Annotated in this window: 49 protein-coding genes and 2 pseudogenes; 20 read left to right on the top strand and 31 right to left on the bottom strand. The window is 69.8% G+C overall.

Annotated features, from left to right (window positions below; genetic code table 11):
• The 5 genes from VI078_07560 to VI078_07540 all read left to right on the top strand — a co-directional run.
• Positions 1 to 2,630, top strand: a 2,630-nt coding sequence (locus VI078_07560; protein ID HEY5999146.1) for an FAD-dependent oxidoreductase, incomplete at its 5' end; no start/stop codon positions are given.
• Positions 2,631 to 2,686: 56 nt separating this feature from the next.
• The gene (locus VI078_07555) at positions 2,687 to 3,154 is read left to right on the top strand and encodes a hydrogenase iron-sulfur subunit (GenBank protein ID HEY5999145.1); all 468 of its coding nucleotides are present in this window, start codon (positions 2,687 to 2,689) and stop codon (positions 3,152 to 3,154) included.
• Positions 3,151 to 3,843, top strand: a complete 693-nt coding sequence (locus tag VI078_07550) for a methylenetetrahydrofolate reductase C-terminal domain-containing protein (GenBank protein ID HEY5999144.1) — start codon at positions 3,151 to 3,153, stop codon at positions 3,841 to 3,843. Before VI078_07555 ends, VI078_07550 begins: the two co-directional genes overlap by 4 nt.
• The gene (locus VI078_07545) at positions 3,840 to 4,826 is read left to right on the top strand and encodes a methylenetetrahydrofolate reductase (GenBank protein HEY5999143.1); all 987 of its coding nucleotides are present in this window, start codon (positions 3,840 to 3,842) and stop codon (positions 4,824 to 4,826) included. Before VI078_07550 ends, VI078_07545 begins: the two co-directional genes overlap by 4 nt.
• 6 nt (positions 4,827 to 4,832) lie before the next feature.
• Positions 4,833 to 6,689 carry a S8 family serine peptidase gene (locus tag VI078_07540; GenBank protein HEY5999142.1) on the top strand — a complete coding sequence of 619 codons (1,857 nt, stop codon included), beginning with the start codon at positions 4,833 to 4,835 and terminating at the stop codon, positions 6,687 to 6,689.
• Positions 6,690 to 6,823: 134 nt separating this feature from the next.
• Here VI078_07540 and VI078_07535 read toward each other — a convergent pair whose 3' ends face one another.
• From VI078_07535 to VI078_07510, 6 genes are all read right to left on the bottom strand, one after another.
• Complete coding sequence (locus VI078_07535) at positions 6,824 to 9,520, bottom strand: hypothetical protein (protein ID HEY5999141.1); 2,697 nt, start codon at positions 9,518 to 9,520, stop codon at positions 6,824 to 6,826.
• Positions 9,521 to 9,560: 40 nt separating this feature from the next.
• Complete coding sequence (locus VI078_07530) at positions 9,561 to 10,799, bottom strand: hypothetical protein (GenBank protein HEY5999140.1); 1,239 nt, start codon at positions 10,797 to 10,799, stop codon at positions 9,561 to 9,563.
• Positions 10,787 to 11,230: a cytochrome C gene (locus VI078_07525; GenBank protein HEY5999139.1), complete on the bottom strand. Its 444-nt coding sequence runs from the start codon at positions 11,228 to 11,230 to the stop codon at positions 10,787 to 10,789. Before VI078_07525 ends, VI078_07530 begins: the two co-directional genes overlap by 13 nt.
• Positions 11,231 to 11,241: 11 nt before the next feature.
• A complete protein-coding gene (locus tag VI078_07520; GenBank protein ID HEY5999138.1) occupies positions 11,242 to 12,483 on the bottom strand; it encodes a hypothetical protein in 1,242 nt (413 codons plus the stop codon).
• Positions 12,484 to 12,752: 269 nt separating this feature from the next.
• A complete protein-coding gene (locus tag VI078_07515) occupies positions 12,753 to 13,280 on the bottom strand; it encodes a shikimate kinase (protein HEY5999137.1) in 528 nt (175 codons plus the stop codon).
• The gene (locus VI078_07510) at positions 13,280 to 14,410 is read right to left on the bottom strand and encodes a tetratricopeptide repeat protein (GenBank protein ID HEY5999136.1); all 1,131 of its coding nucleotides are present in this window, start codon (positions 14,408 to 14,410) and stop codon (positions 13,280 to 13,282) included. Before VI078_07510 ends, VI078_07515 begins: the two co-directional genes overlap by 1 nt.
• 46 nt (positions 14,411 to 14,456) lie before the next feature.
• Between VI078_07510 and VI078_07505 the strand changes: the two genes are divergently transcribed.
• The 8 genes from VI078_07505 to VI078_07470 all read left to right on the top strand — a co-directional run bounded on the left by VI078_07505 (position 14,457) and on the right by VI078_07470 (position 23,237).
• Positions 14,457 to 15,803: a hypothetical protein gene (locus VI078_07505; GenBank protein ID HEY5999135.1), complete on the top strand. Its 1,347-nt coding sequence runs from the start codon at positions 14,457 to 14,459 to the stop codon at positions 15,801 to 15,803.
• A 70-nt stretch (positions 15,804 to 15,873) separates the two neighbouring features.
• On the top strand, positions 15,874 to 16,335 hold the full coding sequence (locus VI078_07500) for a hypothetical protein (GenBank protein HEY5999134.1): 462 nt from the start codon (positions 15,874 to 15,876) through the stop codon (positions 16,333 to 16,335).
• A gap of 153 nt (positions 16,336 to 16,488) precedes the next feature.
• Positions 16,489 to 18,069 (top strand): phosphoglycerate dehydrogenase, encoded by a 1,581-nt coding sequence (gene serA / locus VI078_07495; protein HEY5999133.1) that lies wholly within the window; start codon positions 16,489 to 16,491, stop codon positions 18,067 to 18,069.
• Positions 18,070 to 18,142: 73 nt separating this feature from the next.
• Positions 18,143 to 18,496: a histidine triad nucleotide-binding protein gene (locus VI078_07490; GenBank protein HEY5999132.1), complete on the top strand. Its 354-nt coding sequence runs from the start codon at positions 18,143 to 18,145 to the stop codon at positions 18,494 to 18,496.
• 67 nt (positions 18,497 to 18,563) lie between these two features.
• Complete coding sequence (locus tag VI078_07485) at positions 18,564 to 19,205, top strand: PHP domain-containing protein (GenBank protein HEY5999131.1); 642 nt, start codon at positions 18,564 to 18,566, stop codon at positions 19,203 to 19,205.
• A 127-nt stretch (positions 19,206 to 19,332) separates the two neighbouring features.
• Positions 19,333 to 20,337, top strand: coding sequence for an SPFH domain-containing protein (locus VI078_07480; protein HEY5999130.1), 1,005 nt, complete (start codon positions 19,333 to 19,335; stop codon positions 20,335 to 20,337).
• Between the two features lie 42 nt (positions 20,338 to 20,379).
• Entirely contained in the window at positions 20,380 to 21,072 is a 693-nt protein-coding gene (locus VI078_07475; protein ID HEY5999129.1) for a zf-TFIIB domain-containing protein, read from the top strand.
• A 68-nt stretch (positions 21,073 to 21,140) separates the two neighbouring features.
• Positions 21,141 to 23,237, top strand: a complete 2,097-nt coding sequence (locus tag VI078_07470) for a GAF domain-containing protein (GenBank protein HEY5999128.1) — start codon at positions 21,141 to 21,143, stop codon at positions 23,235 to 23,237.
• 34 nt (positions 23,238 to 23,271) lie between these two features.
• Here the strand turns inward: VI078_07470 and VI078_07465 are convergent, their stop codons facing one another.
• A complete protein-coding gene (locus VI078_07465) occupies positions 23,272 to 24,609 on the bottom strand; it encodes an ammonium transporter (protein HEY5999127.1) in 1,338 nt (445 codons plus the stop codon).
• Between the two features lie 343 nt (positions 24,610 to 24,952).
• Between VI078_07465 and VI078_07460 the strand changes: the two genes are divergently transcribed.
• Positions 24,953 to 25,186 (top strand): AbrB/MazE/SpoVT family DNA-binding domain-containing protein, encoded by a 234-nt coding sequence (locus VI078_07460; GenBank protein ID HEY5999126.1) that lies wholly within the window; start codon positions 24,953 to 24,955, stop codon positions 25,184 to 25,186.
• Positions 25,183 to 25,596 carry a type II toxin-antitoxin system VapC family toxin gene (locus VI078_07455; GenBank protein HEY5999125.1) on the top strand — a complete coding sequence of 138 codons (414 nt, stop codon included), beginning with the start codon at positions 25,183 to 25,185 and terminating at the stop codon, positions 25,594 to 25,596. The genes VI078_07460 and VI078_07455 overlap by 4 nt, the downstream gene beginning before the upstream one ends.
• A 9-nt stretch (positions 25,597 to 25,605) precedes the next feature.
• Here the strand turns inward: VI078_07455 and VI078_07450 are convergent.
• The 22 genes and pseudogenes from VI078_07450 to VI078_07345 form a co-directional block, all read right to left on the bottom strand.
• A pseudogene (locus tag VI078_07450) lies at positions 25,606 to 25,746 on the bottom strand (hypothetical protein).
• A gap of 66 nt (positions 25,747 to 25,812) precedes the next feature.
• Positions 25,813 to 25,949 (bottom strand): annotated as a pseudogene (locus VI078_07445) (ammonia channel protein).
• A gap of 101 nt (positions 25,950 to 26,050) precedes the next feature.
• Complete coding sequence (locus VI078_07440) at positions 26,051 to 26,722, bottom strand: ATP-binding cassette domain-containing protein (protein ID HEY5999124.1); 672 nt, start codon at positions 26,720 to 26,722, stop codon at positions 26,051 to 26,053.
• Positions 26,719 to 27,387: a molybdate ABC transporter permease subunit gene (gene modB, locus VI078_07435; GenBank protein HEY5999123.1), complete on the bottom strand. Its 669-nt coding sequence runs from the start codon at positions 27,385 to 27,387 to the stop codon at positions 26,719 to 26,721. The genes VI078_07440 and modB overlap by 4 nt, the downstream gene beginning before the upstream one ends.
• 30 nt (positions 27,388 to 27,417) lie before the next feature.
• Complete coding sequence (modA, locus tag VI078_07430) at positions 27,418 to 28,188, bottom strand: molybdate ABC transporter substrate-binding protein (GenBank protein ID HEY5999122.1); 771 nt, start codon at positions 28,186 to 28,188, stop codon at positions 27,418 to 27,420.
• Between the two features lie 22 nt (positions 28,189 to 28,210).
• Positions 28,211 to 29,128 carry a radical SAM protein gene (locus VI078_07425; protein HEY5999121.1) on the bottom strand — a complete coding sequence of 306 codons (918 nt, stop codon included), beginning with the start codon at positions 29,126 to 29,128 and terminating at the stop codon, positions 28,211 to 28,213.
• A gap of 9 nt (positions 29,129 to 29,137) precedes the next feature.
• The gene (locus VI078_07420; protein HEY5999120.1) at positions 29,138 to 29,317 is read right to left on the bottom strand and encodes a hypothetical protein; all 180 of its coding nucleotides are present in this window, start codon (positions 29,315 to 29,317) and stop codon (positions 29,138 to 29,140) included.
• A gap of 159 nt (positions 29,318 to 29,476) precedes the next feature.
• Positions 29,477 to 29,899, bottom strand: a complete 423-nt coding sequence (locus VI078_07415; protein ID HEY5999119.1) for a P-II family nitrogen regulator — start codon at positions 29,897 to 29,899, stop codon at positions 29,477 to 29,479.
• Complete coding sequence (locus VI078_07410; GenBank protein ID HEY5999118.1) at positions 29,896 to 30,210, bottom strand: P-II family nitrogen regulator; 315 nt, start codon at positions 30,208 to 30,210, stop codon at positions 29,896 to 29,898. The genes VI078_07415 and VI078_07410 overlap by 4 nt, the downstream gene beginning before the upstream one ends.
• The gene (locus tag VI078_07405; protein HEY5999117.1) at positions 30,207 to 30,644 is read right to left on the bottom strand and encodes a NifB/NifX family molybdenum-iron cluster-binding protein; all 438 of its coding nucleotides are present in this window, start codon (positions 30,642 to 30,644) and stop codon (positions 30,207 to 30,209) included. Before VI078_07405 ends, VI078_07410 begins: the two co-directional genes overlap by 4 nt.
• Positions 30,641 to 33,337: a nitrogenase iron-molybdenum cofactor biosynthesis protein NifN gene (gene nifN / locus VI078_07400; protein HEY5999116.1), complete on the bottom strand. Its 2,697-nt coding sequence runs from the start codon at positions 33,335 to 33,337 to the stop codon at positions 30,641 to 30,643. Before nifN ends, VI078_07405 begins: the two co-directional genes overlap by 4 nt.
• A gap of 67 nt (positions 33,338 to 33,404) precedes the next feature.
• Entirely contained in the window at positions 33,405 to 34,835 is a 1,431-nt protein-coding gene (gene nifK, locus VI078_07395; GenBank protein HEY5999115.1) for a nitrogenase molybdenum-iron protein subunit beta, read from the bottom strand.
• A gap of 331 nt (positions 34,836 to 35,166) precedes the next feature.
• Positions 35,167 to 36,612, bottom strand: coding sequence for a nitrogenase molybdenum-iron protein alpha chain (gene nifD, locus VI078_07390; GenBank protein HEY5999114.1), 1,446 nt, complete (start codon positions 36,610 to 36,612; stop codon positions 35,167 to 35,169).
• A 184-nt stretch (positions 36,613 to 36,796) separates the two neighbouring features.
• On the bottom strand, positions 36,797 to 37,642 hold the full coding sequence (gene nifH, locus VI078_07385) for a nitrogenase iron protein (protein ID HEY5999113.1): 846 nt from the start codon (positions 37,640 to 37,642) through the stop codon (positions 36,797 to 36,799).
• A gap of 184 nt (positions 37,643 to 37,826) precedes the next feature.
• Entirely contained in the window at positions 37,827 to 39,356 is a 1,530-nt protein-coding gene (gene nifA / locus VI078_07380; GenBank protein ID HEY5999112.1) for a nif-specific transcriptional activator NifA, read from the bottom strand.
• Between the two features lie 89 nt (positions 39,357 to 39,445).
• Entirely contained in the window at positions 39,446 to 39,787 is a 342-nt protein-coding gene (locus tag VI078_07375) for a P-II family nitrogen regulator (protein HEY5999111.1), read from the bottom strand.
• A gap of 27 nt (positions 39,788 to 39,814) precedes the next feature.
• A complete protein-coding gene (locus VI078_07370) occupies positions 39,815 to 41,161 on the bottom strand; it encodes an ammonium transporter (GenBank protein HEY5999110.1) in 1,347 nt (448 codons plus the stop codon).
• Positions 41,162 to 41,447: 286 nt separating this feature from the next.
• A complete protein-coding gene (locus VI078_07365; GenBank protein HEY5999109.1) occupies positions 41,448 to 41,792 on the bottom strand; it encodes a P-II family nitrogen regulator in 345 nt (114 codons plus the stop codon).
• Positions 41,793 to 41,816: 24 nt separating this feature from the next.
• The gene (locus tag VI078_07360; protein ID HEY5999108.1) at positions 41,817 to 43,385 is read right to left on the bottom strand and encodes an ammonium transporter; all 1,569 of its coding nucleotides are present in this window, start codon (positions 43,383 to 43,385) and stop codon (positions 41,817 to 41,819) included.
• A 362-nt stretch (positions 43,386 to 43,747) separates the two neighbouring features.
• Positions 43,748 to 45,088, bottom strand: a complete 1,341-nt coding sequence (locus VI078_07355) for a sodium:proton antiporter (GenBank protein ID HEY5999107.1) — start codon at positions 45,086 to 45,088, stop codon at positions 43,748 to 43,750.
• A gap of 112 nt (positions 45,089 to 45,200) precedes the next feature.
• The gene (gene nifA / locus VI078_07350) at positions 45,201 to 46,766 is read right to left on the bottom strand and encodes a nif-specific transcriptional activator NifA (protein ID HEY5999106.1); all 1,566 of its coding nucleotides are present in this window, start codon (positions 46,764 to 46,766) and stop codon (positions 45,201 to 45,203) included.
• A gap of 141 nt (positions 46,767 to 46,907) precedes the next feature.
• Positions 46,908 to 47,882 carry a PIG-L family deacetylase gene (locus VI078_07345; GenBank protein HEY5999105.1) on the bottom strand — a complete coding sequence of 325 codons (975 nt, stop codon included), beginning with the start codon at positions 47,880 to 47,882 and terminating at the stop codon, positions 46,908 to 46,910.
• A 147-nt stretch (positions 47,883 to 48,029) separates the two neighbouring features.
• Here VI078_07345 and ald point away from each other — a divergent pair, with 147 nt between their 5' ends.
• The gene (gene ald, locus VI078_07340) at positions 48,030 to 49,109 is read left to right on the top strand and encodes an alanine dehydrogenase (protein ID HEY5999104.1); all 1,080 of its coding nucleotides are present in this window, start codon (positions 48,030 to 48,032) and stop codon (positions 49,107 to 49,109) included.
• Positions 49,110 to 49,347: 238 nt separating this feature from the next.
• On the opposite strand, the gene VI078_07335 is transcribed toward ald, so the two are convergent.
• A complete protein-coding gene (locus VI078_07335; protein HEY5999103.1) occupies positions 49,348 to 49,818 on the bottom strand; it encodes a YbhB/YbcL family Raf kinase inhibitor-like protein in 471 nt (156 codons plus the stop codon).
• A gap of 86 nt (positions 49,819 to 49,904) precedes the next feature.
• On the opposite strand from VI078_07335, the gene VI078_07330 reads away from it, so the two are divergent.
• Positions 49,905 to 50,750, top strand: coding sequence for a phosphodiester glycosidase family protein (locus VI078_07330; GenBank protein ID HEY5999102.1), 846 nt, complete (start codon positions 49,905 to 49,907; stop codon positions 50,748 to 50,750).
• Between the two features lie 111 nt (positions 50,751 to 50,861).
• Positions 50,862 to 51,341, top strand: a complete 480-nt coding sequence (locus tag VI078_07325; GenBank protein ID HEY5999101.1) for a universal stress protein — start codon at positions 50,862 to 50,864, stop codon at positions 51,339 to 51,341.
• On the opposite strand, the gene VI078_07320 is transcribed toward VI078_07325, so the two are convergent.
• On the bottom strand, positions 51,289 to 52,428 hold the full coding sequence (locus tag VI078_07320; protein HEY5999100.1) for a DUF3524 domain-containing protein: 1,140 nt from the start codon (positions 52,426 to 52,428) through the stop codon (positions 51,289 to 51,291). The genes VI078_07325 and VI078_07320 overlap by 53 nt on opposite strands.
• A 67-nt stretch (positions 52,429 to 52,495) precedes the next feature.
• Between VI078_07320 and VI078_07315 the strand changes: the two genes are divergently transcribed.
• A complete protein-coding gene (locus VI078_07315) occupies positions 52,496 to 53,167 on the top strand; it encodes an MgtC/SapB family protein (GenBank protein HEY5999099.1) in 672 nt (223 codons plus the stop codon).
• On the top strand, positions 53,164 to 54,964 hold a 1,801-nt coding region (locus tag VI078_07310), incomplete at its 3' end, for a thioredoxin domain-containing protein (GenBank protein HEY5999098.1). The genes VI078_07315 and VI078_07310, both read left to right, overlap by 4 nt.

Here is a 54,964-nt window from a genome sequence, read left to right as displayed (position 1 = left end):
ACTTCCGCGAGGTCGAGCTGGGCTTCCCCGAGCCGGTCGCGCTCGCCGAGGCCGGCCGCTGCCTCAACTGCGCCGGCTGCTGCGAGTGCTACTACTGCGTGGACGCCTGCCTCGCCAAGGCGATCGTCCACGACGCTCCGTACGAGGAGCAGTTCGACCTGGACGTCGGCGCCGTGATCCTCTCGCCCGGCCTCGAGCTCTACGACGGGCGCGTGCGCGGCGAGCTGGGCCTCGGGCGCTGGCCGAACGTCGTGACCTCGATCCAGTTCGAGCGCATCCTCTCGGCCTCCGGTCCTTCCAAGGGGGTGGTGCAGCGTCCCTCGGACGGCAAGCACCCGGTGAAGGTCGCCTGGATCCAGTGCGTCGGCTCGCGCGACCCGCACAACGCGAACCCCTGGTGCTCCTCGGTCTGCTGCATGTACGCGACCAAGCAGGCGATCATCGCCAAGGAGCACGACGCGCACATCGAGCCGAAGATCTTCTTCATGGAGATGCGCGCCTTCGGCAAGGACTTCGACAAGTACGTCGAGCGCGCCAAGAACGAGTACGGCGTCAAGTACCAGCGCGCCATGGTCTCGAGCGTGCGCGAGGAGCCGGGGACCGGCAACCTCGTGCTGCGTCACGCGCTCGAGAACGGGGAGCTCGTCGACGAGACGTTCGACATGGTCGTGCTCTCCATCGGCTTCCAGCCCCACAAGGACGCGGTGCAGCTGGCTGCGGCCTGCGGCATCGAGGCCACCGACTATCGTTTCGCGAAGACCTCCGGGTTCGCGCCCGTCGAAACCTCGCGGCCCGGCGTCTTCGTGGCCGGCACGTTCCAGGCCCCGAAGGACATCCCGGAGACGGTGGTCCAGGGCAGCGCGGTGGCCGGCGGCGCGATGGCGCTGCTTTCCGAGGCGCGCGGCACCGAGGTCGTGAAGAAGGAGCTGCCGCCCGAGCGCGACGTCACCGGCCAGGAACCGCGCATCGGCGTCTTCGTGTGCCACTGCGGCATCAACATCTCCTCCACGGTCAAGATCGACGAGGTGGTCGAGGCGGCGAAGCACCAGCCGGGGGTGGTCTTCGCGACCAACGCGATCTACGCCTGCTCCCAGGACCACCAGGAGTCGATGAAGAAGATCATCGAGGAGCAGAAGCTCAACCGCGTCGTCGTCGCCTCCTGCACGCCGCGGACGCACGAGCCGCTCTTCCAGGAGACGATCCGCGAGGCGGGCCTCAACAAGTACCTCTTCGACCTGGCGGACATCCGCGAGCAGTGCTCGTGGTGCCACAAGGCGCAGCCCGAGGCCGCGACGAAGAAGGCGGTGGGCATCGTCAAGATGGCGATCGCGAAGTCGCGCCTCCAGGAGCCGCTCCAGAGCGAGACGGTCGGCGTCACGCCCGCGTGCCTGGTCATTGGCGGCGGCGTCGCCGGGATGACCACGGCGCTCTCGCTGGCCGACCAGGGCTTCGCGGTCCATCTCGTGGAGAAGGAGAAGGAGCTCGGTGGTCTCGCCCGCAACCTGCGCTACACGCTCGAGGGCGGCGACGTCCCGGCGTTCCTCGCCGGCCGGATCGCGGCGGTCAAGGCGCACCCGCGGATCACGGTGCACCTCGGCGCGGAGGTCGTGAAGACGGAAGGGTTCGTCGGCAACTACGTGACGACGCTGACCACCGGCGCGACGGCCGAGCACGGCGCGATCGTGCTGGCCACCGGCGGCGTCGAGTACCAGCCGACGGAGTACCTCTACGGCAAGAGCGACCGCGTCATCACCCAGCGCGCGCTCGAGCAGCAGCTCGCGGCGGGCGAGACGCCGTCGGGCTCCTACGTGATGATCCAGTGCGTGGGCTCGCGCGAGGAGCCGAACCAGTACTGCTCGCGCGTCTGCTGCCAGGACGCGATCAAGAACGCGATCCGCATCAAGGAGGCCAACGCGCGCTCCCAGGTGGTCATCCTCTACCGCGACGTGCGCACGTACGGGCTGCGGGAGGACTACTACCGCAAGGCGCGCGAGCTCGGCGTGCTCTTCGTGCGCTACGACGTGGAGCGCAAGCCGGTCGTCGAGCAGGCGGGCGCGGGGCCGCTGACGGTGCGCGCCTTCGACCCGATGCTGGACCGCGAGGTCGAGATCGCCGCGGACCACGTGGTGCTCTCCACCGGGCTGCGCCCGCACCCGACGACCGACGCCGTGGGCGCGATGTACAAGGTCACGCGCAACCCCGACGGCTACTACCTGGAGGCGCACGTGAAGCTGCGCCCGGTCGACTTCCCCTCCGAGGGACTCTTCGTCTGCGGCCTCGGGCACGCGCCGAAGAACCTCGACGAGACCATCGGCCAGGCCCTCGCCGCGGCCGGGCGCGCCGGCGTCGTGCTCTCGCACGAGCGGCTCGCGGTCTCGGGGATCATCGCCAAGCACAAGCGCGCGCTCTGCATGTCCTGCCTCTCGTGCCTGCGGGTCTGCCCCTTCGGCTCGCCGTACATCGACAAGGACGGGATGATCTCGCACAACGAGGTCAAGTGCATGGGCTGCGGCATCTGCGCCGGGATCTGCCCGGCGAAGGCCTTCCAGGTGAACAACTTCCGCGACGACCAGATCTTCGCGATGATCGACGCGGCGGCCGAATCGGAACCCGGCCTCGTCGAGGCGTAGGAGGAGAGCGTATGACGACTGTCGCTGAGGCCGCGGCGCCGGCCGCGGTCCCCTCGATCGAGGCGAAGCAGCCCGTCCCGGTCGGCTGGGAGCCCAACGTCATTGCGTTCGCGTGCCACTACTGCGCGTTCGCGGCGGCGGACCTGGCGGGCGTGATGCGCCTGTCGTACCCGCCGAACGTCAAGGTCATCCGGCTGCCCTGCACCGGCAAGCTCGACCACATGCACCTGCTGCGGGCGTTCGAGAGGGGGGTCGACGGCGTCTTCGTCGCCGGCTGACTCAAGGGACAATGCCATTACCTGGAAGGTAATGCGTTCGCGGCGAGAAGGATCGAGTACGTGAAGACGCTCCTGAAGAAGCTCGGCATCGACCCGGACCGGCTGGAGATGTTCAATCTCTCGGCGGCGATGGGCCCGCGCTGGGCGCAGATCTGCACGGAGTTCGTGGAGAAGGTGCGCGCCCTCGGGCCCACGCCGATCCATGCGGCGCAACTGAAACAGCAGTGCCAGGGGAGCCAGTCATGATCGTCGGGTCGCAGAAACCGTTCCCGGAAACCTGGGAGATGGTCAAGGGCTTCAAGAAGGTGATGGTGATCGGCTGCAATACCTGCGTCGCGATCTGCCACGCCGGGGGCGCCAAGGAGGCGGAGATCCTCGCCACGATGCTCCGCATGAAGGCCACGGAGGAGGGCGTCGCGCTGCAGGCCGACTTCACGGCGGTCCAGCGCCAGTGCGAGCCGGAGTACTTCGAGCCCGTCCTCGAGCAGCTGCGCGAGTACGAGCTGGTCATCTCCACCGCGTGCGGCGTGGGCGTGAACTTCCTCTCCGGGCTGATCGGCAAGGTCCCGGTCTTCCCGGGGATCAACACCTCGTTCTACGGCGCGGTGCCGGCGGCGGGCGTCTTCGTCGAGCTCTGCGCCGGCTGCGGCAACTGCATCCTGCACCTGACGGGCGGGATCTGCCCCATCGCGCGCTGCTCCAAGTCGCTGATGAACGGCCCCTGCGGCGGCACCAACCAGGGCAAGTGCGAGGTCAGCAAGGACATCGACTGCGCCTGGTACCTGATCGTCGAGCGGATGAAGGAGCTCGGCCGGCTGGACAGGCTCGCCGAGATCCAGCCGCCGCGCAACTGGTCGACCGCCCGCGACGGCGGGCCCAAGAAGATCGTCCTGGAGCACATCGCTGCTCCCGCGGAGGCGGAGGCGAAGAAATGACGACGAAGAGCGGGAGCAATCTCGAGAGAGTCATCGCGAGCGGGCAGCCGGCGGTCACCGGCGAGCTCGGGCCGCCGATGTCCGCGGACCCGGCGGAGGTCGTCCACAAGGCGCATCAGCTCAAGGGCTTCTGCGACGCGGCGAACATCACGGACTGCCAGACCGCGGTCGTGCGCATCTCGAGCATCGCTGCGGCCGTCGTCGCCGCGCGCGAGGGCCTCGAGCCGGTGATGCAGATGACCTGCCGCGACCGCAACCGGATCGCGATGCAGGCCGATCTCCTCGGCGCCTCGGCGCTCGGCATCAAGAACTGCCTCTGCATCGCCGGCGACCACCAGTCCTTCGGCAAGGCCGGCAAGCTCATGGGGCACCCGGGGGCGAAGAACGTCTACGACATCGACACGGTCCAGCTCGTCGGCATCCTCAAGAAGATGCGCGACGAGGGCCTCCAGCAGGGCGGCGATAAGCTGCAGGTCGCCCCGAAGTTCCACATCGGCGCCTCCTGGACGCCGCTGGGCGACCCGATGGACTTCCGGCCGGTCAACCTGCTCAAGAAGGTCAAGGCCGGCGCGGACTTCATCCAGACGCAGGGGATCTACGACGTCGAGCTCTTCCGCTCGCAGATGAAGAAGGCCGCCGACCTCGGCTGCTTCGAGCACACGGCGATGCTGGCGGGAATCATCGTCCCCAAGAGCGCGATGATGCTCAAGTACATGGACACGTCCGTCTCCGGGATCTCGGTGCCCCCCGAGCTGATCGCGCGCATGGCAAAGGCCAAGGAGGCCGCGGGCGACGACAAGAAGAAGATGAAGGAGCTGCAGGAGGCCGAGGGGATCAAGATCGCGATCGAGCTGATCAAGCAGGTTCTCGACATCCCGCACGTCAAGGGCGTGCACGTGATGGCGATCGAGTGGGAGAGCGCCCTGGAGCCGATCGTCAAGGGCGCCGGCCTCTACCCGCGGCCGACCCTCGCCCAGGCGTAGCCGTCCGTGGCGCCGGCGCTCGCTGAGCACGGCGCACCGTCCCCCGGTGGGGCGCAGGGCATCCGCGCCTCGAGTGGTCGCCGCGGGGCGGCCGCGATCGTCGCCTTGTGGGTGGCTGTCCTGGCGCCGCTCCCGTCTCCGGTCCGCGCCACCGAGGCGGCCCCGGGTCTGCGGGCGCGGCTGCCCCCGCCCAAGCCGGCGCACACCCGGCTCCTCGCGCGACAGTCGCGCGAGGCGATCGAGGTCAAATTCGCCCAGGGCGGGCAAGTCCGGCTTCGAGAGGGATGTCTGACCTCGCTCGACGGGCGGGATCTCGTCGGCGTGCACGCGGTGCTGTCAGCGCACTCCGTGGAGGCGGTCGAGCGCCTCTTCCCCCAGCCAGAGGCGGAGATCGCACGGGAGCGGCACGCCCTCGAGGAACTGGGCGGGGAGGAGCTGCCCGACCTGAACCTGTGGTACCGCTTGAGGGTTGCCCCGGGGGCCGACATCGAGTCGCTGATCGACGCTCTCAACGCCCTGCCCGAGGTGGAGATCGCCTACGCCGCGCCGCTGCCGTCGCCGCCGCCGGGCGATCCAGGGATCGCCAGGATGTCTCCCTTCGCCGGCATGGCCGAGACATCCACCCCTGACTTCAGCACGCTGCAGGGCTACGTCAAGACCGCCCCCGAAGGCATCGACGCCACCTTCGCCTGGACGAAAGCCGACGGAAGCGGTGGTCGCGTGACGATCGTGGACGTCGAGTACAGCTTCAATCCGGCCCACGAGGACCTGCCGTCCGTGCCGCTCATCAGCGGGGTTTTCTACCAGGGCTGGGGATCCGACCACGGCACGGCTGTCCTCGGCGAACTGGCGGGGGTCGCCAACGGCCTCGGCGTCCGCGGCATTGCCTCGGCGGCCTCGCTCAAGTTCGCCTCCCCGTGCCCGAACACCTCTTGCCGCCCGTACGCGCCAGCGGCCGCGATCAACGCAGCGCGGCTGGCCACCTCGCCCGGGGATGTGATCCTGATTGAGCAGCAGACCTCGGCGTGCAGCAGCGGGTATGGACCGCTGGAGTGGATCTGGTCGGTCCGTGACGCGATCAAGACGGCGACCGCCGGGAAGCGGATCGTCGTCCAGGCGGCTGGCAACGGCGCAGTGGACCTGGACTCGCCCAATTGCCTGGGAGTCTTCGGCACGACGGCGAACGACTCCGGTGCGATCATCGTCGGCGCGGGGGCGCCGCCGGGGTACACGCAGAACGATCGTTCCCGCCTGAGTTACTCCAGCTTCGGCAGGCGGGTGGACGTCCAGGGCTGGGGATTCCGGGTGGTCACGACCGGGTACGGCGATCTCCATGCCGGCTCCGGCGTGAACCAGTGGTATTCGGATTCCTTCTCCGGCACCTCGAGCGCAGCGTCGATCGTGGCCGGCGCCGCCGCGCTGCTCAGCGGCATCACCCGGCAACGGGGATCGCTCCTGCTGCCCGCGCGCGTCCGTTTCCTGCTCTCCTCCACGGGCAGCCCGCAGCAGGATGCGCCGGGTTTCCCTGCGTCGCAGCACATCGGGCCGCGCCCGAACCTGAAGAGGGCGATCGTCGAGCTGGAGCGGCCCAGGCCTCTCTCGCCGGGCGGAACCATTGCCGACCCGACGCCGGCCTACCGCTGGACGAAGGTCCCCGGCGCGTCGAAGTACCAGGTCGAGATCTCCGCGGGCGGCACGCCTTTCTGCAACAGGGTCGTCGGCACAGCGGCCTGCGCGACGGGCGTTTGCACCGCGACCCCCTCGCTGGTCGTGGCTGCGGGCGTCTATTCCTGGCGCGTGCGCGCTTACCTCGACACGTGGAAGAGCTGGAGCGCGTCCAAGAGTTTCGACGTCAGCCCCTGAGGCCGGACCGCACACGGCCGCCCCGCGGCCGGGCATCCCGGCAGCCTGGCGAATGAGCCCCGGACGCCGTCCCGGGGCTGAAAAAAAGAGGGGGCGGCCCGTCCGGGCCGCCCCCATTGTTTCCCCCGCGCCGATCAGAAGCCGACCGGGCGCTGGTAGTTGTCGGGGGCTCCTCCGTTGAGATCGCGGATGGAATCGATCATGATCTGGGCGGTGTAGTTCGTGTTGTGGGCCCAGTCGCCAGGCTCCTTGAAGGCCATCTGGAAGTTGTGCGCGCCCTTGAGAAGGCGCGGGGTCCAGTGATCGAAGCTGGTTTCACCCGGGTCGACGATGCCGTTGTCGTTCGCGTCGTTGAAGAAGTACGGGTACTGGGTCTGGCTGTAGGCGATCGGGAAGCCGAGGGTGGTCCGGGCGTAGCCGCGCATCGCGGTATAGAGGTCGTCGCGCAGTCCGTGGATCTCGTCGATCAGCTTCTCCGCGGTGTTCCCGTCGCCGTCGTAGTCGTACGGCCGGTTGAGGCGGATCGTCTCGATGTCGCCGCCGGTGATCTCCGTGTGACAGTTCGCGCAGACCGGCGTCAGGCGGGGCAGGAAGGTGTGCCGCGTCGCCGTGATGTCATGGCAGTAGGCGCACCACGCCGATTGACCGCCCCAGTGGTTGAACTTGAGGGCGTACGTCATGCCCGGGTACTCGTACCCCACGCCGGCCTGCTTGCCGTAGAGGCTTGCGCCGGCCGACAGGTAGTGCACATTCAGGAACTTCAGCGAGGGGTCCATCACGTCGTCACCGATCGTCCCGATGGCGACGTCGATCGTCTTCTTGGACTCCCGGCCCTGGTGGCAGGTGATGCAGATGAAGGACTCGTCGGGGTTGAGGGGATCGTTGAGGATGGTCGTCGGGTCGGTCGGCGGGCTCGGGAAGGTCACCTGCGACACGAGGCGCAGCGGCGGGGCCGATGCGAAGTTCGTTCCCGTATGGCAGGTCTCGCATGACATGCGTGAGGCCGGCGGCAGCGGATTCGGCGAGTTCGTGAACCCGTTTTCGATGTAGTAGCGGAAGCCCGCCTCCCCGGAGTGGCAGCGCGTGCAGGCCGCGTCGACAAGACCGTCGGCGTCGTTGTCCCAGTGACGGAAGGCCTCGCTGGCGGCATCGAAGTGGTTGAGGTCGTTGCGCGCCAGGCCCGCCACCGGACCGCTCGGCAGGAAGGAAGCGAGGCTCTGGATGGAGTCGTACATGATCTCCACCAGGTACTTGGGATTGTGCGCGTGGGTCCCGGGGTCCTTCTGATACACCTGGTAGTTGTAGCAGGCCTTCAGCAGCCGCGGCGTGAAGGACTTGTAACCGGTGCGGTCGGCGGCATAGAGGAAATAGGGGTACGTGGCCGCGTCGTACACGATGGGGAAGCCCTGCGCCGTGCCGTACTCCTGGATCTTTTCGTAGAGCTTCGCCGCGACACCGGCGAGCTCGGCCGCCATCCCCTCGGTGACGTTCCCGTCCCCGTCGTAGTCCTGGGTCGACCCGGCCATGCGGATGGTCTTGACGCCGGCGTAGTCGACGGCCGCGGGGTGGCAGGTGCGGCAGAGCTGGAGGTCCAGGGCGAGCGAGTGCGGGTTGTGGCACTCCTGGCAGACGTTCGCGGCGGACACGTGCAGCAGGCGCTGGTCGTAGACCTGGCCGGGGTACTGATAGCCGCCTTTGGCGACGCCTCCGAACATGGTGGCCGCCGCGGCGAAGTAGTGGATGTTGGTGAAGCTGATGGAGGTGTCGATCGTGTCCTCGGGCTTGCCGGCGAGCCTGCGGTCGACGCTCACGCTCGACTCCCGCCCCTGATGGCAGGTCGAGCAGATGGACTCGTGCCCGAGGCCGGTCACCGTGACCCCGGAGGGGAATGTCACCTGTGTGAGGGCGAAGGAAGTCGGGTCGTGGCAGAGCAGGCAGTCGACGACGGTGCCGACGGGCACCGGGTTCGCGATGGCGCCGGTGGCGACGTACTCCAGATACCCGGGCTTGCTATGGCAGCGGGCGCACGACGTCGGTATCGCGCCGTCCTTGTCCCAGTGGCTGAAGGGCTCGCCGTTGGCGTCCGCGTGGCCCGAGGTCACCCAGAGCTCCCCCTCGAGGGCCCTGGTGACGGACACGAGTGTCTGGGCTCTCCTGACCGTGGTTCCGCGCCAGCCCCCGCTCGCAAAGTTGATCGTCGCGGTGGCAACCACCGGCTGCACTTCCGGCGCCGGGTTCGAGAACGCCAGGGAGCCGAAGGCGGTGAGCGTGAACACGGCCCGCCCGAGGGCATCGGTGGTGGCGACCGCGGGCGTGACCTTCACGTAGTAGGGGGCGGAGCTTGCGGCATGTACCGGCGCCCCGGCGATCCCGTCGCCCGCGCCCGTGAGCGCGGTCACGACAATGGTCGTGGAGAGGGTCTGAGCCATGCTGACCGCCGTCTCGCTCACCGCGAGGCTGCCGACGGCGGGCAACGGGCTCACCACAAAGGTGGTCGCCATGGTCACCCCGTTGGCGAGGGCGAGGAGCCGCGCCGCGGGCTGGAAGCGAAAGCCGTACCGGGACGGTGTCACGGTGTAGGTGTCGCCGGGAAGGCCGGCGAAGCTCACCACCCCGGTGTCGCCCGTGACCCGCGTCGCCGTTCTCCCGAGGTCCTTGCCCACGACCTGGACGGTGACCCTGCGGCGCTGGGCGATCGTGCCGTTCACGGTGACGCGCAGCGTCGATGCTTCCGCGAGCGAAGTGGCGACCCCGCCGATGACGAGCAGCAACGCCGTCGCCACGGCTGTGGCCCAGAGTCGTCTGTTGTTCCCACCGCGTAGTGCTTTCATGCTGGTTCCTCCTTCGCCTTTGCCTAGTCAGGCCAGGCCCTCACCGTTGCGTGTGGCACAGAGAGTTGTTGAAGCAGTTGTCCGGCAGACTGGGTGGCGCGCTGGGCCGGCGGTGACAGAGACCGCAGACCCCGGCGTTCCCGTCCTGCGTGGTCGTGTGCGTCCGTCCCGGCGGCCGCCACGGGGCGGGCGAGTGCGGCGTCGGCGCCGTGTGGCAGCTGGCGGACCGATAGCAGCTTCCCCCCGGCACGCTCCCGCTGAAGAGCCTCCCGTGGCAGCTCTGGCAGGCCGGGAAGCCCCGCGTCGGGCTGGGCCGTTCCTTGGCGCCGGCGCCGTGCAGATCGGGACTGGCCCAGCCTGGCGGGTGGGGGTGGCACAGGGTGTTGTTGAAGCACCCGGGCGCCGCGCCGGCCGGCGGATGAGCGTTGCGGTGGCAGGCGAGACACACCGGGGCGTTGCCCTGGTCGGTGGTGGTGTGGGTGAAGCGGGCGCGCCAGGGCGAGGGCGGGTGCGGGGCATCGACCCCGTGGCAGGGGAAGCAGGAAACTCCCGCGCCGTTCCCGCGGTAGTCGGACCCGTGGCACCCCGTGCAGAAGAGGAAGCCCGAGGAAGGCCCCGGCCGGCCCTTGGCGGCCGGCCCGTGGCTCGTGGGGTCGCCCCAGCCTCCCGGGTGCACGCCGCGCTGGGTGTGGCACAGGGTGCCGTTGAAGCACCCCGGCTGTCCGCCCGAGCCGGCGTGGCGGTGGCACTGGGCGCAGACCGGGGCGTTGGCGGTGTTGGTCGTGGCGTGCGTCTGCGGACCGCCGCGCCACGGCGCGCGCGGGTGGGGAGCGGGCACCCCGTGACAGCGCGCGCACGGCGTGTTGACGATCCCGCCGGCGAAATCCGTCCCGTGGCAGCTCTCGCACCAGGCGAAACCGCCGGAGGGCCCCGGGGCGGCCTTGGCCGCGGCACCGTGCCGCTGCCAGGCACCCCAGCCTTCCGGGTGGATGAACGTGGCCGGACCGCCCGGATGACAGGCCGTGCCCTTGAAACTCGCGCTGAAGCAGCTCACGGCGGAGACCCCGCCCTTGAGGTCCGTCCCGTGGCACTCGACGCAGCGCGCGGGGGCCTTCCGGTAGGCCTTTCCGTGGTCGGCGATCCAGTCCTCGGGATGACCGACCCCCGGCGTGAAGAGCACGTCATTTCGCGACTTGCTGCAGCCCGCGACCGCCACGACGAGCAGGAGCAGCCAGGGGAGGCTGCGCCGCAACCGGCCCACTCCAGCTAGCGGTGACATTGCTGACACCTCGCTTCACTCGTGCGGCCGTGGCAGCGGAAGCAGGCGGCCGGGTTGAGACGTCCGTCGATGCGGTGCTGGGCGACGTAGGAGCGCGGGTGCGGCATCATGCGCTCCGGGGCGTCGGCGTACTTTTCGGCGGGAGCGATCTCGTCGCGGTAGGCGTGGCAGTCCGCGCAGAAGGACGCCCGGTGGCAGCTCCCGCAGAGGTCGCGGTCGCGCGAGGCCGGGGCGCCGTGTGCCCGGGCGAACGCCGGCGTGTGGTCGTAGATGTTCCGCCAGTCGTCGTGGCATTCGCTGCAGCGGGGACTGCCCTCGACCTTTTCCGGGTGGGTGGTCTGCAGACTCTTGCCGGCCGCGCAGGCCCCGAGGGCGGCGAACGCCACGAGCAGCGCGAGGACACGGAGGATTCGTGCAGGTCGTTGTCTCATCGCGCACCTCCTCATGGCTTCGGCCCGGCGGCGAAGCCGTAGACGAGCTTGATCATCCCCCGCACGTCACTGCTGAAGTACGGGTCCGCCGTGTAGCTGAGGTCCGCCGCGAGGCGCAGCGCCGGGCGCAGCGCAAAGCCCACGGCCACGGTCCCGGTGGTCCCGACGTCCTCGCCGTCGATGGCCTCGTCGTAGTGCTGGCTGCCGAGATCCAGCGCGAGGTCGAAGCGTCCCGGCCGCCAGGTGCCGTAACCGCGATACTCCCGGTAGCGCAGGTTCGGGGAGTCCCCGTCCACCCGGTTGTACGAGAGGCCGGCGCCCAGGCTGCCGCTCGCGTACCGCAGTCCGGCACCGGCCGCCTGGGCGTCCCCCGCGACGTCGTAGGCATAGTCCCGCCACGAGACGGAGGCCGTCAGGCCGACCGTGAATGCGTACGACGCCTCGACGCCCGCCAGGCGCATCCCCTCCTCGCCGGCGAGGTTTGCCGGGAGGAAGGCGGTGACGTCCGCGGCGCGGAAAAAGGCCTTGTAGTCCACGTCCTGGTATTCCCCGCCGAGCGTGAGGGCCGGGAGGGGGACGACGCTGACCCGGTAGTGGTGCTCCATCCAGGCCGACTGATCGATGCTGTAGGCAGACCTTCCGTCCAGCGTCACCATCCGGAAGGGGCGAAGGAAGATGTCGAATCCCGTTTCCTCGCGCAGGTCCGCCCCGTCATTCCGTTCCTTGAGGTACGAGGCGCCGACGTCCCAGCGTCCGTACCGCCGGTGCGCGATGCGGGCGCCGTAGATGAGATCGCCATCGCGTCCGTCGTCGTCGGTCTCCACGGGAACGCCGACGTACGCCGCGGCCGACAAGCCGCCGGCAAGGTCGCCACCGAACGAAAGGCCGTCCAACCGCTCGGCCAACGCCACCCCGCCCGTGACCTCGAGGCGTCCGAGCCGCGCGACACGGTTCCCGGTGGCGCCGTGCCATGCGAGATGCCCGTACTGCAGTTCTCCCCTGGTGGTGTCGCCGTTCGTCTCCTCGCCGAGGTCGACCCGTCCCCAGCCGCCGACGTTCAGGGAGAACGCACCGCCCTTCCCGAGGGCGGAGGAGAACTCGAGAAATTCTGCGAGGGGAGCGTGGCGCTCATCGTCGTTGGACTCCCAGGAGCGTAGATAGGTGCGTGACGTCCCCTCGGTCCCGGCGCGCGCCTCGTCGGCGGACAGCAACGGCGTCAGGAGCAGCAGCAAGAGCAGCAGAGCGCTTCTCATCCCCACGGCGAACCTCCTCCCGCAAGAGCGTGCGCCCGCCGCGGTTCACAACCGCAGAAACGTCCTCTGAGCGCCTCGGGGGCACTCGTCCGCGGCCATGACACCCGGGGCTGGCGTCATTGAGTTCAATGTATGCACCGAGGTTGCGGGAATCCTCTGAGGAAAAGACCCCAATTGCGCAGCCGAGAGGCCTTCGCCTCCCGGGGGGGACATCGGTTCGGATTCGGCCCTTGACGGGCCGCGCCTTGCGCTCTGGAGGGCCGCGACGCTCAGCGGCGGGTCGCTGCCGCCCGAGTGCGGAGCGCCCGGGCCACCGCACGGACGATCGCCGCGGGAGGGCGGCCATCGACATCCACCGCGATGTCGGCGTGACGCTCATACAGCGGCGTGCGCTCCGCGAAGATGTCCGCGAGCGTCTGGCCGGATGCGTTGGCGATCCCCCGGCGGCCGTAGTCGTCGATGCGCGACGCCAGGAGCGGGAGGCTCGCCCGCAGGTGGACAATCGTCCCCAGGCCGCGCAGGTGCTCCATGGCCCGCGCGCTGTAGACGGCGCTGCCGCCGGTGGCGATCACGGCCCCGCGCGCCTCGATGCCGAGGATCGCCGCCTCCTCGAGCCGCCGCAGTTCGTGGTAGTCGTCCTCGTCGACGATCTCCTGCAGGCGCCGCCCGTCCGCCCGCTGAATGAGCAGATCCGTGTCCACGAAGTCGAGGCCGAGGTGCTTGGCCAGGAGCACGCCGACGGTGCTCTTCCCGGCGCCGGGCATGCCGATCAGGACGATGTTCCCGTCCGCGCGCATCAGCGCAGTCCCTTCGCCCAACGCTCTTCGAACTCGCCCACCTCCAGGCGCGTCTCGTCGCGGAAGGCCTCCGCGAAGGGCCGGCCCTCGCCCACCGCGGCCACGATGCGGCGCACGGCCCCGAACCCCCGCAGCTCCTCGAGGTCGGCGACGGCCAGCCGGGCGGCGGCGTAGCCGGCCGTGACGCTGCCGCCGCGTCCCCTGAGCGTCCGGTCGACGTCGTCGAGCGTCGTGAGCAGCTCGGCCTGGTCCCCGTGAGCGGCGAACCAGGCCCGGGCCGCGGCCACATCCCACCCCTGGAAGGCGGTGGCGATCCCCTCGTTGAACCAGAGCGGCAACCCCTGCGGCGCCATCTGGTGCAGGAAGGCGTGGGTCATCTCGTGGACGAGGATCCCGGGCAGGCCGGCGGCCTCCTCCACGTCCGAGAGCCCGCCGACCGGAATGCGGATCTTGCCGTCGTAGGCCCCGCCCGCCCAATCCGGCATCCGCGTGATGTCGCGGAACGCGTCGCGCGAGTAGAGGATGACCGTGATGTCGCCGCGGGGGTACTCGCCGAGGCGGTCGTGCAGGACATCGAACGCCCGGTCGAGGAACCCGAAGAAGCCCCGCACCAGCGCCTGGGGCACGTCGCGCTCGTAGAGCACAATGAAGTGGCGGCCGCTCTCCCGGCCCATGCCCTCCTCCGCCGCCATCTCCCGGCGGGCCCGGTCGATCTTCGCGGCCAGCGCGTGCGACCCCCCGGCGGCAGCCGCGGTCTCCCACTCGCCGACGGCCTTGTTGAGGAGTCCCTCGCGATCGTAGAGGTCGCCGGAGAGCTCGTGCGCCGGCCCGCTCCCGGGGTCAAGCTCCAGGGCCTCGTCGACGGCGCGCCGCGCGCCGCGCAGGTCATTGCGCAGAAAGAGCACCCGCGCCAGCGCCAGGCGCAGGCCCGCGTCCTCCGGGCGCGCCTCGGCCGCGTGTTCCAGGTCCTCGGTCGCATCCTGGAGCCTGCCGGCCTCGAGGTGCTCCCGGCTCCGGCGCACCAGTTCGTCCGGATCGTCGGCCGCGCGACAGAGCGAGGCGGGAGCGGCGATCGCGAGGGCGGCTGCGACCGCGAGGCGGCGGCACGACCGGGTAGCGTGTGGCTTCACCAAGACGTAGATTATATACGGACCTGTGGGTGTCATGAGGTGGATCATGGGCGCTCGCGCAACGGTCACCGGTCTTCTGTCCCTTGCCCTCCTGGCGGCCCCGGTCGTGTGCCCGGCCGGCGCGAAGGTTCCCGTCTACCTCTTCTATGCCGAAGGCTGTTCCTCCTGCAGCGCCGAGAAGGCCTTCCTCACGCGCCTCACGGCGCAGATCCCGGAGCTGGAGGTGCGGCTCTTCGAGGCGCAGTTCGACGAGAAGAACGGCGCGCTGCTGGCACGTGCGGCCGGGCTCTACGGGTTCGACGTCACCGTCGTCCCGGTGACCTTCATCGGCGCGACCGAGCCGATCATCGGCTACCACGACGACGCCGAGACGGGGGCGGCGATCGAGAAGCGCGTGCGCCGCTGCCTCGCCCTCGGGTGCGAGGACCCGATCGCCCTGCTGCTTGCCGGCAGGGGCGAGGAGGCGTCGCGGCTCGCCAGGGAACGAGGCGCTCCCGCCGAGACCGGCAGCACCGTCATGGATCTGCCCCTCGTCGGCGCCACCGACCTCGCGCGCCTGCCCCTGGTGACCATCTCGGTGGTCCTCGGCGCCATGGACAGTTTCAACCCCTGCGCCTTCTTCGTGCTGTTCTCGTTGCTCGGCATCCTCGTGCACGCCCACTCCCGCCGCCGGATGTTCTTTGTCGGCGGGACGTTCGTCGTGTTCTCGGGCCTCGTCTACTTCGTCTTCATGGCGGCGTGGCTGAACCTCTTCCTGCACCTCGGGGAGCTGCGCGCGGTCACGACGGCCGCCGGGGTCGTCGTCCTCGTCATCGCTGCCATCAACATCAAGGACTACTTCTTCTTCAAACGGGGGGTCTCAATGACAATCCCCGAGAGCCGGAAGCCCAGGCTCTTCGAGCGGATGCGCGGCCTAGTCCAGGCGTCGTCGGTTCCGGCGCTGGTGCTCGGCACCGTGCTCCTCGCGCTCGCGGCGAACACCTACGAACTGCTCTGCACCGCCGGGTTCCCGATGGTCTTCGCGAGGATTCTGACCCTGAATCGTCTCTCGCCGGCCGAGCACTACCTCTATCTCGGGATCTACAACCTCGTCTACGTCCTCCCCCTCGCGTGCGTCGTCGCCGTCTTCTCGTTCACCCTCGGCGCGCGCAAGCTGACCGAGGAGCAGGGGCGGGTCATGAAGCTCGTCTCCGGGCTGATGATGCTCGGCCTGGGCCTCGTCGTCCTGATCCGCCCGGCCCTCTTCAACAGCATGCTCGCCGGTGTCGGGCTGCTGGCGCTGTCCCTGGCCGTTGCGGCCGCGATCGTTGCGCTGGGGCGGGCGTGGAAGGCCGTCGGAGGCGGGCACGGACACCACCCCCAGGTGCCGCGGAGCGCGGTCGGGCCCTTGTAGCGCGCGAGCCAGCCCCGCGCGGGACGGCCGCCGGGACCGGGCGCAAACCAGCCGTCGGCGGAGGTGCGAGATGAAATGGACGGTCGCCGTCGTGGCGCTGGTCGTCGCCGGGCTGGTCGGGGGCGCGGCGGTCGCGCAGGAGAAGGCCAACCCGCTCCCGCTGAGCGGTTTTGTCAAGAAATTCACCGATATCCGCGCCACATCGGCCCAGAAGGAGGTCGGGCTGCCCGAGGGGACGTGGTACGAGGGGACGATCACCGTCTCTGACGTGGACTACTACAAGCCGCAGGGCCAGGACCCGCCGTGGATCGAGATCAAGGACTGGAACTACCCGGGCGGGTGCTACATGCTGCTGTTCCGGACGAACGACGTCGATGGGGGGCTCAAGCTGAGCATCGGCGACCAGGCCGTCATCCGGGCGAAGCTCTCCGAGATCGGCGTGCACCTCGGCAAGTTCGTCTCGAACTGCGAGACCCACGTCGGGCTCTTCCGGGAGGCCGAGATCCTGACCATCCACAAGCCCACCAACTGAGGGCCCCCACCGCTGTCTTCCGGCGCCCCGGTTCTTCTTGACAGGAGGGGCCGGGGGGCCGAAAATCCCTCCGTTTGACAGGGGATGGGGTGACGTGCGGCCGGGGGTCCGCGCCGGCCGGGCACGTGGATCTCTTCACAGCACGGAGGGCTCATGAAGGTACTCATCAGCGACAACCTCTCGCCCCGCGGGGTGGAGATCCTCAAGAAGGCCGGGCTCGAGGTCGACTTCCGCAGCAAGACCTCCGCGGAGGAGATCGAGCAGCTCATCCCCGGCTACGACGCCCTCATCATCCGCTCCGCGACGAAGGTCACGGCGGGGCTCCTCGAAAAAGCCGGAAAGCTCAAGGTCATCGGCCGGGCCGGCAGCGGCCTGGACAACGTCGACATTCCCGCGGCGACGAAGAAGGGCATCGTCGTCATGAACACGCCCGGCGGCAACACCGTCACCACCGCCGAGCACACCATCGGGATGCTGTTCGCCTGCGCGCGCATGATCCCGCAGGCCTACGCCTCGATGAAGGCCGGCAAGTGGGAGAAGAAGAAGTTCGAGGGCGTCGAGCTCTGGGACAAGACCCTCGGCGTCGTCGGCCTCGGCGCGATCGGCAGCGTCGTCGCCAACCGCTGCGCCGCGCTCGGCATGAAGGTGCTGGCCTACGACCCCTTCATCTCCACGGAGAAGGCCAGGGCGCTCGGCGTCGAGCTGGCCGACCTGCCGACCATCTGGAAGCGCGCCGACTTCATCACGCTGCACACCCCGAAGACCAAGGATACCGCCAACCTCATCAACGCGGCGACGATCGCCCAGATGAAGGACGGCGTGCGCATCATCAACTGCGCGCGCGGTGGCATCGTCAACGAGGCGGAGCTGGCCGAGGCGCTCAAGAGCGGCAAGGTCGCGATGGCGGCCTTCGACGTCTTCGAGAAGGAGCCGCCCGCGCCTGACCACCCGCTGATGGCGCTGGAGAACTTCATCGCGACGCCGCATCTTGGCGCCTCGACGGCCGAGGCGCAGGAGAACGTCGCGACGGCCGTGGCCGAGCAGGTGGTGGACTACCTCGTGCAGGGCACGGTGCGCAACGCGGTCAACGTTCCCTCGGTGCCGGCGGACCAGCTCCCGGCGCTCGCGCCGTACATCGGACTCGCCGAGAAGATGGGCCTCTTCCAGGCGCAGTTGAGCGACGGCGGGCTGACCGAGGTGCGCGTCGAGTACAGCGGCGAGGTCGCGGCCCTCAAGCTCGAGCCGATCACGCTGGCCGCGCTCAAGGGCCTGCTGACGCCGATCCTCGAGGAGAACGTCAACTACGTCAACGCGCCGCTGATCGCCAAGGACCGCGGCATCGAGGTCAAGGTCTCGACCTCCTCCGGCGGCACGGAGTACACGAGCCTGATCACCATCCGGATCAAGTCGGGCGGGAAGGAGCTTGCCGTCGCGGGGACGCTCAACAGCCGCAAGGAGCCGCGGATCGTCCGCGTGGACGACTTCCCGATGGAGGCGGTCCCCGACGGCGAGATGCTCGTGCTCATGAACAACGACAAGCCGGGGGTCATCGGCGGCACCGGCACGCTGCTGGGCGAGAGCGGCATCAACATCGCCCGCATGCAGTTCGGGCGCGAGAGCGCCGGCGGCCGCGCGATGTCCGTCGTCAGCATCGACAGCCCCGCCCCGGCGGCCGTGATCGAGCGGCTGAAGAAGCTGCCGAACGTCCTGTCGGTCAAGCAGATCCGGGTCTGAGGGAGGGTCGGAGCGTCAAGTGGCCGCCGGCCGGGCGGCGGGTGGCAGGGAACAACACGAGCGGAGGACCGTGATGGCTGACGTGGAGGAGTGCGTATTCTGCAAGGTCGCGCGCGGGAAGCTCCCCGCCTACATTCTGCACAAGGACGAGCACGTCCTGGCGTTCCACGACATCAACCCGCAGGCCCCGGTGCACGTGCTCATCGTGCCGCTCAAGCACATCACCGACCTCGAGGCGATCGGCGCGGAGGACAGCGACATCGTCGCGCGCATGTTCGAGGCGGCGCGGAAGGTCGCGAAGGAGCTGCGCTTCGAGAGCAACGGCTATCGCCTCGTGATCAACAACGGCCGGCCGGCGGGCCAGATCGTGCCCCACCTGCACCTGCACGTGCTCTCCGGCCGCTCCTTCGGCTGGCCGCCCGGGTAGCGTCCCGCATGGACGTCCGCCGCGGCGCTCCCGAGGGGCCGCGGCGGCGTGACGTCTCGTTTCGCCCATGGCCGCCCCCGGCTTCGCCATCGACCTGCACGTGCACACGCACCTGAGCGGCGACAACGCCGCCGACCCCGAGGAGTGCGTCGCGCGGGCGATCGAGCGGGGGCTGCAGGGCATCGCGTTCACCGAGCACTACTCCTACGGCGTCTCCGAGCCCATCGAGGGGTTGCGGGAGCGCTACCGCGCCGCGCTGCTGGTCGTGCGCGGCGTGGAGTTCTCCACCGCGGAAGGGCACTGCCTCGTCTTCGGGGTCGACACCGACCGTCTCTGCGCGCCGTACGCGCCGGCGGCGGAACTGGTCCGGCTCGTCGGCGAGCGGGGCGGCGCGGTCATCCCCTCGCACCCCTACCGCGGCGGCGGGACCGGGCTGGGCGACTGCATCCTCGCGCTTCGCGGCATCACGGCGGTCGAGGGGCACAACGGCTGCAACGCCGGTGGACTGAACCGGCGCGCCATCGAGGCGGCGCGGCGGCTCGGGCTGCCGGTCACCGGCGGCTCCGACGCCCACCGGCCCGAGGACGTCGGTGACTGTTTCACGCGCTTTCGTCGCCGCGTGACCGCCGACAACCTGGTGGTGCTGCTCCGCGGCGGGGAGTACGAGGCCGTCGACACGCGGAGGGCCAGCGCGGGCCTGTTCCGGTAGGGCGTGGCGGCGCGACGGTGTTGACGGGCAGCGCCCGATCCCGTAAGAGTGGGGGCCGGGTCCCGCGTGGCCGCGCGGCCCGCCCGGGCGCGGCGACCCGGGGGAGAGGAGGAGGGCGACGGTGACCATGATCGACGGCCTGCGGCGGCAGCTGCGCTCGGTGATCCAGTGGCAGGACCCCTCCCCGGAGACGCTGTTCGTCCGGTGGACGGACAACGGGGACGAGATCAAGAACGCCTCGAAGCTCATCGTCGGGCCGGGGCAGGGCTGCATCTTCGTCTACGAGGGGCGGGTCGAGGCGGTCATCGAGAAGGAGTGCCTCGTCGACCTCAAGACCGAGAACGTCCCCTTCTGGACGACGGTCAGCAGGTTCATGCAGTTCTTCGCGAGCGAGCACAAGGCGGGCATCCACTACTTCCGGATGGCGAAGGTGCTCGACCAGAAATGGGGCACCGCGTCGCCGGTGCGCTACGAGGACCCGAAGTACGGCATCCCCGTGGGCCTGAGCGCCTACGGCAACTACAGCTTCCGCATCAAGGACCCGCGCTGGTTCTTCGTGAACGTGGTCGCCGGCGCGCCGGTCTTCACGGTGGAGGACTTCCGGCGGGTGATGAACGACCGGATCGTCCAGCCGCTGGGCGACCACCTCGCGGAGGCCCGGCACTCCTATGCGGACATCGACGCGCAGCGCGAGGAGATCGCGGCCGGGATGCAGGGCCGGCTCCAGGCGGAGTTCGCGCAGCTGGGCTTCGAGATCACGGACTTCCGCATCGAGGGGACGGGCTTCGACGCGGACACGGTGCGGCGCATCGGTCGCATCGCAGACCTCTCCGCCGAGGCCAGGGGCGCCCTGGCCGCCGGGCTGGACTTCGGCCGGCTCCAGCAGCTCGAGGGCCTGCGCGAGGCGGCGCGCAACGAGGGCGGCGGCGCCGGCGTCGGGCTCGGCCTCGGCGCAGGGGTCGGTTTCGGCCAGATGATGGCCGGGGCCGTGACCGGCGCGCCGGGCGCGGCCCCCCCGGGCGGGGGCGACGCCGCGGCCCGGCTGGAGCAGCTGGAGAAGTTGCGCGCGGCCTCCCTGGTCACCGAGGAGGAGTACCGCGCGAAGAGGAAGGAGATCCTCGACCGTCTCTGACGCCCGCACCGGGGGCGCCGGGGGAACGGTCGGTCGGTCACGATGGCCCGCTGCCAGTGGTGCACGGCGCCGCTGCCGCCCGGGGTGGCGCTCTGCGGCTACTGCGGGCGGCGCAACGACGTCGATCTGCAGGGGGTGCACGAGTTCACGGTGAGCGTGCCCGCATCGCCGCGGATCTGCCCGGCCTGCGGCGTGCCCATGCAGACCATCGACCTGCGGCTCGGCGGGACGTTCTACATCGAGCGCTGCGAGCGCTGCCTCTCGCTGTTCTTCGACCCCAACGAGGTGGAGACGCTCCTCGAGAAGTCGACCTCCGCCGTCTTCCAGGTGGACCGGGCCCGCCTCGAGGAAATCGCGCGCGGGCGGCCCGACGCGGCGTCGGCGGCGCGCTACTACCCCTGCCCGGTCTGCCGCACGGCGATGAACCGCGTCAACTTCGGCGCCCGCAGCGGGGTCATCGTCGACCAGTGTCCGAAGCACGGGATGTGGCTCGAGAGCGGCGAGCTGCGGCGGCTGCTGGAGTGGCGCAAGGCCGGGGGCCAGATCCTCGACCAGCAACGCAAGACCGAGCGGCTGGCGGAGGAGCTGGAGCTGGAGCGGCGGCGCTCCCGCGACGCCGCCCTGGTCCGGGCCGGGGCAGCCGCCGGAGGGGATGGGGGTTCGCTCCCCCCGCTGGCGGACGCCGCGGCCGGCGTCCACGCCTTCGTGCGGACGGTGCTCAGACTCTTCAGTTGAAGGGCGCGGGTGCCAGCCGCGCCCGGGCAAGCGGCGTTTGACTTTCGCGGGGGAGCTGGTAGGTAAGAATGGCGCGGCCATCCGCGCGCGGCCTGGGGATGGTCCTGGAGGAGGAGCAACGCATGGAGGAGGCGCGCCTGGCGAGCCTCTACCGCATTTCGCAGCAGCCCGTGGAGAGCGAGCAGGCGTTCCTGGACCACGCGCTCCACGAGGCGCTCGCCCTCACGGGCAGCCGGTACGGCTACATCTATCGCTACGACGAGGGGAAGCGGGTGTTCACCCTGAACTCCTGGTCGCGCGACGTCATGGCGGACTGCGCCGTCGCCTCGCCGAAGACCTGCTACGAGCTCGACCGGACCGGCATCTGGGGCGAGGCGGTGCGCCAGCGCCGGCCGATACTGATCAACGACTTCGAGGCGGAGCACCCGCTGAAGAAGGGCTATCCCGAGGGACACGTCGCCCTGCGCAGGTACCTCACGGTCCCCGTGCTCCGCGGCGAGTCCATCATCGCCGTCGTCGGCGTGGCCAACCGGGAGTCGGACTACACCGGGCGGGATGCCCTGCAGCTGCGCCTGCTGATGGACGGGGTCTGGAAGAGCCTCGACCGCGCGCGGGCCGAGCGCGCGCTGCGCGACAGCGAGGCGCGCCTCGCCGAGTCACAGCGGGTCGCGCGGATCGGCCACTACGACTACGACGTGGCCGGCGACCGCTGGACCAGCTCGCCGATGCTCGACGAGATCTTCGGCATCGGCGCCGCCGACCCGAGGGACATGGACGGCTGGCTGCGCATCGTCCAGCCCGACGACCGGGAGGCGATGCGCGCGTACCTCGTGGAGCAGGTCGTCGGCGCCCGGGTTCCGTTCGACCGCGAGTACCGCGTCCAGCGCGCCGCCGACGGGCAGGTGCGCTGGGTCCACGGGCTCGGCCGCATCGAGTGCGACGAGGGCGGGCGCGTCGTCCGAATGTTCGGCACCATCCAGGACATCACCGAGCGGCGCCGGGCGGACGAGCAGCGCCGCCAGCTCGAGCAGCAGGTCCTGCACGCGCAGAAGCTCGAGAGCCTCGGCGTGCTCGCCGGGGGGATCGCCCACGACTTCAACAACATCCTCATGTCGGTGCTTGGCAACGCGGGGCTGGCGCGGCTGCGCGTGGCGCCGGAGTCGCCCGTCGCCGAGAACCTGCGGCAGATCGAGCTCGCCGCGGGCCGGGCCGCGGACCTCGCCCGGCAGATGCTCGCCTACTCCGGCAAGGGCACGTTCACGGCCGAGGCCACGGACCTCAACCGGCTCGTCGAGGAGATGGAGCAGATGCTGCGCGTCTCGATCTCCAAGAAGGCGGTGCTGCGCCTGCGGCCCGCGCGCCCCCTCCCGGCGGTGGACGTCGACCGGACGCAGATCCGCCAGGTCCTGATGAACCTCGTCATCAACGCCTCGGAGGCGATCGGCGAGAGAAGCGGCGTGATCGCCGTCAGCACCGGCTGCCTGCGCTGCAACCGCGAGTACCTGCGCGAGCTGCGGGTCGACGAGGAACTCCCCGAGGGCCTCTACGTCACGCTCGAGGTCGCCGACACCGGCTGCGGGATGGACCGCGGAACGGTCGCGCGGATCTTCGACCCCTTCTTCACCACGAAGTTCACCGGCCGCGGGCTCGGCATGGCCGCCGTCCTCGGGATCGTGCGCGGGCACCGCGGCGCGATCAAGGTCTACAGCGAGCCGGCGAAGGGCACGACATTCAAGGTCTTCCTCCCGGCCAGCGCCAGCCAGCCCGAGCTGCTCGCCGCCCCGCAGGGGGAAGACGGCTGGCGCGGCCGCGGGCTCGCCCTGCTCGTCGACGACGAGGAGAGCGTGCGCGCCGTCGGGACGGAGATGCTCCGCGAGCTGGGCTTCGAGGTCATGATCGCCCGGGACGGGTGCGAGGCGCTGGAACGCTACCGGGAGCGGCCCGCCGATCTCGTGCTCCTCGATCTGACGATGCCGCAGATGGACGGCGAGCAGGCCTTCCGCGAGCTGCGCGCGCTCGACCCGCAGGCGCGGGTGGTCGTCTCGAGCGGGTACAACGAGATGGAGATCGCGGGGCGGTTCTCCGGCAGGGGCCTTGCGGGCTTCGTCCAGAAACCCTACACGCTCGAGACGTTGAGGAACGCGCTGCGGGTGGCGCTCGGCTGAAGGGGCCGAGCGCCGCCCCGCGCCGCCCGCCCTTTCAGTCCAGGAGCGTGTATGCCGACTCCCGGTGCCCGGTGAGGTCGAGCCCGACGCGCTCCTCGTGCTCGGAGGCGCGCAGGCCCATGACCGCGTCCACCGCCTTGAGCAGGACCCAGGTCGCGGCGAGCGACCAGGCGGCGGTGAGCGCCACCGCCTTGAGCTGCACGAAGAACTGCGCCGGGTTGCCGTAGAACAGCCCGTCCGCTCCCGCCGGATTCACGGCCTTCGTCGCGAAGAGCCCCGCCGCGAGCGTGCCCCAGACGCCGCCGACCCCGTGCACGCCGAAGGCGTCGAGCGTGTCGTCGTAGCCGAGGCGCGTCTTCATGACCACGGCCGTGGCGTAGCAGACGGCCGCCGCGCCGATGCCGATCCAGACGGCCCCGAGGGGCCGGACGAACCCCGCCGCCGGGGTGACCGCCGCCAGGCCGGCCACCGCCCCGGTGATGAGGCCGAGCATCGTCGGACGCTCGTTGACGACCCACTCGATGAGCGCCCACGTCAGGCCCGCTGCCGCGCCGGCGAGGTGGGTTGCCAGGAAGGCGGCGCCGGCGACCCTGCCCGCGCCCAGCGCGCTGCCGGCGTTGAAGCCGAACCAGCCGAACCAGAGGATCCCGGTCCCGAGGACCGCGAAGGGGAGATTGTGCGGCGGCGCCACGTTCTCCGGATACCCCATCCGCTTGCCGAGAACGAGCGCTGTCACGAGCGCCGCCATGCCGGCGTTGACGTGCACGACGATTCCCCCCGCAAAGTCCAGCGTCCCGGCCTCGCGCAGGAAGCCGCCGATCCCCCAGACCCAGTGGCAGACGGGGTCGTAGACGAGCGTCGCCCAGAGCAGCGAGAAGACACAGAAGGCGGAGAACTTCATGCGCTCGGCGAAGGCGCCGAGGATCAGCGCGGGCGTGATGATCGCGAACATCATCTGGAAGACCATGAAGACCTGGTGCGGGATCGTCGCGGCGTAGCCGGGGTGCGGATCGAGCCCGACGCCCTTGAGGCCGAACCAGCCCAGGCTGCCGATCCAGCCGCCGACGTCGGGGCCGAAGGCGAGGCTGTAGCCGAAGAGCGCCCACTGGACGCTGACGATGCAGACGAGGATGAAGCACTGCATGAGGATCGACAGGATGTTCTTGCGCCGCACCAGTCCCCCGTAGAAGAACGCCAGCCCCGGCGTCATGAAGAGGACGAGCGCCGCAGAGATGAGCACCCAGGCCGTGTCGCCGGCGTCGACGGCCGGGGGCGGCGCAGCCTCGGCGGCCGCGACGACCGTCGCGAGCACGACGGACAGCAGGAAGAGCACCAGGAAGAAGAGCGGGACCTTGAAGAAACGGAGTCTCATGCGGCCTCCCGAGGTAGTGTTCCTACGCATTCGTTGGATTTGCGCTGCATGCCGTACCTTGTTCGCAAGATGCGTACCCGATGCGAGGCTTGGCCGAACAACTTGATATTGCGAGCCATTTAGAAAAAGGAGACCCGGGCGCTTCGCCGAACTGTCCGCTGCGCGCGACCGATCGGTCTGATCTTCAGGAAAAGGATGGGCGGACGGTACGAATTCCATCGCCGCGGACGTTGCTGCAACGTTACCGGCCGGAAGAGCGGTCATTGCGCGCGGCAGGCGTGGAGTGATATTCTTACCAAGTATTACTTGTCACGACACCGGCAGCTGCGGTGGGGAGAAGACCATGGAAACGACACTGGTGACGAGCAAGGGGCAGGTGACGATCCCGAAGGCGCTCCGGCAGCGGCTGGGAATCCGTCAGGGCTCGCGGATCGAGTTTTCGGTCGTGGGCGACCACGCGGAATTCCGCGTGAAGGGCGCGCCGGTGGAAGAGTCGAGGAGCGGCTTCGCCATGGTCAGGAGCAGGCGACGGACGGTCCCGGCCGACTTCGATCCCGCGAGCCTGCTCAAGCCATGATCGGGCTCGACACGAACGTCCTCGCCCGCTATTACGTCGCGGACGAGTCGGATGCCGAGGCTGCCCGACAGCACCAGGCGGCCGCTCGCCTCGTCGACGCCGGCGAGCCGCTGTTGGTCGCCAAGACCGTCGTGCTGGAATTCGAGTTTGTCATGCGCGGCTACTACGAGCTGCCGGCGAAGGACATCCTGAAGGTCCTGCGTCATCTGCTGTCTTTGCCGCACGTGACCGTCGAGGATCGTGAAACGGTGGCTCTCGCCCTCTCGCACTGCGCGGCAGGCCTGGACTTCGCGGACGCCCTGCACCATGCCAGCTATCGGGAATGTGATTCCATGGCCTCCTTCGATGACCGGCGGTTCGCCCGGCGGGCCGCGAAGATCGGCTTGAAGCCCCGGGTGACGGTGCCGTAGAGCGCGGACCATCACCACCGCCGACAGGTAGCAGAGACCGGCGGCGCCGATGCCGATCCAGATCGCGCCGACGGGATTCACGAGACCGGAGGCCGGAGCGATCGCGACCAGCCCGGCGACCGCGCCGGTGATGACGCCGAGCACCGTCGGGCGGCGAACATCATCGGGAAGACCATGAAGGCCTGGCGCGGCACCGTGGCCGCGTAGTCCTTGAAGGGCTCGAGCCTCACGCCCTTGAGCCCGAACCAGTCGAGGCCGCCGATCAGGCTCCTCACGTCGGGGCCGAACGACAGGCTGTAGCCGAAGAGGGCCCACTGGACGCCGACGACCCAGACGAGGATGAAGTACTGCATGAGGACGGAGAGGATGTCTTCCGACGCACCAGCCCCCCGGAGGAGAAGGCCAGCCCGGGCGTCATGAAGAGCACCAGGGCGAGCGGCAGCCCGCGCGGCGCTCAGGCGGCCGGTGCCCGAGCCGTCCCGGAGTGCACGGCGCGGCCTCGCTCGTAGGGGATGATCCGGTCGGCCAGCGCCCGGGCCTCAGCCGGGTCGTGGGTCACGAGGACCGTGGGCACGCCCTCGCGCCGCTGGACCATCCGCAACAGCGTGCCAAGGTCGCGCCGGAGGGCAAGGTCGAGCGCCGAGAACGGCTCATCGAGCAGGAGCAGCTGCGGGCGGCGCACCAGCGCGCGGGCGAGCGCCACCCGCTGGCGCTGGCCGCCTGAGATCTCCGCGGGGCGCCTGCGCTCGAGACCGGCGAGGCCGAAGCGACCGATCAGAGCGCCTGCTCTTTCGACGCGCTCCGCGGCCGGCAGGCCGTGGCCACCGTACTGGACGTTCTCCAGCACGCTCATGTGCGGGAAGAGGGCGAGATCCTGGAAGACGAAGCCCACGGAGCGCTCCTGCGGCCGCAGATCCACGCCGGTTGCGGTGTCCAAGAGGACGCGCCCCCCGGCGGCAATCCGCCCTGCCTCCGGCCGGGCAAGGCCCGCGATCATCCGCAGCGTCAGCGACTTGCCGGAGCCGGACGGCCCAAAGAGCACCGCCAGTTCGTCGCCGATCGACCAGTCGACGGCCAGCGCGAAGCCGTCGAGGCGCGCCCGCAGCGAAACGGTGAGGCCGCTCACGCTGCGCCCCGCACCAGCCAGTTGGCCCCGAAGAGCGCCAGCGCCGAGATCCCCGTGAAGAGCGCCACGAGCGCGTGGGCATGGCCCCATTCGCCGCCCGCAACCGCGCCGTAGATCGCCAGCGGCATGGTGCTCGTGCGTCCCGGGATATTCCCCGCGAGCATGAGGGTCGCGCCGAACTCCCCCATGGCCCGCGCGAACGCCAGGATCGCGCCGGCCGCGATGCCACGCCGCGCGAGCGGGAGGGTCACCCTCAACGCCGTCCACAACTCGGAGTGGCCGAGGGTTCGGGACGCGTCGACGAACATGGGGTCGACCGCCTCGACCGCAGCCCGGCTCGTCTTGATCATGAACGGGAGCGCGACGACGAAGGAAGCGACGACGGCGGCCTCCCAGGTGAACATCACGCTCCAGCCCGTCCAGCGGTGCAGTGGGCCGCCAAGAAGCCCGTTGCGGCCGAGGAGCAGGATGAGGTAGTAGCCGACCACGGTGGGGGGCAGGACCAGCGGCAGCGTGATCGCAGCGTCGAGCAGCTCGCGGCCGGGAAATCGGCGACGGCCGAGGAGGTAGCCGGCCGGGATGCCGGCGAGCGCCACCAGGGCCGTCGCGATGGCGGCGACCCGCAGCGAGAGCGCGAGGGCCGAGAGCGCTGCGTGGTCGAGCATGGCCTCTCCCCCGGTGTTGCGCTGGGGCCGTTACCTGGTCTCGACCGCGGGCTTGAAGCCGTGGCGGGCGAGGACGGCCCGGCCGGCCGGAGAGAGCACCGCGGCGATGAAGGCCCGGCCGGCGTCCGGGCGCGGGGCGGACGCAAGAAGCGCGACCGGGTACACGATCGGCTGGTGGCTGTCCGCCGGCGCCGTGGCGGCGACGCTGACGTCGCCCGGCCTCGTCATCGCGTCCGTCGCATAGACCATCCCGGCGTCGACGTCGCCCCGGGCAACCCATTCCAGGATCTGGCGCACGTTCTCGGCCGGGACAAGCTTCGGCTGCAGCGCGGCGGTCAAACCGGCGCTCGCGAGAACCTCGGCGGCATAGCGTCCCGCGGGGACCGTGGCGGCGTTGCCAACGGCCACCCGGGCGACGCCCGCAGCGGCGAGATCGGCAAGCCTCGCGATCCGCCCGCCCGCGCCAGCGGGGACGACCAGCACCAGCTCGTTGGCCGCGAAGTCGACGCGGCTCCCTGGCCGGAGCATGCCGGACCTTTCAAGATCGTCCATGTCCTTGGGGGAAGCCGAGGCGAAGACGTCGACGGGGGCGCCCCCGCGGATCTGCGCCACGAGGTCCCCCGAAGCGCCGAAGTTGAATGCGGGCGGCCCCCCGGCGGCCGAGGCGACAAGGGCGCCGATCTCGGTGAAGGCGGCCTTGAGACTGAGCGCCGCGGAGACGAGGGCGGGGTCGGCGGCGGACGCAGGACGGGCCACGGTCAGCGCGAACACCGCAAGCAGCAGGGCGGCAGCCGTTTTCATGATGATCTTCCTTTCCGGCGGTCTATACGGTGTCGCAGTACTCCTCGCCGACGCGTGCGAGGAGCGTCTCGGTCTCCATGTCCCGGTCCTCCCCGAGCATCCCGCAGGCGTCGGACCGGCACTGGCGACAGTGGTTGATGAGCGGCAGGAACGGGGCACAGCGTTCGCGCATGGCGTGAATGTCAGCAGGCGTCGGCGGCATCACCCCGGCGAAGTCGCCCTGGGGGATGAGCGGCGTGAGGTTCATGACGTGGACGCCGAGACCGGCGGCCCGTTGCGCGATCAGGGGGATCTCGGCGTCGTTGACCCCGGGGATCAGGACGCTGTTGAGCTTGGTGACGATGCCCGCCTCGTCCGCGCGTCGGAGCCCCTCCCATTGCCGCTCGACCATGAGCATGCCGGCGTCGATGCCGTGGAGCGTCACGCCGTCGAGGCGCGCCCACCGGTAGATCCTCGCTGCGGTCCCGGGGCGCACGGCGTTGACCGTGACGGTCAGCGTCAGCCGCCCGAGACGGCGCAGCTCTTCGACCCGTTCGGGGAGCAGCAGCCCGTTCGTCGAGAGGCAGAGCGTGACCTGCGGATACTCGGCGTGAACGAGGCGCAGGGCGCGCAGCGTCTCGTCGTTCGCCAGCGGGTCCCCGGGTCCCGCGACGCCAACCACGGAGAGCCGGCCGTCGCGCTCGACGACGGCCCGCACCCGTTGCATTGCCGCCTCCGGCGTGAGCACGACGGAGGCGACGCCGGGGCGCGACTCGTTGACGCAGTCGAACTTCCTGACGCAGTAACCGCAGCGCACGTTGCACCGCGGGGCGACCGGGAGGTGGATCCGCCCGTACTTGGTGTGCGCCCCGCGATTGAAGCAGGGGTGGAACTCGATGACGCTCACGTCCTTGGTCACGGTCGCCGCTGCGGCGCTTCCTTCCGACAGTGTCATGCCCATGGCTCCCCCTCACGCCGCCGGGGCGTGCGTGTGGCATCGCTTGGCGCAGGCGCGAGCGCAGGCCTCGCAGCCGATGCAGTCGCCCCGGTCCGCCACCGACATCACCTTGTTGCCCATCGCGTCGCCATACTCGTCCTCGCCCGCGAACGGCTTCTCGATCAGCGCGAGCACGGTGCGCCCGCAGGGCATCCTCCTTCGTTCGCTTCATCTGCGCGCCTGTGCTTGAGCGAAGGCCGAGAATGGTCCAGGTGCAAGGCGGACGACGACCCGGCGACTGAGGCGGCCTCGTGGCCGCCGCAGGGAGGCGGGAGGAGTCCAACGCCGCAGATGGGCCACTATCGGCCTTCGCTACACGATGGCGGCGTCGCCGCGCTCGTTGGTGCGGATGCGCACCGCGTTCTCGAGCGGCAGCAGGAAGATCTTCCCGTCGCCGGGTCGGCCGGTGCGGTTGACCCGCGTGACGGCCCCGACAACTGTCTCGACCGGGACCTCGGAGACGACGATGTCCAGCAGGCTCTTCGGCACCCAGCAGACGGGCTTGGTCAGCGTGGAGGCGCCGGCCATGCTCGAGGGCGTCGGGAATTTCCAGATCTTCGAGACCGACTCGACGTTCCCGCGCATGAGCGGGTCCACCTCCTCCATGATGTTCCCGCCCTGCCGGCCCCGGCCATGGACGGTGTGGACGGTGACCGAGTCGACGCCGACCGCGGAGAGGGCGTCCAGCGTCTCGCCCACCTTCTCCTGGCGGATGACCGCGAGCAGCTCCCTCACAGCCCTTCTCCGGTGCGGACGGTCACCGCCTGGTCGACGCCGCTGACGAAGATCTTCCCATCCCCGATGAAGCCGGTCTTCGTGGTGTCGGTGATGATCCCGAGCACCGTATCGACGTCGCCGTCGTTGACCACGAGCAGGAGCAGCACCTTCGGGAGCAGGTCGTAGCGCACCGGCCCGACCTGGAGTCCCTTCTGCTTGCCGCGCCCGAAGACGTGCGCCTTGGTCATGGCGGGAAAGCCCGCCCCCTCGAGGGCGAGCACGACGTCGTGCTCCTTCTCCGGTCGGACGATGGCCCTGATCATCTTCATCGCGCTGCTCCTTCTCCTGTCGGGTTGTCGGTGCGTGCCTCTTCGTCGGCCAGCGCGCGGCGCAGCCACGGCGGTGGCGACGTTCTGATCTGCTCCATGAGGCGCTCGGCGGCCTCGGGGATGACGGTACGCTCGGGAACCTTGACCGGCATGACGCCGCGCCGGGTGAGCCGCGCCGCCGAAGGCCCGCCGACTTGCGTGAGGTAGACGAGACGGCAGTCGCCGAGACGCTCGACCTTGGCTTCGACGGCGCGGTCGTGCTCCAGGCCGGCGCCGCGCGTGGCCTCGACGGCCGCGTCCCGTCCCTCGGTGAACACCATGTCGGGGAGCCGCTCGTAGCCGTCGGCGCGGAAATCGTAGAGGGCGAAACGGCCGGCCCGGCCGAAGTGCTCGTCCACGAGCAGGCCGTCCGTGGTCGCAAAGGCAACCTTCATGGTGTGCGCTCCTTTCGCGTGTTGTCCACGTCGGCGCGCAAGCGCGGATCAGAGGAGCAGGCTTGTCGCCCGCGCCCTGGTCGAGCCAGGCTTTTCCTCTGAGAGGTTCCGCTGTCTTGCCGGATCTGCGCCGACGCGCGGATCGACGTATTGCCAAGGTCGTTGAGCAGCGCCAGCGTCCCGCGGTACCCGACGTTGACGCGGTGGCAGTGGCCGAGGCGCTCGAACACGGGGAAGCCCCAGAGGGCGTGCGCCGCGCCGATGTCGCGCGCCGGCAGCTCGCCGTGGGAGCCGGCCACGAGGAGGTCGGCCCCGGGCTGCAGCGCCGCGAAGTCGCCGACGTCGACGCGCGCGGCGCGGATGGCCAAGGTCCCGGCCCCCGCGGTCGGGACCACGGCTTGCGTGACGGTCGCGCCCATCTCGGAGAAGAGCGAGGCGACCGCGACGGCGGCGTCCGTCTCCAGGGCGAGCGCCGCGCGCAGCCCTCCGAAGACGGTCATCGCGTCCCGCATCCCGTCGACAAGCACGCGCCTCTCGCGCCGGAGCCGCTCCGGAACCTCCTGCCCGCAGAGGGCCGAGAGCGCGGCCACGAAGCGGTCGGTCGCGTCCAGCCCGATCGGCAGGGGGACGGAAACGGCGGGCACGCCGCAGGTCCGCGCCAGGTCCGCCGCGGCCGGCGCCAACGACGCCCCGAGCGCAATCGTGCAGGCCGCCGAGCCCATCGCGCGAACCTCGGCACGTCGGGTGCCGCCGGACGTCAGCGGCGAGAAGCCCTCGCGGCTCCCGTCGAGCGCGCCGAGGTCGGGAAGGATGGTGGCTTCGAGCCCGAAGGCGCCGACGATCCGGCGCACCTCACGGGCGTCGGCGGGCGTCAGGCCCGGCCCGGCGAGGATATTCACGCGACGGCGCGACTCGGGGCCCCGCTCGGCCAGCGTGAGCAGGGCCCGGACTGCCGCAGCGTACCCTTCCTCCAGTCCCCCGGCGTAATCCGGGGTGGAGACCGGCAGGACCACGGCCCCGTATGCGTCGACCTGCCGCAGGGCGGGGCCGAGGTCGTCGCCCCGGACCTCCGAAAGACCCGAGGTGAGCGCCGCGACGAGGTCGGGGCGCTGGCGCGCTACAAGATCGCCAACCGTGCGGGTGACCGCGTCTGGGCCGCCGAGCACCAGGTCCTCGGCGAAGACCTTCGTCGAGACGAGCGTGATCGGCTCGCGGAAGTGCTTTGTCAGGAGCACCTTCGCGAGGAAGGTGCACCCCTGCGCGCCGTGGTGGAGGACGGCGGCCCGGTCGATCCCCTGGAGCGCCATCGCGGCGCCGAGCGCCGGGGAGTGCCTGAGCGGGGTGACGCTCAGATCGCGCCGGACGGCCGGCGCGACGCGAGGCGCAGCCGGCGGCGCTCCCTCGCGCTGGCGCCGGAAGAACTCGATCGCCTGATGGATGCGCCGCGCGAGCGCGACGAGGCCGTCGTAGCCGGCGTACGCGTCGTGCCGCTCCTGGTTCACGTCGACGAAGGGGAGCCCCTCCTTGATCGCGAGGTACTGGTTGCGGCCGCCGGCGATGAGCACGTCGGCGCCACGCTCGCGGCACAGGCGCCCCAGGTGCGCCGGGGTGGCGTTCTCGACGGGCGGCACATCCGGGCCCAGGAGCGCGCGGATCTTCCGCTCGTCCTCGAAGGTGGCCTTCTTCGTCACGACCGCGACGGTTTCGATCCCGAGGTCGCGCAGCGCCGAGATCAGCGACCAGCTCTTCACGCCGCCGCTGTAGAGGACGGCGCGCCTGCCCGCGAGGCCGGCGTACGGCGCGAGGACCTCGACGCAGCGGCGCTCTTCCTCGGCGATCACAGCGTCTACCCGGCCGGGCAGGCCGGAGTCCTCACCGGCAAGTGCCGCGGCCATCGCGCGCAGGGTGGAGGCGGTTTCCGTCATCCCGAAGAACGACCCCTCCACGAACGGCACGTTCCAGCGGCGCTCCATGCCGCGCGCGACGTTCACGAGCGCGCGGCCGCAGACGAGCACGTTGAGGCGAGCGCGATGCGCCCGGCGAATCTCCTCGAAGGTGGCGTTGCCGGTGATCCGGGCGTGCACCGCGAGACCGGCGCGCGCAAGCAGCGGCTCGATCGCGTCGAGATCGCCGGCGATGTTGTACTCGCCGATGATGTTGACGGCCAGCGGTGCGACGACGGCGGGCTCGGCTGTCCCGATCACCCGCGCGAGCAGCACCTCGCCGGCGAGGCGGTTGCCGAGGTTCTTCGGGCCGACGAAGCCCGGAGCCTCCACGGGGATCACGGGGAGGCCAAGCTGCGCCTCGGCGTCGCGGCACGCGGCGCCGACGTCCTCGCCGGTCATGCCCGTGACGCAGGTCGCATAGACGAAGATCGCCCGCGGGCTCGCGTCGGCCGCCACCGCGAGGATCGCCCGGCGCAGCTTGTCCGCGGCGCCGTAGACGATGTCCAGCTCGTCGAGGTCGGTCGTGTAGGCGCGCCGGTGCAGCTCGCCCCTGCGGGTGACGGTGCCGCGCGACTCCCAGGAGTTGCCGAGGCAGGCGATCGGCCCGTGGACGAGATGCGCCGCGTCCGCGATGCACCCGAGGACGATCATCGCTCCGTCGTAGGCGCACGATTCGCCCCCGCGCTGCCGGCAGACCCCCTCGAGGGGGTTGGGCCGGCAGGCGTGGGCAACGGCCCGTGCGAGCACACCCTCTCTTTCCCCCTGTGGCGCAGGGGGATGAAGGGGGCTTCGAGACACCTGAGCCGACACGGTCCTACCTCAGCAGCTCGAAGTGCGCGTCGTCCGAGGTCCGGTCGAGCTCCTCGATGAGCGCGTTGGCGATCCAGGTGATGAGGTTGATGGCGCCCCGGTAGCCGAGCGTCGCGCAGCGCTGGGCGTTGACGCGATCCACGATGGGGAAGCCGATGCGCACGAGCGGGATCTTCGCGTCGCGCGCCGCGTACTTGCCGTGCGAGTTGCCGATGAGCAGGTCCACCGGCTCGGTCACCAGCAGCGAGCGCAGGTGCCAGAGGTCGCGCCCCGGGTGCACCTGCCCGGACGCGCCGTAGGGCGAGGAAGCGAGCAGCGCCTCCATCTCCTTCTTCCACTTGGATGTCCCGTTCGTCGAGACGATGTGCACCGGCTCGGCGCCCATCTCCAGGAGGAAGCCGGTCAGGCCGAGCATGAGGTCCGGGTCGCCGAAGAGCGACAGCCGCCGCCCGTGGAAATAGGGGTGCGCGTCGGTGGCGGCATCCACGGCGCGGCCGCGCTCGGCTCGGACGCTCGCGGGGACCGGCAGGCCGGTCATCGCCGACAGCTCGGCGAGGAAGGCGTCGAAGCCTCCGATCCCGAGCGGATAGTTGAAGGCCCGCGTCTTCTGCCCGTACTTGGCTTTGAAAGCCGCCATGGTCTTGGTCGTGGTGTAGGCCTGGAGCGAGATCGTCCCGGCGGCGTTCACCGACTCCGCCGCCTCTTCGAGGGTCGTGCCCCCGTGGTAGAGCTCGTAGCGGCCCGTGAGCGGCGAGTCGAAGGTCTCGCTGTTGTCGGCGAGCACCGTGACGTCGGCCCCCATGAGCGCGGCGTAGCGGCGCAACTCGCGGATGTTTTCCACGTGGGCGTCGAAGCCGGGGATGAGGTTCACCTTCGCGGTGCGCGCCTCGGGGCGGTGACGGCCGGCGGCGAGTGTCTCAACGATCGCGAGCAGCATCGCGTCGTAGCCCGTCAGGTGCGAGCCGGCGAAGCTCGGCGTATGTGCCGCCGCGACGGGAAAGTCCTTCGGGATCGAGCCGGCCTCGCGCGCGCCGTCGATGAAGGCCTTGAGGTCATCGCCGATGACCTCCGACATGCAGGAGGTGCACATCGCGATCATGCCGGGGCGGTAGAGGTCGTGGGCGTTCTTCAGCCCCTCGATCATGTTGGCGCGCCCGCCGAAGACGGCCGCGTCCTCGGTCATCGAGTCCGAGACGGCGGGGAACGGTTCGCGGAAGTGGCGCGAGAGGTTGTTGCGGAAGTACGCGGTGCATCCCTGCGAGCCGTGCTCGTAGGGGAGCGTGCGCTCGAAGCCCGCGGCGGCGAAGAACGCGCCGAGCGGCTGGCAGGCCTTCGTCGGGTTGATGACCAGCGCCTGGCGCGCGAAGTTCAGCTCCTTGTACTCGACCGTGTCGATCCACGCCGCGGTTGCGGCGGTCTGCTCGGCGGTGGCCATCTCGTTCGTCCTCCCCGGGATTCCGTCCCGTCGTCCGAAGGAATTGCACGGCGCGTGCCAATGTTTCAGAATGCGGGAAACACTTGTCGGCGGCATAGTTAGGTCGTCGGCACGCTCTCCCCGGCAGGAAACGGCGTGTGACATCCCTGTTGGTGCCTGACAATTGTGTCACGCTTCGCCAGCGCATGACCCTGAATCGGGCGGGACGTCGCCGGCGGGCGCGAGGGAATGAAGGGCGCACAGCGCCGGGAACAACGGTGAGAACACATCGCCCTCCCCCGGCGGCTGGCACGCCGGGGGAGGGCTTTCGAGGCGCAGGGGAGGGAGTGTCCTACGCCGCGAAGGGGTCCTTCACCAGCTTCCAGGTCGGGGAATTGACCGCCATGTCCATGTCGCGTGCGAAGATCGGGAAGCCCTCGTAGCCGTGGTAGGGGCCGGAGTAGTCCCAGGAGTGCATCTGCCGGAAGGGGACGCCCATCTTCTGGAAGACGTACTTCTCCTTGATGCCCGAGCCGACGAGGTCGGGGCGCAGGTGCTTGACCAGCTCCTCGAGCTCATAGGCGGTGACGTCGTCGTAGATGACCGTTCCATCCTTGACCTGCGAGAAGGTGCGCTGATAGTCGTCGGCGTGGGCGAACTCGTAGCCGGTACCGACGACCTGCATCCCGAGATCCTCGTAGGCGCCGATGACGTGCCGCGGGCGCAGGCCCCCAACGTAGAGCATCACGGTCTTGCCATCCAGGCGCGGGCGATACTTGGCGATCACGGCGTCCATCGCCGGCCGGTGCCTGGCGATGACCTCCTCGGCCTTCGTCTGGATCGTCTCGTCGAAACGCCTCGCGATCGCCCGCAGGCTGGCCTCGATCTTCGTCGGGCCGAAGAAGTTGTACTCCATCCAGGGGATGCCGTAGGCCTCCTCCATGTGCCGCGCGATGTAGTTCATCGAGCGGTAGCAGTGGATGAGAGTGAGCTTCGCCAGGTGCGTGACCTTCATCGTTTCGAGCTCGCCGTCGCCCGACCACATCGTCACCACGCGCAGGCCCATCTCCTCAAGGATCTTCCGGCTCGCCCAGGCGTCGCCGCCGATGTTGTAGTCGCCGATGATCGCCACGTCGTAGGGGCCGGGATCGGCGAGCGTGCCCTTGCCGAGGACGTGGTCGCGGATGGTGTCGTTGGCGATGTGGTGGCCGAGCGACTGCGAGACGCCGCGGAAGCCCTCGCAGCGCACGGGGACGACGTCGATGCCCAGCTCCGCCTGCATCTTCTTCGCGCCGGCCTCGATGTCGTCACCGATGAGCCCGATCGGGCACTCGGACTGGATCGACAGGCCCCTGGCCAGCGGAAAGAGCTGGCGCACCTCACGCCCGATCTGCTCGAGCTTCTGCGCGCCGCCGTAGACGATGTCCCGCTCCTGATAGTCGGAGGTGAACTGGAATGGGACGAAGTTGTCCACCCCGGGCTTCCCCTGCGCGAGGTTGCGCCGCGTGCTCCAGGAGTAGTAGCCGCAGCCGACCGGTCCGTGCGAAAGGTGGACCATGTCGCGGATCGGCCCCCAGACGACGCCCTTGGAGCCGGCGTACGCGCAGCCGCGCGCGGTCATGACGCCGGGGATGGACTTGGCGTTCGACTTGACCGCACAGGTCGAGCAGGCACCGCCGTCCTCACCGGCGGGCGCCTCCTTGACCGCGATGTGCCCCGCGCGCTTCTTCGCCGTCTTCTCCGGATACCTGGCGAGGATCTCGACAACAGCTTCCTTGGTATGCGTGGCCCTGGTCATGCTCCTATCTCCCCTCTTCGTGATCCACCTCGTCCATGGAAGGCATGGGCCGGGCGACCGGTGACGCGCCCGGGCAGGCCCCGGATGCAAGGCGGGCAAGCCCCGAGGAATGAGGCGTATAGTTCATACGCCGCAGTGACGAAGGGCGCCGCCCAACGCCGCAGACGGGGTCTTCGTGGGCGCGTCACGACGCCTTCGCCTGCTCGGCTTCCAGGAAGCCGTAGGTGATCAGCAGTTCCTCGAGCTCGTCCATCGTCAGCGGCGTCGGAATGACGAAATTGCGGTTCTCCGAGACCTTGCGCGCCAGCGTCCGGTACTCGTCCGCCTGCGCCGCCTCCGGCTCGTACTCGATGACCGTCATCCGCTTGAGCTCCGCGCGCTGCACCACGTTGTCGCGCGGCACGAAATGGATCATCTGCGTCCCGAGCCTCCGCGCCAGCTCGGTGATCAGCTCCAGCTCCTGGTCGACCTTGCGCGAGTTGCAGATGAGGCCGCCGAGGCGCACGCCGCCGCTCATCGCGTACTTGACGATCCCCTTGCAGATGTTGTTCGCCGCGTACATCGCCATCATCTCGCCCGAGGTCACGATGTAGATCTCCTGGGCCTTCTTTTCGCGGATCGGCATCGCGAAGCCGCCGCACACGACGTCGCCGAGCACGTCGTAGAAGACGAAGTCCAGGTCGTCGGTGTAGGCCCCGTTTTCCTCAAGGAAGTTGATCGCCGTGATGACCCCGCGGCCCGCGCAGCCGACGCCCGGCTCGGGGCCGCCGCTCTCGGTGCACTTGACGCCCCGGTAGCCGAGGGCGAGCACGTCCTCGAGCGCGAGGTCCTCGACGCTGCCGCGCTCGCGCGCCAGGTCCATGACCGTCGTCTGCGCCTTCGCGTGGAGCATCAAGCGCGTCGAGTCCGCCTTCGGGTCGCAGCCGACGATCATGACCTTCTTGCCCGCCTCCGCCAGCCCTGCCACGAGGTTCTGCGTCGTCGTCGACTTGCCGATGCCGCCCTTGCCGTAGATCGCAACCTGTCTCATCGTTGTGTCCTCCCCGGCCGGGGGTTGATGTCCGGCCCGTGTCCGGAGTAACAGCAACGGGCGTGCCAGGGATCGGCGGACAGGAAAAGCTCTGTGAAAACAGCACAGTCTGCCGCCGGCACCAGGGCTGCGAACGAAGCGCAGGTGCGACAATCGTGTCGCGGGCGGACAAAGTCGTGCGTGGTTACGAGGGCCCCAGCAAACCGTACTTGCGGATGCGGTAGCCGATCTGCCGCGGTGTGATCCCGAGGCGGCGCGCGGCCGCCGCCTGGCGCCAGCGGGTGGCTTCAAGCGCTTCGCGCAGCATGCGCAGCTCGATGTCGTGGACGGTCCCCGGCAGCCCTGCGTCCCCCCCGGTGGTGGTGGCCGTCGCGGCGGGCGCCCCGGTGGCGAGCAGCTTGAGATCGGCCGCGTCGATCAGGGAGCGAGCCGAGAGCACGACCGTTCGTTCGATCGTGTTCTCCAGCTCGCGGACGTTGCCCGGCCACTCGTGCGCGGCGAGGGCGGCGACCGCCGCCGGCGTGAAGCGGACGGCGCGCCCGGCCTCCTCGCCGAAGCGCCGCGCGAAGTGGTCGACGAGCGCCGGCACGTCCTCGCGCCGCTCGCGCAGCGGCGGGATGAAGATCGGCACCACGTTGAGACGGTAGTACAGGTCCTCGCGGAACTGGCCGGCCGCGAGCAGCCGCTCGAGGTCCCGGCTCGTCGCGGCGATGACGCGCACATCCACGCGCACCGTGCGCTCGCTGCCGAGGCGCTCGAACTCCTGCTCCTGGAGCACCCGCAGGATCTTCGGCTGGAGCGGCAGCGGCAGGTCCCCGATCTCGTCGAGGAAGATCGTGCCGCCGTCGGCAAGCTCAAAGCGCCCCTTCTTCGCCCCGATCGCCCCCGTGAAAGCACCCTTCTCGTGGCCGAACAGCTCGCTCTCGAGGAGCCCCTCGGGCACCGCGGCGCAGTTGAAGCGCACGTACGGGCCTCCACCCCGCGGGCTGAGGTGGTGGACCGCCTTGGCGACCAGTTCCTTGCCGGTGCCCGACTCGCCGCGCAGAAGCACGGTTGCACGGCTCTTTGCCACGACCTCGGCGGCGCGGAACACCTCCTGCATGCGCTTGGTGCCGCCGACGATATTCGGCAGGCTCACGCGCTTGCCGACCTCCTCGCGCAGGAGCTGGTTCTCCTCGACGAGGGCGGCCTTCTCGGCCTCGACCATCTCGTGGAGCTTGACCGCCTGTCCGACGATCGAGGCCACGGTCTTGAGCAGGCGGATGTCCTCCTCGAAGTCGACCTCGCGCGCGAAGAGCTTGTCGACGGTGAGCACGCCGATCGTCTTGCCGCGAACGGCGACCGGCACACCGATGAAGGAGATGTTCTCCTTGGCGAGGTCGCGGCGCGAGCCGGTCCGGTTGAGGAAGAGCGGCTCCTTGCCGATATCCGGGACGACGAACGGCGCGCCCGAGGCGAAGACGCGGCCGGTGATCCCCTCGCCGACTTTGTAGAGTCCCCGCCGCATCTCGCTCCGGGTCAACCCATGGGAGGCCCGCACCGCCAGGTGCCCGGTCGCGGTGTCGAGAAGCGTGAGCGTGCCGCGCTCCATCTCGAGATGCTCGGCCAGTGCGCGGAGGACCGCGGTGAGCGTAGCGTCGAGGTCCAGAGAGGCGGCGGCAAGCCGCGCAACCTCATATAACGCCGTCAGCTCCCGTATCTTGTGCTCGGACATCGTCGTGCTCTTGCCCTCGTCCCAGAAAGGAACGGGGGGCGGACGCCGCGCGCCCGCCCCCTGCTCTCGCCGTGACGGCGCCGCGCAGGTTACCCGATCGCCGGGCCGCCCGTCTCGCCGGTGCGGATGCGGATCACCTCGGCGAGATCGAGAATGAAGATCTTCCCATCGCCGATCTGGCCGGTACGGGCTCCGCCCGTGATGGCCTCGATCGTCGGCGCGAGGAACGCGTCGTTGACGGCGATCTCGAGCTTCACCTTCTTGAGCAGGTTGCCCGGCTCCTTGTGGGAGCGGTAGACCTCCGCGACCCCCTTCTGGCGCCCGCGGCCGAGCACCTGCGAGACGGTCACAAGGTGGATTTCCTTCTCCTCGAGCTTCGCCAGCACGTCCTGGACGCGGTCCGGCTGGATGATCGCGATGACGTATTTCATGGTGCGCTCCTCCTCTGTCCTCGGCGCCTAGTCCAGGACCGTGTAGGCGGACTCCTGATGCCCCGCCAGGTCGAGGCCGATGCGCTCCTCGTTCTCGGCCGCCCGCGCACCCATCAGGGCGTTGACCGCCTTGAGCAGCACCAGGCTCGCCGCGAACGACCAGCCGATCGTGACGAGCGTCGCCTTCACCTGGATCCAGAGCTGCGCCGGGTTGCCATAGAAGAGGCCGTCCGCGCCGGCGGGGTTCACGGCCTTCGTGGCGAACAGCCCCGTGGCGATGGCGCCCCAGATCCCGCCGATGCCGTGGACGCCGAAGGCATCCAGCGTGTCGTCGTATCCGAGCTTGGCCTTGAGCACCACCGCCGAGAGGTAACAGAGGCCGGCGGCGCCGATGCCGATCCAGATCGCGCCGACGGGGTTCACGAAACCCGAGGCCGGGGTGATCGCCACCAGCCCGGCCACCACGCCGGTGATCACGCCGAGCACCGTCGGGCGGCCCTGCTTGATCCACTCGATGAGCGACCAGGTCAGGCCGGCCGCTGCCGCTGCGACGTGGGTGACGACGAACGCGCTCGTCGCCAGCGCCCCCGACCCGAGCGCGCTGCCGGCGTTGAAGCCGAACCAGCCGAACCACAGCAGGCCGGCGCCGAGCACCGCAAACGGCAGGTTGTGCGGCGGCGCGACGTTCTCCGGATACCCGATGCGCTTGCCGAGCACGATCGCGGCCACGAGGGCGGCAATGCCGGCGTTGATGTGCACGACGGTGCCGCCGGCGAAGTCGAGCGCGCCCCAGCCCCGCACGATGCCGCCCAGGCCCCAGACCCAGTGGCAGACCGGATCGTACACGAGCGTCGCCCAGAGCAGCGTGAAGATCGCGAAGGCGGAGAACTTCATGCGCTCGGCGAACGCGCCGATGATCAGGCCCGGGGTGATGATGGCGAACATCATCTGGAAGACCATGAAGGCCTGGTGCGGCACGGTCGCCGCGTAGTCCTTGAAGGGCTCGAGCCCGACGCCCTTCAGCCCGAACCAGTCGAGTCCCCCGATCAGCCCCTTGACGTCCGGCCCGAACGAGAGCGAGTAGCCGAAGAGGACCCACTGTATGGAAACCAGACACATGATCAGGAAACACTGCATGAGCACCGAGAGCACGTTCTTGCGGCGCACGAGACCGCCGTAGAAGAAGGCGAGCCCCGGAGTCATAAGGAGCACGAGCGCCGAGGACATGAGAAGCCACGCCGTGTCGCCGGTGTCGATCTTCGGGGGCTCGTCCGCCGCGGCGACCACCGACGCGATCGCCGTGACGCCGAGGAAGATGAGGAGAAAGATCAGCGGTACGAGCCTGCTTCGAGCCTTGCCTGCTGTCGCTTCCATCGTTGGATCCCTCCCTGGTTGCTTTTGCCAGTCTGCGACTGTGTCTCTGCATCAGACATGCCAGGAGGAATACGAACGGCCATTGTGTGATGTAAAACACTGATATAAAACACAAAATACGTTACATGCTTGCTAGTTCATTGTCGTGCCAATAGCGATTGATATCTACAAATATGTATGAAATACTAATATGTATTGCTATTTGGTTTGAAATATCAGTAGAGAAACGAGATCGCCGGCGAAGGGCCTGATCGGCCACCTCGCCGGCGCGTGATGTGGGTCCGGGCTACACGGCGGTTTCGCCCCGCTCCCCGGTGCGAATGCGCACGACATCCTCGATCGGCGCCACGAAGATCTTGCCGTCGCCGATCTGACCGCCATTGGAGCGCGCGGTGGCCACGATGGCTGAGACCACCTTTTCGGCCAGGGAGTCAGGAACCACGGCCTCGATCTTGACCTTGGAGACGAAGGTCGCGCCCACCGGGGACCCCCGGTACGTCTCGACCTTTCCCTTCTGGCGGCCGAAACCCTGAACCTCCGTCACCGTCATTCCCTGGACGCCGATGTCGTGCAGGGCGTCCTTGACCTCGTCAAGTTTCTGCGGCTTGATGACCGCTTCGATCTTCTTCATTGGCGTTCTCCTCTGGTCAGGCCGCTAGCGATAGAGCTTCCGAATGCTGAAGTCCGGGTACGCCGAGACGGCCACCTCGGCCTGGTCGAGACCCTCTTGCTCGAGCTGCGCCGGCACGCGCAGGGGCGTGATCTTGTCGAGCACCTTGAAGAAAGAGTACATGAGAATGAAGACGAACACCATGTTCGTCAATGTCCCCACGACCTGCGCCCCGAACTGCGAGGCGTCGCCGTAAAAGAGCCCCTTCACAGGGCCGGCCACCCCGTTGAAGCCGTCTCCGTAGGTGCCGTCCGCGAAGAGTCCGAGCGAGAGCACGCCCCAGGCGCCGTTCGCCCCGTGCACCGAGATCGCACCGACCGGGTCGTCGACCTTCAGCGTGCGCTCGACGAAGAAGACGCTCACGCACACCAGGATGCCCGCGATCGTCCCGATGATGAAGGCGGAGACGGAATTCACGAAGGCGCAGGGGGCCGTGATCGCCACGAGACCCGCGAGCATGCCGTTCGCGGTCATGGAGATGTCGGGCTTGCCGTAGCGCAGCCACATGTACATCATCGAGGAAAACGCCGCCGCCGCGCCTGCGAGCATCGTGTTCGTCGCGACGACCGCGATGCGGAGATCTCCGCCCGCGAGGCTCGAACCGGCGTTGAAGCCGAACCAGCCGAAGGCAAGGATGAAGCAGCCGACGATCGCCATCGGGATGTGGTGCCCCGGGATGGCGTTCGGTGTCCCGTCGTCCCTGTACTTCCCGATGCGAGGCCCGAGCACTATTGCGCCCGCGAGGGCGGCCACGCCGCCGGTCAGGTGCACGACCGAGGAACCGGCAAAGTCGACGTGTCCGTGGCCAAGGCCGAAGTTCTTGCCGAGTTGGGAGAGCCACCCGCCGCCCCAGACCCAGTTGGCATAGAGCGGGTAGGTGATCGCCGAGATGAAGAGCCCGTAGATCACGAAGGACTTGAACGTCCACCGCTCCGCCATCGAGCCCGTTGGGATCGTGGCCGTCGTATCCATGAATACCATCTGGAAGAGGAAGATCGCGAAGACGACCGCATCGTAGCTCACACCGGAGAGGAAGAAGCCCTTCGTCCCGAAAAGACCGAACGTCTTCCCCAGAAGGGTGATCGTGAACTCGCCGTCGAGAACGCCGCCACCCCCGAGCGTAGCGACCCCGCCGACGCCGCCCATCTGCAGGCCGAAGCCAATGGCCCAGTAGCCGAGCAGGCCGAGGGCGTAGATCATAAAGTTCATCGCCATCGTGTGGCCCGCGTTCTTCGCCTGCGTGAACCCCGTCTCGGCCATCGCGAACCCGGCCTGCATGAACATGACCAGAAAGCCGCAGATGAGCGTCCAGACGAAGTTGATGGCGATGCGGTTGTGCCCGATGACGTCCGCGAGCTTGAGCGCGAGCGGTTCCTTCTCGCCGAGCGTCTTCAGGTCATCGTTCGTGGGTGCGCCGGCCGTGACGCCGACCACATCCGCGGCCGTCCCCGTTGCAGTCCCGGCCGGGTCCGGGGTGGCCGCAAGCGCCGGTAGCCAGTGCAGCAGAATCGCCGCGAGTAGTACCGCTGCTGTGAACCTCAGGGCCCTTTTCATCGGATCCTCCTTCCGTTATGACCCAGTTTCTTGGCACTGATCTAGCGAAGATCGTGCCAGACATGTAAGACTTTGAAAAATAATGATAAAATTAGATCAGCCTGTTTCCAGCAATCCGAAGTATAGATACACAAATGTACAATCATGCTAATTATGTTACAATATTGTCCTAATACATATTCAATGCTTCCAGTTGGAATGTACGTACACTATCGACGTTTAGAGATTTCGGTAGAATAAAGACCACGATCAGCGGGATCGTTTGCGAGACAACCTCTGAACCGGCACGCAGCCGCATAGCCGAGGGGCGTGCCGACACCGCCGGGGCCGCGTCAGAGCCCCCTCACTGGCCCGTGCGCCCCCTAGCGGAGGAAGAGCCAGGAGACGAGGGCGAAGAGCGGGAAAAGCACGGGGAGCGAGTATTTCACCACATAGCTGAAGAAGCCGGGGCACTTCACCCCACTTGCCTCTGCGATGTGCTTGACGATGAAGTTCGGGCCGTTCCCGATGTACGTGGCTGCTCCGAAGAAGACGGAGCCGAGGGAAACCGCGATGACGTAGCGACGGAGCTCGGAGTCGCCGAGAACCCGGGTGACGTCCGCCGCGGACGCCAGCGAAAGGCCGTGAAGACCGAAGGCGGCCGTGAGGAAGGTCAGGTAAGTCGGCGCGTTGTCCAGAACGCTCGACAGTCCGCCGGCGCTCCAGTAGAAGCCTGCCGCAGTCGTTATGCCGAGATCCCCCGCGTGCCGCTCCAGCAGATCCAGCGCGGGCACCATTGTCGTGAAGATGCCAAAAAAGAGAATGCCGACCTCCCGCACCGGACCGAAACCGAACTCGTTTTCGCGCAGTGCGTCCGGATTGGCGAAGCGGTGCGCGAGACCTGCGACGGCCACCAGGAGCGAGGCGACGAGCAGCGTCGATACCCTCTCCACGGCCTGGTGCGGCTCCCAGCCCAGCGCCGCACCGGCGGCGGCGAGGCTCGACGAGCGCGAAAGTCCGTCAAGCACCCCGGTCTTCTGGCTAAGCACGAGGCCGATGATGAGGATGAGCCAAACGACGTTATGGGAACCCTCCAGCTCGACGCGATCGCGGGCTTCACGGCCCCTGGATGGCTGGTGGCGGCTGAAGTGCGCCCGGTCGACGAGATAGAAGACCGCGAGCAGAGAGCCGACCACCACGAGCCAGGCGAGCACGACCGAGGGCGTCGCCAACAGCCAGAAGAAGGGCACGCCCTTGAGGTAGCCGAGGAACAGCGGCGGGTCCCCGATCGGCGTGAGCGCGCCGCCGATGTTGCCGACGATGAAGATGAAGAACACGATCTGGAACGGTGCGACCCGGTGCCGGTTGATCCGCAGGAACGGTCGGATCAGCAGCATCGACGCGCCCGTTGTGCCGATGACGTTCGCGAGGATGGCCCCGAGGGCCAGCAGGCCGGTGTTGACCGCAGGTGTGGAGCGGCCGGCCATGTTGATGTGAATGCCTCCCGCCGTCACGAAGAGCGAGCCGACGAGCGCGATAAAGCCGCAGTAGTCAACCGCGCCCGCAAGCATGCGCGGGCCGTTGTGCAGCACGAGCACGTAATAGGCCGCCACCAGCAGACCAAGGCCGACGGAGACCCAGGCGTACCTGCGCTGCCACCAGCCCGGGCTGATGAACGGCATGAGTGCGATGGTCCCCAACAGCGTGATGAACGGCGCGACCATGCCGACGTGCGGATCGCTCATGACTCCGGCCCGCCGACCATCCGGTAGCTTCCTTTCCTTGCCGACATCATGGCAGCGGAAAGGAGCAAGAGTTGTGCCTGAAAGTACTCCCTCAGCGGCGCACCGGCCGGAAGCGCCGCCAGTCGACGCCGAGCCGCGCGATCCGCAGGCCGATGAGCCGCTCGGTGGTCCCGAGCGCCCGCGCGGCCTTGGCCTTGTTGCCGCGCGAGGTCTTGAGCGCATCCACGATCAGGTCGCGCTCGAGCGCGTCCAGCGTCTCCTGCAGCGTCCCGTGGTGCGTCGTCCCCGAGGACTCGGCGGACTGCAGCGAGGGCGGGAGGTGGTGCGCGTGGATGACCTCCCCGTCGGCGAGCAGCACGGCACGCTCGATGCAGTTCTCCAGCTCGCGCACGTTCCCGGGCCAGTGGTAGCTCATCAGCAGGTCGATCGCCGGCGTCGAGATGCGGCGCACCTCCTTGTGCGAGCTCTTCGCGTACTTGTCGACGAAGTGGTCGGCCAGCAGGAGGATGTCGGCCTTGCGCTCGCGCAGCGGCGGCACGTGGATCGGGAAGACGTTGAGCCGGTAGTAGAGGTCCTGGCGGAAGCGCCCCTCCGCCACGAGCGCCTCGAGGTCGCGGTTGGTCGCCGCGATGATCCGCACGTCCGCGCGGATCGTCTGGCTGCCGCCGACGCGCTCGAACTCCCGCTCCTGGAGCACGCGCAGCAGCTTGACCTGGGTCGCGGGCGAGAGATCGCCGATCTCGTCGAGGAAGATCGTTCCCGCGTGGGCCAGCTCGAAGCGCCCCTTGCGCTGCGCGAGCGCGCCGGTGAACGCCCCCTTCTCGTGCCCGAAGAGCTCGCTCTCGATGATCGTCTCCGGCAGCGCCGCCAGGTTGACCTTGATGAACGGGTGCGCGGCCCGGTGGCTGTTGTAGTGGATCGCGGCGGCGACCAGCTCCTTGCCGACCCCGCTCTCGCCCCGCACGAGCGCGGTGGCGTCGCTCTTGGACACCTGCGCGATCAGGTCGTAGACCGCCTGCATCGGCTTGGAGTTGCCGATGATGTTCGAGGGCCGGAAGCGGTCCTGCAGCTCCTCCTGCAGCCGCCGGTTCTCCTCCATGAGGCGCCGGCGCTCCTCCTGCGCGCTCTGGCGCAGCCGCACCGCCTGGGCGATCATCGAGGCGACGATCGTCAGCAGGCGCACGTCCTCGAGCAGCGAGACCTCCTCGGCGAACAACCGGTCGATCGAGAGCGCGCCGATGACCTCGTTGCCGAGCTTGATCGGCACGCAGATGAAGGAGATATCGCTCTTCTTGAGGCTCTTGCGCGCGCCGGTTCGGTCGAGGAACAGCGGTTCCTCCGAGATGCGGGGGACGACCGCGGGCTCGCCGGTGGCGACGACCTTGCCGGTCACCCCCTCGCCGAGTCGGTAGCGGCCTCGCTCCTGCTGGCTGGGGGAGAGGCCGTAGGCCGCCTCGATCGAGATCTCGCCCGTCTCCCGGTTGAGCAGCGTCAGGCTGCCGCGGAGCATCCCCATGTTGTCGGCCATCGCCTTGAGGACGGGGTGCACCGTCTCGCGCAGGTCGAGGGAGCGGTCGAGCACCTGGCTGATCTCGAAGAGGAGGGAAAGCTCCTGTACCTCCCGGCGAACCTCAGGTCTGGCTATTCTGTCAGGCATGTCATCTCCAAATCTGATTCATACGCGAATGTAGGCAAACCAGGTGACTCTGTCAACCAGATAGGAGATGACCGAAGATTCCTCGGGATGGGTCAGGCAGTGTTGTAATTGGCTCCGGCCTGGCGCCGTCGCCCGTCTATCTCACGGCGCCGGCGGCTGTTCCTCCAGGTAGCAGGCCTGCGGCGCCCTCACGCCCCAGCTCTCGACGTCCTCGGCCGACAGGGGGAACGGCACCCGCTCCTCGACGATCGTCGGCTCCGGCCGGCCCGCCACCAGCCGCAGCCGGGTGATGCCGAAGTGCTCGCCGCGGGACCGGACGGGGTCGAGGGCCACTGCGGAGAGCCGCTTGGAGAAGCGCGTGCCGGCGCGCCGCGCCTCGCAGACGACGTCGGCCCCGCTGAGCACGTCGACGGCCTCGACGAGCTTGCCGAGCATCTCGAGGTACTTCGCGTCCTGGCTGCGGTGGCAGCGGTTGGCGCGGTGCTTGATCTGCACGAAGGCCGGATCGCGGAAGGCGACGATGACGTTCTTGTCCGCCGGCGGGAGGATCGGCACGTAGAGCGTCGGGTACTCGACGATGAGCACCTCCCGCGCCCCGTCCGCGCGGGAGGCCTCCTCGGCCAGCCAGGCGGTGAGCGAGCGCAGCACCATGATGCGCGTGCAGTGGTTGGCGTGCTGCGCGACGTCCGCCACGTTGTTCAGCAGGACCATCGTCGGGCGCTCCTCGCGGATGAGCTGGTGCATCCGCGCCTGCTCCCCACGGTCGACGCGGCGGCGGGCATACGTCCGGTCGGCGCGGAACTGCATGACCTGCTCCGGCGCGTAGCCCAGCTCGCGCGCCCAGTCGACGGCCTCCTCCGCGCGCAGCCGGCTCTTTTCCTCGATCGACTGGGCGCCCTCCACGCTGCGGTAGCCCGGACAGACGATCGCTATCCGCACGCGGTTGCGCGGCGCTCCGGCCTCGGTCCGGTTGAGCAGCGAAAGGGAGGCGCCGATGAAGCGGCCGTCGTCGGCGTGCGGCAGGAAGGCCGTCACCCGTTGGCCGCGGGGCAGCTCCTCCTCCCAGATGATGAAGGGGATCACGCCCACGGGACGGTTGCGCTTCACCCACCGCACGCGCATTGTTCGCCTCTAGCCTCGCAGGAGCCCGGTGCCACGCCGCATCGGATATTTTGGTCCTTCCGACCCGGGGCGTCAATGAGCGGGGGCGCGGCGCGCGGCGGGCTGCTGGCGCGCGGCCGTCGCCGGTCGTACACTGATTCCATGATCGTCGGGGTCCCTCGGGAGGTGAAGGTCGGCGAGATGCGCGTCGGTCTCGTGCCGGCCGGGGTGCAGGCCCTGGTCGACGCCGGCCACCGCGTGCTGGTGCAGGCGGGCGCCGGGGAGGGCAGCGGCATCCCCGACGCGGCCTACCGCGGCGCCGGGGCCGAGATCGTCGCCGACGCGGACGCCGCGTGGGGCGGGGCCGGCATGGTCGTGAAAGTCAAGGAACCCGTCCCTGCCGAGTACGGCTTCCTGCGCGCCGATCTCGTGCTCTTCACCTACCTGCACCTGGCGGCCGTGCCGGAGCTGGCGCGCCGGCTCGCCGGGGGGCGGGTGACCGCGATCGCCTACGAGACCGTGGAGGCGCCGGATGGCTCGCTGCCGCTGCTGGCGCCGATGAGCGAAGTCGCCGGGAGGCTGGCGACCCAGATCGGCGCGACGCTGCTCCAGAAGGACCGCGGCGGCCAGGGCATCCTGCTCGGCGGCGTACCCGGCGTGCGCCATGGGCGCGTCACCGTCCTCGGGGCGGGCTCCGTCGGCCGGAGCGCGGCGCGCGTCGCCATCGGCATGGGCGCCGAGGTGACCCTGATCGACCGGGACCTGCGGCGACTCGAGGAGGCGGACGCCCTGTTTCCGGGCAAGGTCGAGACGCTGATGTCCAACCGGACAAACATCGAGGCGGCCGCCGTGGACGCCGACCTGCTCGTCGGCGGCGTGCTCGTGACCGGCGCACGGGCGCCGGTCCTCGTGTCCGAGGAGACGGTGCGTCGCATGCGTCCGGGGTCGGTGGTCGTCGACGTCGCGATCGATCAGGGCGGCACCGTCGCCACGATCCGGCCGACCACGCACGCCGAGCCGACGTACGTGCTCCACGGCGTGATCCACTACGGCGTGACGAACATGCCGGCACTCGTGCCGCGCACTTCGACCTTCGCGCTGACGAACGCGACGCTGCCCTACGCGCTGCGGCTCGCGGACGGGGTGGACGCTGCGCTGGCGGCCGATCCCGGGCTCGCGAAGGGCTTGAACGCGAAGGCGGGCCGCATCACGCACCCGGCCGTCCTGGAGGCACTGGCCTAGGCGCGCGGAGATCGACTCTCCGTTGCCGGTCTCGGTATCGTGCATCCGGCCGTCCTCGAGGCACTGGTCTAGGCCCAGTTTGGAATTGGCTGCCTGGGTCAGGCAGGAGCGGTATTTTTCGTTCTGGGAAGGAAGCCGGGATGGCTGTGCGGAGGCGGGCTGGTGCCCGCCGCACAAGCGGAGCCTCCCGGCGACGCCCCCAGGGCGGAAGAAGCCCTCCTGACTCCCCAGGCCGCCTCTACCTGTTGCGCTGGTACGTTCCCATCAGCTCCGCCTGTGCGAGGACGTGGCCCTCCATCAGCGCCAGCAGCTGCTTCTTCGTGGGCTTGCCCAGGTCGCGGAAGACCGTGTCCAGCGCGTAGAGCTTGTGGAAGTAGCGGTGCCGCCCGATGGGCGGGCAGGGACCGCCGTAGCCGGTGCGGCCCCAGTCGTTGACGCCCTCTTTCGTGCCGGCGGGGAGGGCGGCCGGGCGGACCGCCTCGGGGAGCCCCGCGGCCTCCGGGGGGATGTTGTACAGCACCCAGTGCACGTACACCATCTTCGGGGCCTTCGGGTCCGGCGCGTCGGGGTCGTCGACGATGAGCGCGAGGCTCTTCGTCCCGGCGGGGACGCCGGTCCAGGAGAGCGGCGGCGAGAGGTCCTCTCCGTCGCAGGTGTGCTGCCGCGGGATCCCGCCCTGGTGCGCGAACGCGGATGAACTCAGCTCCATCGTCTCGTCCCTCCCTTCGAACGAGAGTATAGGCCGGGGGCGCGGGTGCGGCCATCGCCCTCCCGCGCACGTGCTACGATGGCCGCATGAGACGCGGCGGCGCGATGGCGTGGGCGGTGGCGGCGTGGGTGGCGGTGCTCGCCGCCGCCACGCCGGCGGCGGCCGGCGATGTGCGCTGGAAAGACCTCGGCCGCGGCCTCGAGGTGGGACGCTTCGCGCTCGACGGCAGCGGCTTCGCCGGGGCACAGGTGCACGTGCTGCGCGTCGACCCGCGGCTGTGGGAGCTGACGCTCCACGGCCTGCCTCGCGGCGAGAGCGAGGGCTACAGCGCGCGCGAGTGGGCGCGGCGCGAGGGACTGGCCGCGGCGATCAACGCCGGGATGTACCAGGAAGACTACCGGACGCACTCGGGATATCTCGCCGCCGACGGCGCGGTCCTCAGCCGCGGGGTCAACCCCTACCTCTCCGCCGCCGCGTTCGCCCCGATCGACCCCGCCGACCCGCCGTTCCGCATCGTCGACCTCGACGAGGAGCCCCTGGAGGCGGTGCTCGCGCGCTACCGGCGCGTCGTGCAGAACCTGCGCATGGTCAAGCGCCCGGGAGAGAACCGCTGGGCGCCGCAGGCCCGCCGCTGGAGCGAGGCCGCCCTCGGCGAGGACCGTGAGGGCCGGGCGCTGTTCATCTTCTGCGCCGCGCCGCTGGCGCTCGATCGTCTCATCGCGGCGCTGCTCGAGCTGCCGATCGGCCTGGTCGCCGCCCAGCACCTCGAAGGCGGCTCGCAGGCGCAGCTGTTCGTCGCCGCCGGTGGCGAGCGCATCGAGCTCGTCGGCGGCCACGAGGGGGTCTTCCCCTCGGCCGAGCAGGGGCTGGCGGCCCGGCCGATCCCCAACGTCATCGGCGTGCGACAGCGGCCCCCCGCGCCCGGGCGCTAGCGCACGCGGCGCGCGCGGGGGCCCGCCGGCGCCGGCGGCAAACTGTTAGAATATGGATTGACGGGAAACGCTGGCGGTCTCGAACGAACACTCTCCGGGAGGGCGGGACACATGCGGAAGCTGTTGATCGGGGTCCACGACAAGAACTGTTCCCTGCGGGCGGTGACCTGGGTGATGCGCCAGTTCCCCGATGTCCGCGATCTCGAGGTGACGCTCGTGCACATCATCCCGGATCTCCCGGCGATGTACTGGGACGACGGTCACATCCTCGGCCCGGTGGAGGAGCAGGAGCGCCGGCGCGTGATCGAGGCCTGGGCGACGCGCCAGCGCGAGTACATCGAGCCGATCCTGCAGGGGGCGGTGTACGACCTGGTCCGCCACGGCTTCCCGCAGGAGCGCGTGCGGAAGGACATCGTCCTCGGGACCGGGGACGTCGCCGACAGCCTCCTGGACATCGCCGCGGAGGGCGGCTACACGACGATCGTCGTCGGGCGGTGCGGGATGGCCGACGGCAAGCACTTCATCGTCGGCAGCGTCGTCAGCAAGCTGATCCACAAGGCGGTGGACCGGGCGATCTGCGTCGTGCAGTGACGGCGCGCTCGAGCAGGTCATCGAGCGCCGCCACGCTGACGGCGACGTCGTACGCGGCGCGCAGGCGCGCCCGTCCCGCCTCCACGGGCTGCTCCGCCCCGCCGGCCAGGACCCGCCGCAGCGCCCCGGTGAAGTCCCCGTCCGCGTCGTAGAGGCACGCGGGCGGATACAGCTCGGGGTAGACGAGCCGTCGCGGCAGCAGCGGCCGCGCCCCGCAGTACGCCGCCTCCATCACGGCGATGCCGAAGAACTCCTGGATGGCGGTCGAGGCGACGACGTCCGAGTCCCAGAGGACGCGGACGTAGTCCTCGCGCCGCGGCAGGTGGCCGAAGGTGGCGACCCGCGCGCCGAGCCGCTCCCTCGCCTCGAGGAAGGGCTTCGGCTTCACCTGGAAGTTCTCGCCGACGACGTGCACGCGGAACTCGAGGCCCTCGGCGGCCAGGGCGTGAAGCGCCGCGAAGAAGACCTCCGGCTGCTTGTCGAACTCCCAGCGGTGGTTCCAGAGGACCGTCACCGGCCGGCCGGCGCGGTCGGGTTCGTGGCGGTGCCGGTCCAGCTCGTCGCAGTCGATCCCCGGGTAGACGACGGAGCACCCCGGCCGCAGCGCCGCGGCAAGCCCCCGCGGGCGGTGGTCGGGCATCGGCTTGAGGAAGCGCTCGATGCCGCCGAGGAACTCCTCCAGGTGGAACCGCGAGTTGAAGACGATCGCGTCGGCCGCGAGCGCCGTCGAGAGGTTCGTGAAACCGAAGTGCACGTCCGGCGCCTCGCCCTTCGGCACCGGGTAGGAGAGCTGGCTCTCGTGGAAGTAGACGACCTTCGGCACCGCCGCCAGCCCCGGCAGCGCCCCGGCCAGCTCCGCGAGCGAGAGCATGCCGCTCGCCAGGAGGACGTCGGTCCCGTCCAGCCGCTCGCGCACCTTCTGCAGCAGCGAGAGGTGACCGCCGCGCATCCGCCACTTCCAGAAGCTCCCGGGGAGCGTGAGCGTCTCGACGCGGTGGCGCGAGCGCGCGGCGACCTGCTCGGTGAAGAGCCGGTGCGAGCCGCCGCAGAAGGGCTCGACGAACAGGACGCGCAGGCGCTTGCTCACGGGGCCGGATTGTAGCAGGGGCGCGGCCGGCCCCGGCGTTGGGGTATGATGGGCGCGGAGGGGCCCCATGACCGACTTGACCTGGACGGACGCCGCCACGCGCCTGCTCCTCGGGACGCTGCTCGGCGGCGGCATCGGCCTGGAGCGGCAGGTCCACGGCCGCCCCGCGGGCTTTCGCACCCACCTGCTGGTGTGCGTCGCTTCGGTGCTGCTGATGATCGTCTCGCAGTCGCTGGCCGGCGGCGAGGACGGCGCGCGCTTCGATCCCGGCCGCCTCGCCGCGGGCGCGATCACCGGTGTCGGCTTCCTCGGCGCCGGCGTGATCCTCAAGTCCGGTCTCAGCGTGCACGGCCTGACCACCGCGGCGTGCCTCTGGATGGTCTCGGCCATCGGCCTTGCCGTCGGCGCCGGGCAGCACTTCGTGGCGGTGCTCGGGTTTGCGATCACGCTCGGCTCGCTGTGGTTCCTGCGCTACGTGGAGCTGCACCTGCCGCGCCTGGCCTACAAGCACGTCACGATCGTCGCCGACCGCGGCGTCCCCGAGGACCGGCTGCGCGCCGCCATCACCGGGCACGGCCCGCGGATCTCGGCGGTCGACTACGCGCTCGACGCGCAGGCCGGGGAGGTGACCTACCGGCTCACGATCGCCTCGCAGCACAACATCTCGGAGCGCGCGATCGTCGACACGCTGGCCGCCCTGCCGCAGGTGCGGCGGGTGGCGGTGCAGAGCGAGCCGTGAGCGGCGGCAACCGCCTCGCCCGCGAGAAGAGCCCGTACCTGCTCGCGCACGCCGGCAACCCGGTCGACTGGTACCCGTGGGGCGCGGAGGCGTTCGCGGCGGCGCGGGAGCGCGACGTGCCGCTCTTCGTCTCGATCGGCTACTCGGCCTGCCACTGGTGCCACGTCATGGAGCGCGAGAGCTTCGCGGACGCCGACGTGGCGCGGCTGATGAACGAGCACCTCGTTGCCGTGAAGGTCGACCGCGAGGAGCTGCCGGCGGTCGACCACCTCTTCATGGCCTACTGCCAGGGGATGACCGGCAGCGGCGGCTGGCCGCTGACCGTCGTGCTCACGCCGGCCGGCAAGCCCTTCTTCGCGGGGACGTACTTCCCGAGGGAGTCCGGCTTCGGCCGCGCCGGGATGCTCGAGCTCGTCCCCCTGCTCGGGCGCCTCTGGCGCGAGCAGCGCGAGCAGGTGCTGCGGACGGCGGAGCAGCTCGAGCGGACGCTGGCGCCGCAGCTGCGTCCGCTCCCCGGCGAGCTGCGCGCGGACGAGGTCGCGGACGAGGCGTACGGCGAGCTGGTGCGCCTCTACGACCCGCGCTGGGGCGGCTTCGGCGGCGCGCCGAAGTTCCCCACCGTCCCGTGGCTGCTCTTCCTGGCGCGCTACGCGGCGCGGCGGGGCGGGGACGGGCGCGCCCGCGTCATGCTCGAGGAGACGCTGCGCGCCATGCGCCTCGGCGGCATCTGGGACCACCTCGGCCACGGCTTCCACCGCTACTCGACGGACGCCGGCTGGCTCCTGCCGCACTTCGAGAAGATGCTCTCCGACCAGGCGCTCCTGGCCATGACCTACATCGAGGCCTTCCGTCTCTGGGGCGACGGCGCCTTCCGCCGCACCGCGGAGGAGATCCTGGCCTACGTGCTGCGCGACCTGCGGGCGCCCGGCGGCGGCTTCGCGGCGGCCGAGGACGCGGACAGCGAAGGCGAGGAGGGGCGCTTCTACCTCTGGACCGTCGACGAGGTCACGGCGGTGCTCGGCGCCGCGGCCGCCGAGGAGTTCACGACGGCCTTCCACATGCGCGGGAGCGGCAACTTCACGAGCGAGGTCGGCGAGCGGACCGACCGCAACATCCTGCACCGCCTCACGCCGCTGGCGCTCGCCGCCGGCGACTTCACGCTCCCGGCGGCCGGGCTGCCGCCGACGCTGGAGGCCGCGCGGCTCAAGCTGCTCGCCGCGCGCGGCCGGCGCGTCCGCCCGCACCGCGACGACAAGGTCCTCGCCGACTGGAACGGCCTGACGATCGCGGCGCTTGCGCGCGCGGCGGCCGTCTTCGGGGAGGCGCGCTACGCCGACGAGGCGGCCGGCGCCGCCCGGTTCGCGCTCTCGCGGCTGCGGGGGGCCGACGGCTCGCTGCGGCACCGCTACCGCGACGGCGAGGCGGGGTGCCCCGGCGTGATCGACGATCACGCGTTCCTGGCCTGGGGGTGCCTCGAGTTGCACGCCGCGACGGGCGAGCGGTCCTGGCTCGGGGAGGCGACGGGTCTGGTCGCCGTGCTGGACGGGGCGTTTGCGGACGGGGCGGGATCCTGGTTCTTCGCGCCGGCCGACCCGCTGCTTCCCCTGCGGCAGGTGATCGTCACCGACGCGGCAGTCCCGGCGGGCGCTGCCGTCGCCGCGGAGGCCCTCCTGCGACTGGCGGACGTCACCGGCGAGGCCGGCCACCGCGACCGCGTCCGCGAGCTGCTCGGCGCAACCGGCGGCACGGTGGCGCAGGCGCCGCTCGGCTGCGCGTCGCTGCTTTCGGCGGCCCTGC

Source organism: bacterium (assembly GCA_036524115.1).
In the GTDB taxonomy this organism is placed as follows: Bacteria; JAUVQV01; JAUVQV01; order JAUVQV01; family DATDCY01; genus DATDCY01.
The sequence above is the reverse complement of the archived record's forward strand: the minus strand, read 5'-3'. Positions and strand labels throughout refer to the sequence as shown.

Coding starts and splice junctions, on each gene's coding strand:
- VI078_07520 (HEY5999138.1), bottom strand. CDS start 12,483: ATGAGAAGCGCTCTGCTGCTCTTGCTGCTGCTCCTGACGCCGTTGCTG.
- VI078_07420 (HEY5999120.1), bottom strand. CDS start 29,317: ATGCCCTGCGGGCGCACCGTGCTCGCGCTGATCGAGAAGCCGTTCGCG.
- serA (HEY5999133.1), top strand. CDS start 16,489: ATGAAGGTACTCATCAGCGACAACCTCTCGCCCCGCGGGGTGGAGATC.
- VI078_07335 (HEY5999103.1), bottom strand. CDS start 49,818: ATGGAGCTGAGTTCATCCGCGTTCGCGCACCAGGGCGGGATCCCGCGG.
- VI078_07500 (HEY5999134.1), top strand. CDS start 15,874: ATGAAATGGACGGTCGCCGTCGTGGCGCTGGTCGTCGCCGGGCTGGTC.
- VI078_07545 (HEY5999143.1), top strand. CDS start 3,840: ATGACGACGAAGAGCGGGAGCAATCTCGAGAGAGTCATCGCGAGCGGG.
- VI078_07535 (HEY5999141.1), bottom strand. CDS start 9,520: ATGAAAGCACTACGCGGTGGGAACAACAGACGACTCTGGGCCACAGCC.
- VI078_07365 (HEY5999109.1), bottom strand. CDS start 41,792: ATGAAGAAGATCGAAGCGGTCATCAAGCCGCAGAAACTTGACGAGGTC.
- VI078_07505 (HEY5999135.1), top strand. CDS start 14,457: ATGGGCGCTCGCGCAACGGTCACCGGTCTTCTGTCCCTTGCCCTCCTG.
- VI078_07530 (HEY5999140.1), bottom strand. CDS start 10,799: ATGTCACCGCTAGCTGGAGTGGGCCGGTTGCGGCGCAGCCTCCCCTGG.
- nifD (HEY5999114.1), bottom strand. CDS start 36,612: ATGACCAGGGCCACGCATACCAAGGAAGCTGTTGTCGAGATCCTCGCC.
- VI078_07455 (HEY5999125.1), top strand. CDS start 25,183: ATGATCGGGCTCGACACGAACGTCCTCGCCCGCTATTACGTCGCGGAC.
- VI078_07490 (HEY5999132.1), top strand. CDS start 18,143: ATGGCTGACGTGGAGGAGTGCGTATTCTGCAAGGTCGCGCGCGGGAAG.
- VI078_07375 (HEY5999111.1), bottom strand. CDS start 39,787: ATGAAATACGTCATCGCGATCATCCAGCCGGACCGCGTCCAGGACGTG.
- ald (HEY5999104.1), top strand. CDS start 48,030: ATGATCGTCGGGGTCCCTCGGGAGGTGAAGGTCGGCGAGATGCGCGTC.
- VI078_07370 (HEY5999110.1), bottom strand. CDS start 41,161: ATGGAAGCGACAGCAGGCAAGGCTCGAAGCAGGCTCGTACCGCTGATC.
- VI078_07315 (HEY5999099.1), top strand. CDS start 52,496: ATGACCGACTTGACCTGGACGGACGCCGCCACGCGCCTGCTCCTCGGG.
- VI078_07550 (HEY5999144.1), top strand. CDS start 3,151: ATGATCGTCGGGTCGCAGAAACCGTTCCCGGAAACCTGGGAGATGGTC.
- VI078_07470 (HEY5999128.1), top strand. CDS start 21,141: ATGGCGCGGCCATCCGCGCGCGGCCTGGGGATGGTCCTGGAGGAGGAG.
- VI078_07360 (HEY5999108.1), bottom strand. CDS start 43,385: ATGAAAAGGGCCCTGAGGTTCACAGCAGCGGTACTACTCGCGGCGATT.
- VI078_07355 (HEY5999107.1), bottom strand. CDS start 45,088: ATGGTCGCGCCGTTCATCACGCTGTTGGGGACCATCGCACTCATGCCG.
- VI078_07460 (HEY5999126.1), top strand. CDS start 24,953: ATGGAAACGACACTGGTGACGAGCAAGGGGCAGGTGACGATCCCGAAG.
- VI078_07405 (HEY5999117.1), bottom strand. CDS start 30,644: ATGAAGGTTGCCTTTGCGACCACGGACGGCCTGCTCGTGGACGAGCAC.
- VI078_07325 (HEY5999101.1), top strand. CDS start 50,862: ATGCGGAAGCTGTTGATCGGGGTCCACGACAAGAACTGTTCCCTGCGG.
- VI078_07475 (HEY5999129.1), top strand. CDS start 20,380: ATGGCCCGCTGCCAGTGGTGCACGGCGCCGCTGCCGCCCGGGGTGGCG.
- VI078_07425 (HEY5999121.1), bottom strand. CDS start 29,128: ATGGGCATGACACTGTCGGAAGGAAGCGCCGCAGCGGCGACCGTGACC.
- nifA (HEY5999112.1), bottom strand. CDS start 39,356: ATGTCCGAGCACAAGATACGGGAGCTGACGGCGTTATATGAGGTTGCG.
- VI078_07480 (HEY5999130.1), top strand. CDS start 19,333: ATGATCGACGGCCTGCGGCGGCAGCTGCGCTCGGTGATCCAGTGGCAG.
- VI078_07485 (HEY5999131.1), top strand. CDS start 18,564: ATGGCCGCCCCCGGCTTCGCCATCGACCTGCACGTGCACACGCACCTG.
- VI078_07330 (HEY5999102.1), top strand. CDS start 49,905: ATGAGACGCGGCGGCGCGATGGCGTGGGCGGTGGCGGCGTGGGTGGCG.
- VI078_07515 (HEY5999137.1), bottom strand. CDS start 13,280: ATGCGCGCGGACGGGAACATCGTCCTGATCGGCATGCCCGGCGCCGGG.
- nifA (HEY5999106.1), bottom strand. CDS start 46,766: ATGCCTGACAGAATAGCCAGACCTGAGGTTCGCCGGGAGGTACAGGAG.
- modA (HEY5999122.1), bottom strand. CDS start 28,188: ATGAAAACGGCTGCCGCCCTGCTGCTTGCGGTGTTCGCGCTGACCGTG.
- modB (HEY5999123.1), bottom strand. CDS start 27,387: ATGCTCGACCACGCAGCGCTCTCGGCCCTCGCGCTCTCGCTGCGGGTC.
- VI078_07465 (HEY5999127.1), bottom strand. CDS start 24,609: ATGAGACTCCGTTTCTTCAAGGTCCCGCTCTTCTTCCTGGTGCTCTTC.
- nifK (HEY5999115.1), bottom strand. CDS start 34,835: ATGGCCACCGCCGAGCAGACCGCCGCAACCGCGGCGTGGATCGACACG.
- nifH (HEY5999113.1), bottom strand. CDS start 37,642: ATGAGACAGGTTGCGATCTACGGCAAGGGCGGCATCGGCAAGTCGACG.
- VI078_07410 (HEY5999118.1), bottom strand. CDS start 30,210: ATGAAGATGATCAGGGCCATCGTCCGACCGGAGAAGGAGCACGACGTC.
- VI078_07525 (HEY5999139.1), bottom strand. CDS start 11,230: ATGAGACAACGACCTGCACGAATCCTCCGTGTCCTCGCGCTGCTCGTG.